This window comes from Sphingomonas sp. Leaf25 (assembly GCF_001421635.1).
GTDB lineage: Bacteria > Pseudomonadota > Alphaproteobacteria > Sphingomonadales > Sphingomonadaceae > Sphingomonas.
Map to the genome: position 1 here is coordinate 462,878 of NZ_LMKU01000023.1, position 54,387 is coordinate 517,264.

Annotated in this window: 62 protein-coding genes, 1 tRNA gene and 1 pseudogene (1 of these 64 running past the window's edge); 46 read left to right on the plus strand and 18 right to left on the minus strand. The window is 67.0% G+C overall.

Annotated features, from left to right (window positions below; genetic code table 11):
• A pseudogene (locus ASE78_RS18280) lies at window positions 1–421 on the minus strand (hypothetical protein); the annotation flags it as partial.
• Window positions 422–801: 380 nt separating this feature from the next.
• On the opposite strand from ASE78_RS18280, the gene ASE78_RS09820 reads away from it, so the two are divergent.
• Window positions 802–1,410, plus strand: coding sequence for a CHAP domain-containing protein (locus ASE78_RS09820; RefSeq protein ID WP_056496218.1), 609 nt, complete (start codon window positions 802–804; stop codon window positions 1,408–1,410).
• Window positions 1,411–1,600: 190 nt separating this feature from the next.
• On the opposite strand, the gene msrB is transcribed toward ASE78_RS09820, so the two are convergent.
• From msrB to ASE78_RS09835, 3 genes are all read right to left on the minus strand, one after another.
• A complete protein-coding gene (gene msrB / locus ASE78_RS09825) occupies window positions 1,601–2,086 on the minus strand; it encodes a peptide-methionine (R)-S-oxide reductase MsrB (protein ID WP_056496530.1) in 486 nt (161 codons plus the stop codon).
• A 69-nt stretch (window positions 2,087–2,155) separates the two neighbouring features.
• Window positions 2,156–6,769: an NAD-glutamate dehydrogenase gene (locus ASE78_RS09830; RefSeq protein ID WP_056496221.1), complete on the minus strand. Its 4,614-nt coding sequence runs from the start codon at window positions 6,767–6,769 to the stop codon at window positions 2,156–2,158.
• 162 nt (window positions 6,770–6,931) lie between these two features.
• A complete protein-coding gene (locus ASE78_RS09835; protein WP_156351394.1) occupies window positions 6,932–8,113 on the minus strand; it encodes a hypothetical protein in 1,182 nt (393 codons plus the stop codon).
• Window positions 8,114–8,284: 171 nt separating this feature from the next.
• Here ASE78_RS09835 and ASE78_RS09840 point away from each other — a divergent pair.
• Window positions 8,285–8,360 (plus strand) — tRNA-Thr (locus ASE78_RS09840).
• Between the two features lie 14 nt (window positions 8,361–8,374).
• On the opposite strand, the gene ASE78_RS09845 is transcribed toward ASE78_RS09840, so the two are convergent.
• The 9 genes from ASE78_RS09845 to ASE78_RS09885 all read right to left on the minus strand — a co-directional run bounded on the left by ASE78_RS09845 (window position 8,375) and on the right by ASE78_RS09885 (window position 14,133).
• A complete protein-coding gene (locus ASE78_RS09845; protein WP_056496227.1) occupies window positions 8,375–9,712 on the minus strand; it encodes a tyrosine-type recombinase/integrase in 1,338 nt (445 codons plus the stop codon).
• A 157-nt stretch (window positions 9,713–9,869) separates the two neighbouring features.
• Window positions 9,870–10,136, minus strand: coding sequence for a hypothetical protein (locus tag ASE78_RS09850; RefSeq protein ID WP_056496230.1), 267 nt, complete (start codon window positions 10,134–10,136; stop codon window positions 9,870–9,872).
• Window positions 10,133–11,845, minus strand: coding sequence for a ParB/RepB/Spo0J family partition protein (locus tag ASE78_RS09855; RefSeq protein WP_056496232.1), 1,713 nt, complete (start codon window positions 11,843–11,845; stop codon window positions 10,133–10,135). Before ASE78_RS09855 ends, ASE78_RS09850 begins: the two co-directional genes overlap by 4 nt.
• On the minus strand, window positions 11,842–12,198 hold the full coding sequence (locus ASE78_RS19230; RefSeq protein ID WP_200911024.1) for a hypothetical protein: 357 nt from the start codon (window positions 12,196–12,198) through the stop codon (window positions 11,842–11,844). Before ASE78_RS19230 ends, ASE78_RS09855 begins: the two co-directional genes overlap by 4 nt.
• The gene (locus ASE78_RS09865) at window positions 12,198–12,827 is read right to left on the minus strand and encodes a hypothetical protein (RefSeq protein ID WP_056496235.1); all 630 of its coding nucleotides are present in this window, start codon (window positions 12,825–12,827) and stop codon (window positions 12,198–12,200) included. The genes ASE78_RS19230 and ASE78_RS09865 overlap by 1 nt, the downstream gene beginning before the upstream one ends.
• Window positions 12,824–13,108 carry a MarR family winged helix-turn-helix transcriptional regulator gene (locus ASE78_RS09870; protein WP_056496237.1) on the minus strand — a complete coding sequence of 95 codons (285 nt, stop codon included), beginning with the start codon at window positions 13,106–13,108 and terminating at the stop codon, window positions 12,824–12,826. Before ASE78_RS09870 ends, ASE78_RS09865 begins: the two co-directional genes overlap by 4 nt.
• A gap of 94 nt (window positions 13,109–13,202) precedes the next feature.
• Complete coding sequence (locus ASE78_RS09875; RefSeq protein ID WP_056496239.1) at window positions 13,203–13,424, minus strand: hypothetical protein; 222 nt, start codon at window positions 13,422–13,424, stop codon at window positions 13,203–13,205.
• On the minus strand, window positions 13,424–13,918 hold the full coding sequence (locus tag ASE78_RS09880) for a hypothetical protein (protein ID WP_056496242.1): 495 nt from the start codon (window positions 13,916–13,918) through the stop codon (window positions 13,424–13,426). Before ASE78_RS09880 ends, ASE78_RS09875 begins: the two co-directional genes overlap by 1 nt.
• On the minus strand, window positions 13,915–14,133 hold the full coding sequence (locus tag ASE78_RS09885) for a hypothetical protein (RefSeq protein WP_056496246.1): 219 nt from the start codon (window positions 14,131–14,133) through the stop codon (window positions 13,915–13,917). The genes ASE78_RS09880 and ASE78_RS09885 overlap by 4 nt, the downstream gene beginning before the upstream one ends.
• Before the next feature lie 29 nt (window positions 14,134–14,162).
• On the opposite strand from ASE78_RS09885, the gene ASE78_RS18665 reads away from it, so the two are divergent.
• A complete protein-coding gene (locus ASE78_RS18665) occupies window positions 14,163–14,309 on the plus strand; it encodes a hypothetical protein (RefSeq protein ID WP_156351396.1) in 147 nt (48 codons plus the stop codon).
• Between the two features lie 8 nt (window positions 14,310–14,317).
• Here ASE78_RS18665 and ASE78_RS09895 read toward each other — a convergent pair whose 3' ends face one another.
• The 3 genes from ASE78_RS09895 to ASE78_RS09905 all read right to left on the minus strand — a co-directional run bounded on the left by ASE78_RS09895 (window position 14,318) and on the right by ASE78_RS09905 (window position 16,223).
• A complete protein-coding gene (locus ASE78_RS09895; RefSeq protein ID WP_056496252.1) occupies window positions 14,318–14,701 on the minus strand; it encodes a hypothetical protein in 384 nt (127 codons plus the stop codon).
• 100 nt (window positions 14,702–14,801) lie between these two features.
• Window positions 14,802–15,890 carry a hypothetical protein gene (locus ASE78_RS18950; protein ID WP_162236484.1) on the minus strand — a complete coding sequence of 363 codons (1,089 nt, stop codon included), beginning with the start codon at window positions 15,888–15,890 and terminating at the stop codon, window positions 14,802–14,804.
• A 75-nt stretch (window positions 15,891–15,965) separates the two neighbouring features.
• On the minus strand, window positions 15,966–16,223 hold the full coding sequence (locus tag ASE78_RS09905) for a YdaS family helix-turn-helix protein (protein WP_162236485.1): 258 nt from the start codon (window positions 16,221–16,223) through the stop codon (window positions 15,966–15,968).
• A gap of 86 nt (window positions 16,224–16,309) precedes the next feature.
• Between ASE78_RS09905 and ASE78_RS09910 the strand changes: the two genes are divergently transcribed.
• The 26 genes from ASE78_RS09910 to ASE78_RS10020 all read left to right on the plus strand — a co-directional run bounded on the left by ASE78_RS09910 (window position 16,310) and on the right by ASE78_RS10020 (window position 34,630).
• Window positions 16,310–16,813, plus strand: a complete 504-nt coding sequence (locus ASE78_RS09910) for a helix-turn-helix domain-containing protein (protein WP_056496259.1) — start codon at window positions 16,310–16,312, stop codon at window positions 16,811–16,813.
• A gap of 373 nt (window positions 16,814–17,186) precedes the next feature.
• A complete protein-coding gene (locus ASE78_RS09915) occupies window positions 17,187–17,627 on the plus strand; it encodes a hypothetical protein (protein WP_056496261.1) in 441 nt (146 codons plus the stop codon).
• A 50-nt stretch (window positions 17,628–17,677) separates the two neighbouring features.
• The gene (locus ASE78_RS09920) at window positions 17,678–18,073 is read left to right on the plus strand and encodes a hypothetical protein (RefSeq protein WP_156351400.1); all 396 of its coding nucleotides are present in this window, start codon (window positions 17,678–17,680) and stop codon (window positions 18,071–18,073) included.
• 10 nt (window positions 18,074–18,083) lie between these two features.
• Window positions 18,084–18,836: a hypothetical protein gene (locus tag ASE78_RS09925; protein ID WP_056496268.1), complete on the plus strand. Its 753-nt coding sequence runs from the start codon at window positions 18,084–18,086 to the stop codon at window positions 18,834–18,836.
• A 127-nt stretch (window positions 18,837–18,963) separates the two neighbouring features.
• Window positions 18,964–19,194: a hypothetical protein gene (locus tag ASE78_RS09930; RefSeq protein ID WP_056496271.1), complete on the plus strand. Its 231-nt coding sequence runs from the start codon at window positions 18,964–18,966 to the stop codon at window positions 19,192–19,194.
• Window positions 19,194–19,334: a hypothetical protein gene (locus ASE78_RS18675; protein WP_156351402.1), complete on the plus strand. Its 141-nt coding sequence runs from the start codon at window positions 19,194–19,196 to the stop codon at window positions 19,332–19,334. Before ASE78_RS09930 ends, ASE78_RS18675 begins: the two co-directional genes overlap by 1 nt.
• Entirely contained in the window at window positions 19,331–19,969 is a 639-nt protein-coding gene (locus ASE78_RS09935; RefSeq protein WP_056496274.1) for a DUF3164 family protein, read from the plus strand. The genes ASE78_RS18675 and ASE78_RS09935 overlap by 4 nt, the downstream gene beginning before the upstream one ends.
• Before the next feature lie 80 nt (window positions 19,970–20,049).
• Window positions 20,050–20,625 (plus strand): hypothetical protein, encoded by a 576-nt coding sequence (locus ASE78_RS09940; RefSeq protein WP_156351403.1) that lies wholly within the window; start codon window positions 20,050–20,052, stop codon window positions 20,623–20,625.
• Window positions 20,622–20,885, plus strand: coding sequence for a hypothetical protein (locus ASE78_RS09945; RefSeq protein ID WP_056496280.1), 264 nt, complete (start codon window positions 20,622–20,624; stop codon window positions 20,883–20,885). Before ASE78_RS09940 ends, ASE78_RS09945 begins: the two co-directional genes overlap by 4 nt.
• 1 nt (window position 20,886) lies before the next feature.
• Window positions 20,887–21,240 (plus strand): hypothetical protein, encoded by a 354-nt coding sequence (locus ASE78_RS18680; protein ID WP_156351406.1) that lies wholly within the window; start codon window positions 20,887–20,889, stop codon window positions 21,238–21,240.
• A 95-nt stretch (window positions 21,241–21,335) separates the two neighbouring features.
• On the plus strand, window positions 21,336–21,974 hold the full coding sequence (locus ASE78_RS09950; protein ID WP_056496283.1) for a hypothetical protein: 639 nt from the start codon (window positions 21,336–21,338) through the stop codon (window positions 21,972–21,974).
• Window positions 21,907–24,102, plus strand: a complete 2,196-nt coding sequence (locus ASE78_RS09955) for a phage terminase large subunit family protein (protein ID WP_082467116.1) — start codon at window positions 21,907–21,909, stop codon at window positions 24,100–24,102. Before ASE78_RS09950 ends, ASE78_RS09955 begins: the two co-directional genes overlap by 68 nt.
• Window positions 24,099–24,344, plus strand: coding sequence for a gpW family head-tail joining protein (gene gpW / locus ASE78_RS09960; protein WP_056496285.1), 246 nt, complete (start codon window positions 24,099–24,101; stop codon window positions 24,342–24,344). Before ASE78_RS09955 ends, gpW begins: the two co-directional genes overlap by 4 nt.
• Window positions 24,345–24,379: 35 nt before the next feature.
• Window positions 24,380–25,987: a phage portal protein gene (locus ASE78_RS09965; protein ID WP_056496540.1), complete on the plus strand. Its 1,608-nt coding sequence runs from the start codon at window positions 24,380–24,382 to the stop codon at window positions 25,985–25,987.
• Window positions 25,987–26,865 (plus strand): S49 family peptidase, encoded by an 879-nt coding sequence (locus ASE78_RS09970; protein ID WP_056496287.1) that lies wholly within the window; start codon window positions 25,987–25,989, stop codon window positions 26,863–26,865. Before ASE78_RS09965 ends, ASE78_RS09970 begins: the two co-directional genes overlap by 1 nt.
• A gap of 23 nt (window positions 26,866–26,888) precedes the next feature.
• Window positions 26,889–27,521, plus strand: a complete 633-nt coding sequence (locus tag ASE78_RS09975) for a hypothetical protein (RefSeq protein ID WP_056496289.1) — start codon at window positions 26,889–26,891, stop codon at window positions 27,519–27,521.
• A 41-nt stretch (window positions 27,522–27,562) separates the two neighbouring features.
• Entirely contained in the window at window positions 27,563–27,967 is a 405-nt protein-coding gene (locus ASE78_RS09980) for a head decoration protein (protein WP_056496292.1), read from the plus strand.
• Window positions 27,968–28,049: 82 nt separating this feature from the next.
• Window positions 28,050–29,123: a major capsid protein gene (locus tag ASE78_RS09985; protein WP_056496296.1), complete on the plus strand. Its 1,074-nt coding sequence runs from the start codon at window positions 28,050–28,052 to the stop codon at window positions 29,121–29,123.
• A 60-nt stretch (window positions 29,124–29,183) separates the two neighbouring features.
• Window positions 29,184–29,486 carry a hypothetical protein gene (locus tag ASE78_RS09990; RefSeq protein ID WP_056496299.1) on the plus strand — a complete coding sequence of 101 codons (303 nt, stop codon included), beginning with the start codon at window positions 29,184–29,186 and terminating at the stop codon, window positions 29,484–29,486.
• 3 nt (window positions 29,487–29,489) lie between these two features.
• Entirely contained in the window at window positions 29,490–29,840 is a 351-nt protein-coding gene (locus tag ASE78_RS09995; protein ID WP_056496301.1) for a hypothetical protein, read from the plus strand.
• Entirely contained in the window at window positions 29,837–30,379 is a 543-nt protein-coding gene (locus ASE78_RS10000; protein ID WP_056496304.1) for a hypothetical protein, read from the plus strand. Before ASE78_RS09995 ends, ASE78_RS10000 begins: the two co-directional genes overlap by 4 nt.
• Before the next feature lie 8 nt (window positions 30,380–30,387).
• Window positions 30,388–30,564 carry a DUF2635 domain-containing protein gene (locus ASE78_RS18285; protein ID WP_082467117.1) on the plus strand — a complete coding sequence of 59 codons (177 nt, stop codon included), beginning with the start codon at window positions 30,388–30,390 and terminating at the stop codon, window positions 30,562–30,564.
• A complete protein-coding gene (locus ASE78_RS10005; protein ID WP_056496307.1) occupies window positions 30,561–32,042 on the plus strand; it encodes a phage tail sheath subtilisin-like domain-containing protein in 1,482 nt (493 codons plus the stop codon). Before ASE78_RS18285 ends, ASE78_RS10005 begins: the two co-directional genes overlap by 4 nt.
• A gap of 12 nt (window positions 32,043–32,054) precedes the next feature.
• Entirely contained in the window at window positions 32,055–32,426 is a 372-nt protein-coding gene (locus ASE78_RS10010; RefSeq protein WP_056496310.1) for a phage tail tube protein, read from the plus strand.
• The gene (locus tag ASE78_RS10015; RefSeq protein ID WP_056496313.1) at window positions 32,423–32,710 is read left to right on the plus strand and encodes a phage tail assembly protein; all 288 of its coding nucleotides are present in this window, start codon (window positions 32,423–32,425) and stop codon (window positions 32,708–32,710) included. The genes ASE78_RS10010 and ASE78_RS10015 overlap by 4 nt, the downstream gene beginning before the upstream one ends.
• Window positions 32,711–32,860: 150 nt before the next feature.
• On the plus strand, window positions 32,861–34,630 hold the full coding sequence (locus ASE78_RS10020) for a cell wall hydrolase (RefSeq protein ID WP_056496316.1): 1,770 nt from the start codon (window positions 32,861–32,863) through the stop codon (window positions 34,628–34,630).
• Here ASE78_RS10020 and ASE78_RS18685 read toward each other — a convergent pair whose 3' ends face one another.
• Entirely contained in the window at window positions 34,631–34,936 is a 306-nt protein-coding gene (locus tag ASE78_RS18685) for a hypothetical protein (RefSeq protein WP_156351413.1), read from the minus strand.
• 65 nt (window positions 34,937–35,001) lie between these two features.
• On the opposite strand from ASE78_RS18685, the gene ASE78_RS10025 reads away from it, so the two are divergent.
• The 15 genes from ASE78_RS10025 (at window position 35,002) to ASE78_RS10095 (ending at window position 50,300) form a co-directional block, all read left to right on the plus strand.
• Window positions 35,002–36,324 (plus strand): DNA circularization protein, encoded by a 1,323-nt coding sequence (locus tag ASE78_RS10025; protein WP_056496319.1) that lies wholly within the window; start codon window positions 35,002–35,004, stop codon window positions 36,322–36,324.
• Window positions 36,321–37,436, plus strand: coding sequence for a phage baseplate assembly protein (locus ASE78_RS10030; protein ID WP_056496322.1), 1,116 nt, complete (start codon window positions 36,321–36,323; stop codon window positions 37,434–37,436). Before ASE78_RS10025 ends, ASE78_RS10030 begins: the two co-directional genes overlap by 4 nt.
• Entirely contained in the window at window positions 37,433–38,023 is a 591-nt protein-coding gene (locus ASE78_RS10035) for a phage baseplate assembly protein V (RefSeq protein WP_056496324.1), read from the plus strand. Before ASE78_RS10030 ends, ASE78_RS10035 begins: the two co-directional genes overlap by 4 nt.
• A gap of 2 nt (window positions 38,024–38,025) precedes the next feature.
• A complete protein-coding gene (locus ASE78_RS10040; protein WP_056496327.1) occupies window positions 38,026–38,541 on the plus strand; it encodes a phage GP46 family protein in 516 nt (171 codons plus the stop codon).
• 1 nt (window position 38,542) lies between these two features.
• The gene (locus ASE78_RS10045; protein WP_056496330.1) at window positions 38,543–39,685 is read left to right on the plus strand and encodes a baseplate J/gp47 family protein; all 1,143 of its coding nucleotides are present in this window, start codon (window positions 38,543–38,545) and stop codon (window positions 39,683–39,685) included.
• On the plus strand, window positions 39,682–40,437 hold the full coding sequence (locus tag ASE78_RS10050) for a YmfQ family protein (protein ID WP_056496334.1): 756 nt from the start codon (window positions 39,682–39,684) through the stop codon (window positions 40,435–40,437). The genes ASE78_RS10045 and ASE78_RS10050 overlap by 4 nt, the downstream gene beginning before the upstream one ends.
• 8 nt (window positions 40,438–40,445) lie before the next feature.
• A complete protein-coding gene (locus ASE78_RS10055) occupies window positions 40,446–41,018 on the plus strand; it encodes a gp53-like domain-containing protein (RefSeq protein WP_056496337.1) in 573 nt (190 codons plus the stop codon).
• Between the two features lies 1 nt (window position 41,019).
• Complete coding sequence (locus tag ASE78_RS10060; RefSeq protein ID WP_056496341.1) at window positions 41,020–45,087, plus strand: hypothetical protein; 4,068 nt, start codon at window positions 41,020–41,022, stop codon at window positions 45,085–45,087.
• Between the two features lie 10 nt (window positions 45,088–45,097).
• Complete coding sequence (locus ASE78_RS10065) at window positions 45,098–46,075, plus strand: hypothetical protein (protein ID WP_156351417.1); 978 nt, start codon at window positions 45,098–45,100, stop codon at window positions 46,073–46,075.
• 41 nt (window positions 46,076–46,116) lie between these two features.
• A complete protein-coding gene (locus tag ASE78_RS10070; protein ID WP_156351420.1) occupies window positions 46,117–46,362 on the plus strand; it encodes a hypothetical protein in 246 nt (81 codons plus the stop codon).
• Window positions 46,359–46,559 (plus strand): hypothetical protein, encoded by a 201-nt coding sequence (locus ASE78_RS10075; RefSeq protein ID WP_056496351.1) that lies wholly within the window; start codon window positions 46,359–46,361, stop codon window positions 46,557–46,559. Before ASE78_RS10070 ends, ASE78_RS10075 begins: the two co-directional genes overlap by 4 nt.
• A 44-nt stretch (window positions 46,560–46,603) precedes the next feature.
• A complete protein-coding gene (locus ASE78_RS10080) occupies window positions 46,604–47,368 on the plus strand; it encodes an N-acetylmuramoyl-L-alanine amidase (RefSeq protein ID WP_235514992.1) in 765 nt (254 codons plus the stop codon).
• The gene (locus tag ASE78_RS10085) at window positions 47,368–47,682 is read left to right on the plus strand and encodes a hypothetical protein (RefSeq protein WP_056496353.1); all 315 of its coding nucleotides are present in this window, start codon (window positions 47,368–47,370) and stop codon (window positions 47,680–47,682) included. The genes ASE78_RS10080 and ASE78_RS10085 overlap by 1 nt, the downstream gene beginning before the upstream one ends.
• A 357-nt stretch (window positions 47,683–48,039) precedes the next feature.
• Window positions 48,040–48,837, plus strand: coding sequence for a DNA adenine methylase (locus ASE78_RS10090; RefSeq protein WP_056496356.1), 798 nt, complete (start codon window positions 48,040–48,042; stop codon window positions 48,835–48,837).
• Window positions 48,838–49,025: 188 nt separating this feature from the next.
• Window positions 49,026–50,300, plus strand: coding sequence for a tyrosine-type recombinase/integrase (locus ASE78_RS10095; protein ID WP_056496358.1), 1,275 nt, complete (start codon window positions 49,026–49,028; stop codon window positions 50,298–50,300).
• 218 nt (window positions 50,301–50,518) lie between these two features.
• Here ASE78_RS10095 and ASE78_RS18690 read toward each other — a convergent pair whose 3' ends face one another.
• Window positions 50,519–51,292: a helix-turn-helix domain-containing protein gene (locus ASE78_RS18690; RefSeq protein ID WP_156351422.1), complete on the minus strand. Its 774-nt coding sequence runs from the start codon at window positions 51,290–51,292 to the stop codon at window positions 50,519–50,521.
• Between the two features lie 832 nt (window positions 51,293–52,124).
• On the opposite strand from ASE78_RS18690, the gene ASE78_RS10105 reads away from it, so the two are divergent.
• Complete coding sequence (locus ASE78_RS10105) at window positions 52,125–53,711, plus strand: type I restriction-modification system subunit M (protein WP_056496364.1); 1,587 nt, start codon at window positions 52,125–52,127, stop codon at window positions 53,709–53,711.
• Window positions 53,708–54,387: the 5' portion of a restriction endonuclease subunit S gene (locus ASE78_RS18290; protein WP_156351428.1), read on the plus strand. 511 nt of this gene lie beyond the right edge of the window; the window shows 680 of its 1,191 coding nt (coding positions 1–680); it begins with the start codon at window positions 53,708–53,710; its stop codon lies beyond the right edge, outside the window. The genes ASE78_RS10105 and ASE78_RS18290 overlap by 4 nt, the downstream gene beginning before the upstream one ends.

Here is a 54,387-nt window from a genome sequence, read left to right on the forward strand (position 1 = left end):
GGTGCAGGTGCGGCAGCGCCGCCGACGCGCAGAACGCGGCGGGCAGCCATGGCCGCGCCTCGGCCCCGACCAGCCGTTCGTAGAGGAAGCGATAGGCGCCGAAGGTGGTCAGCCGCCCCTGTCCCAGATCGAAGGCGGTGACGAGCAGCAGCGGCGTCATGAACGGTTCGATCGCTTCGAGCCCGCTGTCGTCGGGGATGCAGGCGCGAATGTCGGGCAACCGGTCATAGACGCGGGCCTGCGCGCGGATGCTGGCCGCCTCCACCACGTCGCGCGACCAGCGCTTCATCGCATCGTCGCGGTCCAGCCCAACGTCGAGCGCGCGGCGGATATACCGTTGCGTGGCGGACGAGAAGCCCGCGAATTCCTTCATTTCCGCCAGCGTCATCGCGCCTTCGGCCGGTTTGCGTGCAGTCGCCATCATCCAAACTCCCACCCCGGATTAACCGACAGGAGATTGCCCGAAACTGGTTAACAGCTTGCTGAACGAACCGTTCGGGCAACGTCCCGCGACACATCCGAACATGGACGCTGCTGCATTGCAACAATTCTGTCATGCGGTTCGTCGCATTTGACCGGTGCGCGCAAAGCGTTGTCCCGAATCAACCAGAGCGTCGTCGGGCAGCCTGTCCGAGCGATGAACGGACGGCGGCACGGCCCTGAGCCGTCGACCAACCGCCGGTCATCGCCGCGCAAACACGCTTCGTCGGAAAAGGTTCCGGTCGAGTCGTTGCCGGGGTTCCCGAGCGAAGAAAACCCTGCTTGGTACCGCTCACAGCGTAATTGGGGCCTGGGGGTCAGATGAGTTTCGGTGGTTTCGCAGCGCGTTTCGCGCTGATGGTGTTGTGCGCCCTGACGATGGTGGCTCCGGCGCAGGCCCGTTTCTGGCAGTGCGCCCCCTATGCCCGCGAAATCTCGGGCGTCGAGATTTTTGGCAACGCCCATACCTGGTGGAACCAGGCCGCCGGCAAGTACGAGCGTGGCCATGCCCCGAAGGAAGGGTCGGTCCTGTCGTTCGCCGCCACGTCGCGGATGCGCCTGGGCCATGTTGCGATGGTGTCGAAGATCGTCAGCGCGCGTGAAGTGCTGCTCACCCATGCCAACTGGTCGCGGCGCGGCGGCATCGAGCGCGACGTGCGCGCGGTGGACGTATCGGCGGCGGGCGACTGGAGCCAGGTGAAGGTGTGGTTCGGGCCGCTCGGTGGCCTCGGCACCTCGTCCTATCCCACCAACGGCTTCATCTATTCGGGCCATGCCCCGCAGGTCAGCCCGTTCGACGCGCCGCTGGTGATCGCCAAGGCGCAGCCGACGACGACGGTGGTCGTCGCCTCGGTCGCGCCGGTGCAGGTCGCCCGTGCGTTTCCGACCGGTCATGGCGCGCTCGACCGGGAAGTCGCGGCGCTCAAGTAATCGTCCAGCTTCGACGGCAAAACCGGCCCGGCGCTTCCCCCAGAGCGCCGGGCCGGTTTGCGTTTGGGCATAGCCTCCAACGATCGTCGTTCCCGCGAAGGCGGGAACCCATAGACGCTACCGTTTCGATTCCAGCCGGAACGTCGGCGTGTATGGATCCCCGCCTGCGCGGGGATGACGAAGTGCCGGGTCAGGCCGCGCGGAACGTCATCGCATCGCCGTTCATGCAGTAGCGCTTGCCGGTCGGCGGCGGGCCGTCGTCGAACACATGGCCGAGATGCCCGCCGCAGCGGCTGCACAGCACTTCGGTGCGACTCATCATCAGCGAGCGGTCGGTCCGGTCGACGACCGCGCCGTTCAGCGGCGCATAGAAGCTTGGCCAGCCGGTGCCACTCTCGAATTTGGTTTTCGAGCTGAACAGCGGGCGGGTGCAGCCGGCGCAGGCGAAGATGCCGGCGCGCTTCTCCTTGTTGAGCGCGCTGCTGTACGGCCGCTCGGTCCCCTCCTGCCGCAGGATCGCATATTGCGCCGGGGTCAGCCGCGCCTTCCACTGGGCGTCGGTCAGCTTGAGCGGGAAGTTCGGCGCGGCCTCGCTTTCGCCCGGCGCGCAGCCGATCAGCGCGGCGAGGCCGGTGAAGGTGGTCAGTTCGAGCAGGCGACGGCGATCGAGCGACATGGGCGATCCTTTCGAATCGCCCATGTGGGAAAAGCACCGCCGTGCCGCAACGGCCCGGTACGGTAGCGATCAGCGCCCGAGCAACACCCGCGCCTGACCGGCGATCTGCGCCAGCATCGCAGCACCCGGCACCGGGGCCTGCCGCGCGCGGTGGACCAGCGCGGCGAACTGCGCGACGCGCGGGGCATTGGCGGTCAGCCATGCCTCGACCGCCGCCTGCGGGTCCTTGCCCGCGCGCCGGCCGAGGAAGTCGAAGCGCAACTGCTGGAAATCGCGGGCGAGGCCGGCGATCAGCAGCCGTTCCCACGGATCGCCGGTCTGGATGCGCGCCGCCACCGCCTGCGCCCAGTCGAGCCCCAGCGCGAAGCCCAGATGGGTGAACGCTTGCGTCAGCTTCGTCTCGTCCAGCTTCAACCGGCGGCCGAGATCGGCGAGGCCGACCGCGCCGTCCAGTTCGAACAGCCGCACGACCTGTCCCGCGAGGTCCTGCGGGGCACCGGCGTCCTGCAACACGCCGGCGATGCGGTCGCGCTGTTGCGCGGCTTCGGCGCGCAGCAGCGCCTTGGCCTGGGTCGCCAGACTCGTGACCCCCTTGGCGAGATGCGCGACCGCTTCCGCCGCGCTGGTGCCGGCCGGAAAGGCGCGCAGCAGATCGGCGATCTGCGAGCGCATGCCGACCGCCACCTCGTCGAGCAGCGCGATTCGCGCGCGTTCGGGAATGTCGGCCCCCTCGATCCGGTCGTAGAGCGCGTCGATGTCGAACAGCCGTTCGGCGGCGACGAACATCGCCGCGATGTCGGCCAGCGCCGCGCCTTCCTCCTCGGCCAGTTCATAGACGTGGAGCACGCCCAGCCGGTTGACGATGCGGTTGGCAAGCTTGGTCGCGACGATTTCTCCGCGCAGCCGGTGCGACAGGATCGCCTTTTGCTGGGTCTCGCGCATCTCGGTCGGGAAGGCGGCGAGCAGATCGCCGGTCATGTCGTCGTCGGTCGCGATCGGCGCGTGTTCGATCGCGTCCTGTAGCGCCAGCTTGACGCTGGCCAGCAGCACCGCCAGTTCGGGGCGGGTGAGGCCGTGTCCGTCCTGCGCGCGGCGGATATAATCGTCGTTGCCGCTCAGCCCCTCGACCACGCGGTCGAGCTTGCCGGCGGCTTCGAGCATCTCGATGACGCGGACATAGCTCGGCACCGCGACCGGGCCGTCGTTCTCCATGACCGAGAGCGCCAGCGTCTGGAGCCGGTTGTCCTCCAGCACCAGATGCGCGACGTCGTCGGTCATCCGCGCCAGCAGCGCGTTGCGATCGTCGAGCGCGAGGCGGCCCTCGATCACTTCGCGGTTGAGCGCGATCTTGATGTTGACCTCGTTGTCCGAACAATCGACCCCGGCCGAATTGTCGATGAAGTCGGTGTTGATCCGCCCGCCGTTCAGCGAGAAGGCGATGCGTGCCGCCTGCGTGACGCCGAGGTTCGCGCCTTCGCCGATCGCCTTGGCGCGCAGCGTCTGCGCGTCGACGCGAATCCGGTCGTTGGCGGGATCGCCGACGTCGAGGTGGCTTTCGGCGCGGTCCTTTACATAGGTGCCGATGCCGCCGAACCAGATCAGGTCGACGGGCGCGCGCAGGATCGCCGCAATCAGCGCGGTCGGCTCCATCTCGCGCTCGCTCACCCCCAACATCGCGCGGACGGGGTCGGTTAGCGGGATCGTCTTGGCGGTGCGCGGGAACACGCCGCCGCCCTCCGAAATCAGCGAGGGATCGTAATCGGCCCAGCTCGACCGGGGCAACTGGAACAGCCGGTCGCGCTCGGTCCAGCTTGCCGCCGCGTCGGGCGCGGGGTCGAGGAAGATGTGACGGTGGTCGAACGCCGCCTTCAGCCGGATCGCCTTCGACAAGAGCATGCCGTTGCCGAACACGTCGCCCGACATGTCGCCGCAGCCGACCACGTCGATCGGCTGGGTCTGCACATCGGTGCCCAGTTCGAGGAAGTGGCGCTGGACCGAGATCCATCCGCCCTTGGCGGTGATGCCCATCGCCTTGTGGTCATAGCCGACGCTGCCGCCGCTGGCGAAGGCGTCGCCCAGCCAGAAGCCGCGTTCGAGCGCCAGCGCGTTGGCGACGTCGCTGAACGTCGCGGTGCCCTTGTCGGCGGCGACGACGAAATAGGGGTCCTCGCCGTCGAGGATCGTCACCTGCTCAGGATGCACCACCTTGCCGTCGACGATGTTGTCGGTGATCGACAACAGGGTGCGGATGAAGATGCGGTAGCTCTCGGTCCCCTCCGCCATCCATGCGTCGCGGTTGGCGGGGGCGGGGAGTTGCTTTGGGTAGAAACCGCCCTTGGCCCCGGTCGGCACGATCACCGCGTTCTTGACGCGCTGCGCCTTCATCAGCCCGAGGATTTCGGTGCGGAAATCATCGCGCCGGTCGGACCAGCGCAGGCCGCCGCGCGCGACCGGGCCGGCGCGCAGGTGGATGCCCTCGACCCGGGGGCTGTAGACGAAGACCTCGCGCCACGGCAGCGGCTTGGGCAGGCCCGGCACCTTCGCACTGTCGAGCTTGAAGGCGAGCGCTTCGGCGGCGGCGGGGGCGAAGGCGTTGGTGCGCAGCGTGGCGGCGACGACGCCGCGATAGCTGCGCAGGATACGGTCGTCGTCGATCGCCGAGACGGCGTCGAGCCCGGCCTCGATCGCGGCATCGGCAGCGTCGATCGCTGCCTCACGATCGGTCCGCGACGGATCATGCGCGGCGTTGAACCGCTCGATCAGCGCGGTGGCGACTCCGGGCGCGCGGCGCAGCGCATCGACCACGGTGGCGAGGCTGTAGCTGACCCCGGTCTGGCGCAGATAGCGGAACCATGCGCGCAGCAGCACGACGGCGGCGGGCGCGATGCCGGCCTCGACGGTCAGGCGGTTGAAGGCGTCGTTCTCGGCGCGGTTCTCCAGCACCGCCTCGATCGCATGTTCGACCGTGGTGTAATCGAACTTCGGTTGCCCGCCCGAGGTCAACGCGACCTCGAAGTCATGGATATAGCTCTTCTCGTCGTCCTCCAGCCGGGTCGGCAGTTCCTCGACCACGCGGAAGCCGAAATTCTCGAACACCGGCACCGCATCCGACAGCGCCAGCGCGCCGCCGCGACGATAGACCTTGATGCGCAGCGCCTGTCCCTCGCTGCCGATGATGCGGACCGAGCGCGCCCCGGCATCGGTCAGCCCCGCCACGCGGACGATGTCGCGCGCCGCTTCCTCAGGGAGATTCGAATTGCGGTAGTTGGCGGGAAAGGCGTTGGCGAAGCGCAGCGCCATGCGCGTCGCCCCTTCGGGCACGCGCTCGGCCAGCGCCGCCTCGACCGCCGGGCGCCAGCCGCGCACCATGCGTTCGATCCGCCGGTCGAGGTCGGCGGCATCGGGCATCCGCCCGTCCTGCCGAAGATCGAGGACGTAGCGCAGCAGCGCCGCCTCGCCATCCTCCATCGCGATCGACCAGTTGAGGATCGCCGCATTCGCCGCCTGCGCCAGCATGTCGCCGATCGCGAGGCGGCGCTGCGTCGTCACATCGTCGCGCCCCAGCCAGACGAAGGCGAACAGATGCCGCCCCAGCGCCGATCGGATCAGCACAAGCCGCGAGCGCGGCCGGTCGGCGACCGACATCGCAGTCAGCGCCAGTTGTTCGAGCGATTCGGGATGCAGCGCGGTGGTCAGGTCGTGCGGCAGCGTCGAGATGGCATGCGCCAGCGCCTTGCCGGCATGGCCCTGCGGATCGAAGCCGAACTTGGCGCGAAGCGCGGTGAGGTTGCGGCGAAGCACCGGCACGTCGGCCGGTTCGGCTTGGAGCGCGGCGCTGGTCCAGAGGCCACCATGGATCGACAAGCCGGTGACGCGGTCGCCGTCGCGAACGGGAACGAGGATCAGGTCGATCGGCGCGCGGCGGTGAACGGTCGAGATGCAGTTGGACTTGAGCAGCAGCGGCTGGACGTTGCCGGCATCGAACCATTCGATCGCACGGCTACGCGAGGCGTCGGCGAGCAGCGGGACGTCGAGCCGCGCACGCGACAGCCCGAGCCGGTCGGACACCACCCCGTCGCGCGACCAGCGTTCGTGCGCCAGTTGCGTCAGATTGCCGGCGAGGAACCAGCCGAGCAGCGCGGCATCCTCGGCGGTGTCGGCACTCGCGGTCAGCCCCGCGGCATCGCCCTGCATCGCCGCCTGCATCGCCCGCCAGTCGACGACGGCGGCGCGGACATGGTCGAGGTTGCGTTCGATCTCGGCGATCAGCGCGTGGCGGACGCGGGCATCGGCGCGCTCCATCTCGATATAGATCATCGATTCGCGGCGGCCCTCGCCATCGATGCCGGTCAGCGTGCCCGCCGCGTCGCGGGTGACGCCGACGACCGGGTGGAGGATGCGGTCGATCGCGATGTCGTGCGCGACGATCGTCCCCGCGATCGAATCGACAAGGAACGGCATGTCGTCGTTGACCACCGCGAGGCGCATCCGCCGCGCGTCACCCCGGGTCAGCGTCTCGAGCGCGACGCTGACCGTGCCGGGCGAGCGGTGCGCGGCGGTGGCCGCGACGAACTGCGCCGCATCGCTCCGAGCGGCGGCATCCAGACCTTCGAGTTCGCCGGGCAGGGCGCTGTCGACCAGCAGCGTTTCCAGCGGGCGGGCGAGCTTGGCTTTTGGTGTCATGGCCGCGCTATGCGCCGTCACAATGTCAGGCTCAACCCTTGTGGCAGTTGCGAACAAAATGTCGCGTTGCGGTAATTATAATACGCAGGCGCGGGTCATGGCCGCCCGGCAATGCGGGGCTGGCGCGACCCCGGGGTCAGCCAATTCAACCGGATAGCGGCGTCAGGCGGCGAGCTGGGCGATCGCGCGGGTCAGCGTTGCCGGATCGCCGTCGACACGGCCGAGCACCGCGACCGATCCGCTGCCGGCGGCGCGCGCGAGCAGCAGCACGAACTCGTCGTCGCCCGGTGCGATCGGCACCGTCGCGACCGCCTGCGCCATGCGGGCATGGTCGGTGGGCGAGGGCGGGGGGGCAGCATCGGCGACCAGTGCCGGCAGGCCGCCCGGATGCACCGCGACCCAGGTGCCGAACCCGCCTTCCGCCACGCCATGCCGCCGCGCAGCCCCGAGCAGCGCGACATGATCCGCCAGCCGGGCACCACCGAACACCAGCCGCGCGACCGATTCGACCGGCGTGTCGGTGACGGGCGGCATTCCCGCATCGTCGAGCAGCGCGGCGAAGGCGGCGGGCTCGCGCCCGGCGGCGATCACCAGGTCATGCGCCTGCGCCAGCGCCTCGACCAGCGCACCGGGCGCGCCGCCCCCGGCCAGCCGCGCACCGTCGGCGGCGGTGCGGGCGGTGGCGAGCCGGTCGGCCAGCGTGTCGCTGTCGGTGCCGAGGTCGCTCAGCCCCGCGCTCGGGCCATCGGCCCACACGGCGGCTCCCGGCGTCGGCCGCGGCGTGACCCGGCGCGATTCCTCCAGTTCGGCGAGCAACTGCGACTGGGTGGCCGCATCGACGACCTCCTTCCAGTTGATGACGCCATAGAGATAGTCGATCGCCTCGCCATCCGAGGAAAATGGCATCAGGATGCCGCGATACATCATCGGAAAGCCGCGCGTGCCGGTGAATTCGGCCTCGAAGCCGATCGGCGCGCGATTGGCGATGATCTGGAGATAATGGTCGGTCAGCCGCGACAGCAGCGAGCGCGCCGGGACCTCGCTCAACCGGGTGATCGAATCGTCCGCACCACATTCGGTGCGCAGCGCATGGCCGAGGAAGCGGATCGCCGGGTCAGCCACGCCCGCCGTGAAGTCGAGCAGCACGCTGTACGGGCCGAAATCGGCGATGCCGGCCGGATCGAGATCGGCGATCGCGGGGCAGCTCTGACCGCGCAGCAGCGCGATCCAGTGGTTGTAGGCGCGGACCTGCATCCGGCGTTCGTCGGTGCCGATCGCGACCGTCTCGCCGCCGATGCCGTCGCGATCATCCTCGCCCCGCTGTTCGCCCGGTCCGCGCGCCATGTCCATCTCACCGTCCCCATGGGCGAAACCTGCCCGATCCAGCCCCTTGTGCGCCCTCCGTGGTAAACGAGCCGTAAAGCCGGGGGCGACCCGCCAAAACATGCACGAACCGCTTGCCAGCCGCCGCCGGCCTTGGTAAGCGCCGCCGCCTGGACGCCAACCGCGTCCCACGCCGCTTTAGCTCAGTTGGTAGAGCATCGCATTCGTAATGCGGGGGTCACAGGTTCGAGTCCTGTAAGCGGCACCACCGGTTTTTGGCGGTTATCCTGACATTTTCGCCTCCCTTGTATGGATCAGGGAGATGGCCGGTCCGGTGCGGGTCCGGTGTAGCTTCCCCGGCACCATGGCCTCGATCTCATCGATCACGCTTTGCAGCGCGGTCTGCACGGAGACGAAATCGCCCTCGGCATAGACTTCGGTCTGGCTAGGGAGACGGTGCCCCATGTAGCCCTGAAGGTCCCACGCGGCCGCGCCACGCTTCCGCGCCATCGTCGCCAAGCTGTGCCGCAGGACATACGGCCGCCACTCACGGCCGGTCGGGAAGCCAAGCTCCCCGAGCATCGTATCCCATGCGCGGTCGACGTCCTGGATCGGGCGGCCGAAGTAGTTGACGAGATAGCCCCGTCCGGCGCGCGCCTCTTTCGGCAGCGCGCGATAGGTGGCCCACTCCTCGACCAGCCAGCGGTTGAGCAGCGGCAGGACGGGAAGCAGGGGCCGGACCTTCTTGTTCTGGACGCGACCAGCTTGGTTGAGGTCGATTGTATCGGACCCGGGGGACCACTGCTGCCGATCCGGCGCGACGCAAATATCCACGATCGCGCCCGGCCGGGCGATCGTGCAGATCGATGCGACGACGAAGGCATGCAGCGATTCGCGCTGCTTCCCGGCCTCCGCCGCGTACCGCACAATCTCTGCCAGCTCGGCTACGCCGATCCGGGTCCGGCGCTTGCGCTGAACCTGCTGCCCGGGGAGCGGCTTGTAAATCGGGCGCTTGTCCGATCGGGGCGGATCGGCCGACGCTGCATGATTCAGGGCGGCGATCACCTGCGCGATCGACGCTTCGGTGGAGGAAGGCGAACGCGGCCGCGAGACGGTGATTTCGCCTTTCCCGTTGCGCCACACCACCGGCTGCGTGCGCGACCAGTCACGGAAGGCGGTCGCGAACGCGGTCGTGCAGCCAGCGGCGCAGGTCGTCGCCAGTCCGAACCGACCGCCCGACGCTTCCTGCGCTTCGAGGAAGTCGAGCGCGTGCTTCAGCCGCGAGCTGATCGTGTCGGCCGACGCGCGGGCGTCGCCCCATTCGAGACGATAGTCGGCTATCGCGTCGGTCAGCAGATAGCTGTCTGCCTTGGCGATCGGCTGTCCGCAGGCAAAGCAAAACGCCGGCGCTTCGGATGCGTCGCCAAGGTAACGGCGGTCGAGGGCTAGGATTGCCTCGTCCTCGGCCGCCGTGCCCGTCGATGCGCTGCGGACACGTCCTGCGTCGGGATCGTACCAGAAGATGGTGAGGAAGGGACTCCGACGGGTCCCGTCCGCCCGCTCGTCCCACGTGAGCCAGTATTTACCCCTCCGATAGAGCGGCGGTGTGCGTCCCTGCATCTCGTCTGTTCCAAAAAGTATGCTGTCTTTGCTTCGGTCAGCTTTTGCAGAGCGCCTAGGCTCACGAGAAGGTCTAGGTCGGCCGGCTCGAGGCGAATGCCTTTCCCGACATCGACCGCTTGGCTCATGCGCTTCTCAAGGCGAACGAGGGGGGCCGTCATCGATGTTCCCCGGTGGGGAGCATCGACACATGGACGAGGTGACCAAGGCCGCCGATCTTGCCGTAAACAACTTCGTCGTCGAGCGGCGTCGGTTCACGCACCGCGAAGGCCATACAGGCTGGATTGCTGTCGCAACGCATCCATGATCTGCCAACGAGCCGATCCCACCAGTCCTCGACGAAAAGCGTTTGTCCTGCCAGCACACCGCTGACGATCGTGACATGCTCACCAGCCAACGGGCTGCGTTCCTGATGGATCGTCATGCGTCGTCTCCCGCTATGGTCGCGAGCCACGAATCGCGGGTCGCAAAGGTCTCGCCGATCTCGTCGACGTGGAAGAAGTCGAGCAGGTCATCCCACCCGGGGAAGTCGTCGCGATCGCCACTGGCGGCGGCGTAGCTGCCGTCGTCACCGCGCTCCCAAGCATCGCCATCGATCGCGACGACGGCCGGCGGGTCCATTTCGCGCAGCTCGGCCTGCCGGCGATCGGTGGCTTCGTCGCGCGCCTGCCGGTCGGCGGCGTGAGCGGCGATCGCCGCCAGCTCATCGCGGTAGCGCGCTTCGGCGGCCTTGCGCTGGGCGGCGATCTCCGCCTCGGTGATGAAGATCGTCACCGGGACCGGCGATCCCCACACGCCGTCGATCTGCTCGTCATAGACCGGCCGGTCGCTCCAGTAGACGCGACCCTCGAGCGGGGTGCCGGCGAACAGCGGCTCGCCGCCGAGCGCATGTACCGCGAGCCGGCGCGCGTGCCGCAGGACGCCGCGCACCCGTTCCATCTCCGCCGCCTGCGCCTCGCTGATCGTCGGCACGGCGACGGCAGCATTGGTCGCGGCAAGCGCCGCGCGCTGCCCCTTCGCCACGATCGCGGTGGTCGGTGCCATCGACAGCGTGCCATCGCCGTCGATACCGACCAGCACGCGCGCCGGCACGTCGCCGTCGCGGATCGCGCGCCACAGCGGCGCGGCCTCCGGGCGGGTGACCGCGACCAGCGCGGGGGGCAGGGGCAAGCTGCCGGCATGGCCGAAGCTCATCAGCGTGAGCCCGGGCACCACGACATGCCCCTCGATCGTCGGTGACAGGTCGTCGCGGGCGCGCAGCCCGGCAAGGTATGCCGGCATCGCCGCCTCGATCCGCTCGGCCGCGATCGTTTCGAGCAGCAGCGGATCGGTCAGCACCCTGGTCACGCCGCCGACGTCGTCGCGGAACAGGTCGTCCTCATACCCGCCGCCGCGCGCCTCATATTCGTCGGCGCCGACGAACCGGAAGACGGGGTGGCTGGTCCGCATGCCCTTCAGGTCGACGGCGTGGCGGATATTGCGCACCGAATGCGCGTCCCACGACCGCTTCGACTGCGCCTCGAAGATCGCCTTTTGCAGCACGCGGTCCTGCGTCGCGGCATAGGCGGTGGCCGAATCGAGCGTGATCCGCTTGTCGGCGAGCGCATCGAGGATCTCGCTGTCCAGCTCGGCGAGGCGCAGGCGCTGGCGCACGACGCGCTCGCTGATCCCAAAGCGCTTCGCGAGATCCTCGGGCGTGTGGTGGCCGGTGTCGACCAGTGCGCGGAAGGCGAAGACTTCGTCGACCGGGGACATGGTGCGCTGCTGGATGTTCTCAATCAGCGACAGCTCGATCGCCAGCTCACGATCGCGGATCAGCACCGGTACCGGAAAATCGCCGGACAGGTCGCCGTCCCACATTAGGGTGTTCAGCCCTTGGAGCCGTCGACCGCCACCGGCGATATAGACCAGCGGTCGTCCCCGGCGTCCCTCGGGATCGATCGACGGATCGATGTAACCGATCAGCGATTGCAGCAGCCCGTAGCTGCGCAGGCTCGCGGCCATCTCCTCCACGTCCTCGTCATGGCGGATGCGACGGACATTCTCCGACGCACGCATGAGGCGGCGCAGCGGGAAGATTTCGGGCGCGGACGGGACGATCGTCGGACGCGATCGGGCGGTGGTGGCGGTCATGAGGCGTGGATCTCCGGCTTGCGGCCGCGCGCGCCACGCTGCATGGAGCGTGGCGTCCCGATCGGATCGGCCTTCGGGTGGGTCCGGCTGGTGGGTGGAGCTGCCGGTACGGGATCGGTGAGGGGGGCGGCTTCCGGCTCGCCCCCCGATCTGGCGGACGCGATCACGTCCTCGATGTCGGTCTGGCGCGGATCGGGTGTGTCGCTGCCGTAGACGGTCCGCTCCTCGCACCAGGTGCGATGGCCGGCGGCATGATGATGCCGCGCCGCGACCGCCTTCGCATTTGCTCCGGTCCAGTGCGTATCGGTGCCGTGGCAATCGAAGCACCCGGCGGCATAACTGCGGAGGGGCATCAGCCGCATACCTCGTCGGCCTTCTCGCGAAGCTGCCATTCGTCGAAGGGGGTGACACCCCACCCTGACACGAACCAGACGCGCGTCGTCGGCCGCAGGATGTCATCGCCGACTTCCGCCTTGACCTGCCGAGCGCGCAAGGCGTTGATCGCGGCGTGGACCGTCGGCCAACGGTCGAGCAGCTCGGCTTTGCGCAGGGCCTCCCGGTCCAGTGCTGCGCCGGCGCGGCGACCTGCCTGCCGATCGCGCTCGGCGGCCGCGCTGGCGGCTTCGTCAAAGGCGCGGCGCTTTGCGTCGTAGATCGTCTCGTCGTCGGCCACCCGCAGCGCCGAGGCCCACCGCTCCTGCGTGTCGGCTGCTGCCGCCAGGGCATCGCGCAGGCAGCTTTCGTCCCACCCGGGAATATTGAAAAGCTCGAGACGCAATCCCGCCTTCTTGGCGATCGCGATCCCGCGCGAGATCGCAGCGTCGCGCTCGCCTTCAAATCTGCTTGAGCGGGCGATGTCGAAGCATTTCGCGGCAAGACGCACCGCCCGCAGCTTAGCGGCCATACGCCCATCATCGGGCGGAGTGTCGTCCGGTCCGAGCGACAGGCGCGGCGCATCGCCGGTAGCGTGCCCCGCGATCACCGTGCCACTCCAGCGCTGGGGATTTCCTGCGGCCTGAGCAATGCGGCCGTCTGCGCGCCTGTTGCGACGATCGTCACGCGGCGCGCGCAATGGACCGTCTCGACGACGATTAACTTGCGGTCGCGCAGGCCCTTGATCGCTTCCCCGACCTTCTTCGGATCAAGGCCGATCAGCTCGCCGATGCGAGCGTTCGTAGGGCAGGGGTCGCAGTGGGAAGCGGCGCGCGCGAGGACGTCGAGGATGTGCGTCTGACGCGGCGTGATGGGGGCCGGCGTCCTCATGCGAACAGGCACCACACGATCACGGCGGTGCCGGCGACGATCGCGAACAGCATGCTGATGAACAGCCGGCGCTCCTCGGCGGGAAGGGGCGCGCTCAAAGGACGCGCTCCACGCTGAAAGCCATCGTCTCGCGGACCAGCCCTTGTACCCATTGCTTGCCGTCTTCGCCGAGGCAATCCCACTCTGGCGCGGCGAAGATGCGCATCACCGCCTCGCTATTGCTCACGGCAACGGCCAATTCGTGGAACGCATGGAGCGGGAGGGCGCGGATTGCGGCTGCGCGATGGGCGCGATCGCTGATGATGAGCGTGCGCATCAACCGGCGTCCCGTTCGGGCTCGTCGAAGTCGACGGAAAGCGACCCGGCGTCCAGCGCCTTTTCGGTCGCGGTATCGAACATGGTGTGGACCAGCGTTGTGCCGTCCTCTTCTTCAGCCAGCAGCTCGGCGCGGATCTCGGCCGCGAAGCCGTCGACGCTGTCGATCCGGTAGCCGAGGTCCTCGGGCGCGCACGGTCCGCCTTCGATCGCGGTCATCAGTGCATCGATCCCGATCGCGATGACAAGGCGGCCGCCCTCAATCTCGATCGATAGGCCGTGCTGGCGAGCTGCGGCGCGCCGATCGGCATCCGTGCCGTGCAGCAACTCGCCGCGTCCCGCCGCGTGCAGCGCCATCTCGCCGGCATCGGCGATCGAGGCGGCAAGGTCGGGCGCGCTGTTGCCATGCTGGTAGGATCGCAGCGCAAGACATGACGCGGCGAGCGCGTTCGCGAGGCTGACGGTGACGGCGTCCGCCGTTTGGCCACCGCTCATGCCGGCAGGCCGAGCATAACGTGGATGCCGGGACCGTCGAGCAGCCAATCGACTATCGCCACATTGGCGATGCCGAAGGCGACGCAGGCGGTCATCTCGGCGATCGTCGCGAGGAGCGACGGCTCGGCGATGCTGGGGACCGGCGGATTGCAGTCGGTGCAGTCGCACGTCTCGGCGTGCCACGCCATCGGGCGGAGCGGGTGATGGTGGAGCATCAGCGATTTCCCTTCGTGGATCGGTGGTGGTGGAGAAGGACGGAGAGGACGATCGCCACCGCGAAGGTGGCGGCGATCGCCGCCAGCTCGGAGCGGCCGAGAAGAAATCCGCCGATGACGACACCGGCGCAGATGGCGACGGCGCGCGCGAGGCGGCGGGCAGTGCGAGGAGATAGAGCGCGGCTCATCGCGCGGCCGCCGCGGCGCTGGACGCACATTCGAGGCAGATGGCCGAGCTGCGCTGTCGGTCGGCCGCCGCGCCGAGCGCGAGGCAGGCGACGCGATTCTCGGCACAGACGACGCACAGGACCGGCGGCTTCATCGCCTCGCCCATCGCAATCAGCGACAGCAGCTCCAGCACGTCGAGGTCGAAGTGGAAGAGCCGGCGCAGCACGACGATCGTCCGCCAGCACGCGGGCACGACGTCGGCCTCGATCAGCTTCACCCATTCGCCGCGCCGATGCTCGGGGACGCCGGGCACGGTCGCGATCGCGCGCGCAACGTCCTCGATGCCGAGGCCGGCGGCCTTGCGGCGATAGGCGATGTAGGCACCGGGGGTCAGGATCACGGCGGCGAAGTCCTCGGGTAGCAGAAATCCGCTCCGCGAACCGGGGTGGTCGCGAACCGGGCGGGGTGGCGGTGTGGTGGTCAGTCGATAGCTGGCTAGATCAGGGCGGACGTCCGATCGATTCCGCCAGCAGCGCGGCGATGACGGGACCAATGCTGCCCAAGGCGGCGACGGCTTCCTCCCACTCGCGCACCGCCTCGACCTTGTCGGCCGTGGTGGCACCGGGCATGCTGGCGCGGATCAGCGCGCTGTACGCTTGGCCAGCCTCGGTGATGGCAACGGCGGTGCGCTCGGCGAGCTGCACCTGACAGGCGAATTGCTGACCGCCGGCGGTGTCGACGAGGCAGGAATATGTCTCGTGGATCGGTGCGCCGACGCCGCCTTTCGCGCGGAACGCCAGATCGAGGACGATAGCATCGTCCAGTCGGATCGAGCGGCCGGTTGCTGGATCGCCCCAATCGCGCACGGTGCGCTCGGCCACCAGCGTGCCGCGTGCCTCGCTGACGGCGTGGGCCATCTCCGCCCATCCGATCTGCCCGGCGATTCGCGCGAGGGCATTGTCGATCGTCATGGGGGCGCGGGCCTGCGTCATGCGGCCGAGCCGAAGGTCATCGTCGACGACGGGCGGGAGACGACCCGCCGCCGACGCTCGCCGCCTGCATGGCGGCAGAGAGGAATTGCGAATATCGCCGCCGACCGCAACGCGCGATCGGCGGCGGGTGCGGTACGCAGCACCAGCAGACGGGCATGCCGCGCCCGTGAATACAACCCGGGAAGGCGGCGCGGATTTCGACCGGTCTGCCAGCGGTCGAAAGGGGTAGAAGATGGAAAGGCGGGTGTTTGCATCGCACCTTTGGAGACCAGGCTGGACGCCTGGCCTCCTCCGGCTATCGTGGTGTTTGCGACACATCCACGAAGGGCAAAAACTATGGAACTGGCAGAGACTGCATCCATCACGGCCGTTACGGTCGGTTTCGTGCAGTTGTGCGGGACGCTTCTCCAGCGAGGTGTCATCGACGAAGAAGACCTCGGTGATATTGAAGGGCTCATGTTGCACGCCCTCCGACCAAAACATCCGAGTGACGTTCATCGGGAGCAGCGAGAACAATTGGCGGTTTGGTTCGAACGCGCGCGAGAAGCGCTCGCTGATAAAGGTCCACTTCCGATGGAAGAATAGCGAAACGGTCATTGACCGATTCGAACCGGTTGCGGCTAGTTTCAGCCCCCGCGAACGGAGGGTGCAGGTCGGAACGGAAGTCGCCGATCATGCGCGACCGCCTGTCTTGAGCGTGTCCGCCTCGCGGGGCACATCTCCGAACAGATCAGGCCGCAGTTCCTTCTTGGGAATACCGGTCGCGGTAGCAACCAAGAGGACCTCGTCGTCGCGGATCTCGCCATCTTTCCGCAGACGCTCATTGATCGTCGACTGATGCTTACCAACGAGCCGGGCATAGGCCGACTGGCTACCAACGGCGCGTACCGCGCGCCGCAAAGGTGTTTCAGGAGGAGCCATCGAACCCATAAGCCAATTGACTATGGGTATTCCCATAGGTCGTCAATGGGAATCTGCTTATGCACTGCCTATGGGTTTGCCGATAGGGTGCAACCATGATCCTAGGTGAGCGCATACTTGCGCGGTTGAAGGCGCTGAAAAAGTCGCAGTCTTGGCTGGCTCGCAGACTCGATATGCATCAGAGCACCATCAATGGTCTGATCCATGGCGACCAGCGTACCACGACCAAGATTGTCGAAATGGCGCAGGAGCTCCAAACGTCCCCGGCCTACCTGATGGGGAAGACTGACGAACCGTCGCCGGATGTGCCGCTACCACCACCAATCGAGCCGACAACGATTCTGCTGCCCGTCACCTTGCCGCCGCAATATGCACTGGCTGACATGTTTCGTGGCATGATGCTGTCGATGCCGGACTTGGTTGCTCCGTTGCCCGCTGCACAACAGGTCGAACTCGCTCATGAGCTTGCCAAGCTGCTGCCCATCGTGCTCGCGCGAGTGAAAGGTCCATTTCGCGCTGCTTCGTCGGCGCATGACGAAACTGCATCAACTGATGCTGTAGATCATGATGGCGCGCATCCAACACAGCGGCGAGCGTAGCTCCGATCGTAGCGCAACCAGCGCAGTCCTGTTCGCACAGCGGCGTCGATTTAAGTCGTTCTGAACCCACCTCAGCCCGCCCTAATGTTCCACCTTTGTTCGGTATCATACGTTAGGATGATCTGAGCAAGAGGGCGGCAGATCGTTTCATTGTCCGGTTTTGGGATATACGATCTGGCCCTAAGCTGCGGGTATCGTGGGGGTATCACCCGCACCAATCCCCGCACGATCGGCTGATTTCCGCGACTTCGTGTTATCGACGACGGAGGGTGCCTCCGCCGCGCGGGGCCATGGGTAGGAAAACCCACAAGAGGAAGCCGGCTCACCAACGGCCCAAAGTGATGCTGAGTTGAACAGCACCGTTGAGGGCAAAATGGAATTCGATCTTCTCCTCGATACGCTTCACCATCTCTCCGACATTGCGCGCGTGGTCGCATCGATCCTGTCCCTTCGGGAACGCTTGCAATGTTGGATTTCGTTCGCTTCATGTTCCGCTATGGGCATGAAGCGGTTCGAGACAGTCGGCGATCTATGCCGTTTCGGCGCGAACCTGCGGGTCGTTTGCCGTTGTGGCCACGTCGCAATCATCGATAACGAGCAGCTTCACCACCAATATATGCGCCGGCACTGGCCGTCATCGCTGGGCACCGTGGTCATGAAGCTCAAGTGCTCGCGTTGCGGATGTCCGCCGAAGGAATGGTCCCCTAGCCCGCGCGAGGCGACGATCAGGATCGGCCCGACCGTGATGGAAGTCCGCTCATCGATGGAGCGGAACGCTAAGGGCGAGGCGAGCCGCACGTCGGACGAACCGTAGCGCTTTGCTGGATTTTGCTTATATTGATCCGGGGGTTGGCTAATACTGGAATGGACACGCGCGATCGTCTGAGTGCTGAAATGGTAAGCCGGCGACAATTGGCGCTCCGGTTTATCAAACGCTATTGGTCGACGAACAACTGCTCCCCGAGTTACGGTGAAATTGCTGCTGGCATCGGTGCGGATCATGGCCGGGCGCGCGAAGCGGTAAAAAGCCTGGTCAAGGCCGGCATCGTCAACCAGCAGCGCGGCGTCCCTCGCTCGATCACGCTGCCGACGGAGGAGGAAGCCGTGCTGGCTGCGCTTCGCCAAGTTGGATGGCGGATCAACGCAGAGATTCGCGAGCTGATACCGCCCACATTATCGCCACTGCCGATCCCGGCCGCGCTGGACCACATCGCGGATGTCGAGGGGTGGGATAGCGATGCAGCAGGAATCAGCGGTTGAGGCAAAGGTGATGCGGGCGATAGTCGCGCGCGAGCACCGCACCGCGCTTGCCGAACGCCGCGAGGCGCAGGCCGCGCACGCTGCGGCGACCGCGCCAACGCCGTCGACGGTGAGCTGGTCCGCGAAAGCCCCAAAGCGGCGCAAGCCATCGCCGGTCGAGGCAGCGTTGGCGGCGCGCGCGCTGGACCACAAGCGCGATTGGGCCGCCCGGCATCCCGAGGCAGCGCGCGCCGAGCGGGCGTTCCGAAAGGAGCGCGCGGTGATGATCGATCGGTGGGCCAAGCGTGGCGACGGCACCGCCGAGACGCACGAGCGCGCCGGTCGCGTTCACCAGGGCGCGCTTGCCCGGCTGTATGCGAGTGGCGGCATCACGGCGGACCAGCTTGCCTATGCCGTCGAGATCGCGACGGTTTCCGAGCGCATCGGCGCGGACGTCACCGTAAAGACCGCCAGCCTCGAGACACGCATCGATTCCAGTAGGTGCGGCGACGGGACGTTCTATGAGGCGCTGTCCCGCGTGCAGCACGAAGTCGCCTATACCTATTGGCGCGAGGCGATCGAGGGACCGGTGCAGGCCGTGCTCGACATGATCGTCGGCGATACGATCGGCTTCACCGTCGTCGCCAAACGGTACAATATGCACAATCGCCGCGCGAAGCGGCTGCTGATCGCGGCACTGGACGCATGGCCGCGCTTCCTGAGCCAAGGGCGGCATGTCGTCACCGAGGAGACGCTGACGCTCTTCCACGCCGCGATTTCCTGAACCGCCCACATTTTCGCCACTGCCCAAGTGGCCACGAAACGGCCAAATCCGACCCCGCGATACTTGCGTCCGCCGCCCGCCGCCCATCCCCCGGGCAGGCGGGCGTCGTCGTTTTCGGGAGGATGCCATGGCCGATACCGTGCCGCTCCTCGACGCCCTTGAGCGTCTGTCCGACGACCTGGACCGGACCATCGCGCGCGGTCGCGCCGCCACCCCCAGCCAAGGGCTGTACGAGGTGCTTGCGGACGAAGCGCGTGGGATCGCCCGCCGGCTCGATGAGGCTGCCCGGGGCAAGTGTCGCACCCCTTCCAATCCGCCGCGCTATGTCAGCGCGGACGGCAGCAAGGCAGCATGGTGATGATGCAGCAGCGGGTCGATCTTCAGAAACTGCGCGCCGCCGCGCAGGGCAAGCCCGACGAGGTCGTGCCGGTGACGCGCGGCTTCCTCGACTTGGTCGAGCGCGAACTGGCGGTCCTGCGCGGTCGAGCCACCGCATGACCGAGAAGCGCCACCCGGCCGCTGTCGATGTCGGCGGTGCCTTCTATCTGCGGGACGCCAAGGGCAACCTCGTACCGCTCGAGCTGGTGAAGCCTGCCGACCTGCTGGTCGACGAGGTGGTGCGGGGTTTGCTCCAACGGGCGCGCGAACATCATGCCGCTATTGGGGCCTTCAAGGCCGATACGTTCGATCAGGTGCAAGCACTGCTGGAGCTGCTGGCGCAGCAGTACGGCACCACCATCGGCGGCAAGAAGGGCAACCTGACGCTGACGACCTTCGACGGCTGCGAGCGGGTGACGGTGCAGGTCAGCGACCAGTTCGACTTCGGCCCCGAGCTTCACATCGCCAAGACATTGATCGACGAATGCCTGACCGAATGGTCGAGCACCGGTGGCCCCGAGCTGCGTGCGATCGTCAACCGCGCCTTTAGCGTGGAAAAGGAAGGGCAGATCAACCGTAGCGCCCTCCTGATGCTGCTGCACGTCAACATCACGGACGCGCGCTGGCTCGCGGCGATGGACGCCATTCGAGCCAGCATGCGTGTCACCGGGTCGCGCGAATATGCCCGCTTCTATGACCGGCCGGCCGGCACTGCGGCGTGGAAGGGCGTGACGATCGACATGGCATCGGCGTGATCGCCTGCGACATCCGGGGCAACCTCGCACCGCTCCACCGTGCGATGGTCACGCTGGGGGCGAAGCAGGTGCCCTTCGCGATGTCGCTGGCGATCAACACACTGGCCCGCGGTGTCGCGGCCGACCAAGTCGACCTGCTCGACGAGACGTTCAAGACCCCGACGCCCTTCACCGAGCGGGCATATCGGATCGAGGCGGCGACGAAGGCGAAGCCATCGGCGCTCGTCGCGGCCAAGGACATCCAGGCGCAGTATCTCGCGCCCTATGTGTTCGGCGGCAACCGGTTCCTCGGTCGCAAGCGCGGCATGCTGGCGCCGCGCGGCATCGCGCTCAACCAGTACGGCAACCTTCCCAGGAACAAGCTGGCGTCGCTCAAGAGCAAACGCGGCATCGTCATCGGCCCGATTAAGACCAAGGCGGGCAAGACGATCAGCGGCGTGTGGCAGCGTCCGGTGGCGGCGAAGAAGCCCCGGGGTAAGCGCGGCACAGGCCCGCAGCCCCGGACCGGTCTGAAGCTGCTGATCGCGTTCGAGGACACCAAGGCAGTGCCCAAACGGCTGCCGTTCGAGAAGCGGGCCCGAGCCTATCTAGCGCGCCATTCGGCGGCAGCCTTCACCGACGCGCTTCAGCGCGCCCTTTCGACCGCACGGAGATGATGATGTTCGGACGTGGATTTGCTCTGGCGGCTGCCGCCTTCTCGCTGGCCGCTCCCGTGGCCGCCCCGATCGTTGCCTCCAGCGTGGTGCCGGTCCGGCCTGCTCAACCGGCGATCAAGGCAGTGCCGGCTCATCGCTTGCGCGCTGATCGCCGTCGGCAGGACCGGCGCGATCGTCAGGGTCGAACCTATGGGCGCGGCGACAAGTTGGCGCGTCGCCTCCGCCGCAAGGTCCTGCTCGGCCGCAACGGATCGTTCTGACGTGAAGATCGCGGTCATAGGCGATGGGACGGCCAAGCACGCCGTATTCGACCTGCTTCGGAACGGCATGACCCTCGGAGATGGCATGGTGCAGGTCGCAGGCTTCGACGTGACGGACCATGCCACGACACTGGAGCTGATCGTTCTACGCGATGGCGACCCCATTGCTTGGGAACGTGGCGACGTTCGGGCATTGCTATCGGGGCCGTATGCCCGTCCGGGCTGGGTCTCCCGCTGCATCGACCCGTCGACCGGCCTTTGGGAAACCTACCGCCTGACCCGCCGGGCAGCTCGACGTGCGCGCGGTCGGGCTCGAGCTGCTGCCCGCCGCCTGCGGGAAATGGGTCCCTCCTAGCCCATTTTGCTACGTGGGTAATTGCGCACCCCATCGCTCCTCCAGCTACGGGTTCTGAAAAGTGGTTGCGGGGGCAACCGGTTGCGGGGGTGGGGATGGCGACACTCGTTTCGCTGACCGCCTACGCGGCGCAGCACGGCGCATCGCGGCAAGCGGCGGCGAAGTGGAAAACCAAGGGCGCGCTGGTACTTAGCGGCGATCTCGTCGACGTTGCCGCATCCGATAAGCGGCTGCGCAAGGCGGGGCTGGGGCGGTTCAAAGGCGAGCAACCGACCCCGCAACCAGCCCCCGCAACCGCAACCCGCAACCGCCGCGCGGTTGCGGCTGCGGTTGACGAGGTGGTTGCGGATCTGTCGGCGGCTGCGGAGGCCGGCGAGATCGACGATGAGATCGCCGGCGGCTTCATCGAAGGGCTGATGCGCGGCGAATTTCGCTCAAAGGTTCAGGCGAACGCGATCAAGGAAAACGCGCTCGCGATGAAGCATCTGCTGTCGGCGCAGAGGGAGGCGGAGAAGCTCGTCGACATCGAGACGGCCGAGCAGGTGCTCTTCGACGATCGCCGCCAGGCGCGCGATGCCTGGGAGGCATGGCCCGCCCGGTTCGCCCCGCTGATCGCCGCCGATCTCGACATCGACGGCGCCAAGCTGGCGGAGGCGCTGAAGCCCTATGTCCACCAGCAGCTCACCGAGCTCGGCGAGCCCGACCCGGACTGGACCAAAACCGACGAAGGCTGACCGGCTGCGCCGGGCGGCGCGGCGCGGTTGGACGCCACCACCCCGGATCAGCCTGCCCGACTGGGCGGATCATCGCCGGGTGCTGGCGAAGGAAGCCGGCAGCACCTCGGGCAAGTATCGCACGGCGCGGGTGGAGATCGCGCGCGGGCCGATGCTCGCCGTCACCGAATCCGGGGTCCGCAAGATCTCGGCAATGGTGGCGACGCAGCTACTGAAGTCGACGCTGATCGAGAACATCGTCGGCTTCCACATGGATCTCGATCCGTGTCCCATGCTCATCGTCCAGCCCAAGGACGCCGCGGCGCTGCAATTCTCGAAGGAGCGCATCGCGCCCTTCATCAAGGCGACGCCGGCGCTGAAGGGGCTGGTCGGATCGTCCAAGACCCGCGATGCCGGCGACACGCTGGATTACAAGGCGTTCCCCGGCGGCTTCCTCGGCATCGTCGGCGCCGGCAGCCCGGACAATCTGGCGCGCCGCCCGATCCGCATCGTCCTCTACGACGAGGTCGACAAGTACCTGCCCCTGAAGGAGGGCAAGCCGACCGACATCGGCGACGAGCGCCTCGCGACGTTCGAGAGCAATTCGCTGTCGGTCCGGGTCTGCTCGCCGACGATCACCGGCGAGAGCGAGATCGAGGCGAGCTACGTCCAGTCGGACCAGCGTCGCGCGTCGGTCGCCTGCCCGGATTGCGGCCACCGCCAGTTTCTGGATTTCTTCAAGCACGTCCACTGGGACAAGGGAAAGGACGGCAAGACCCACCGGCCGGAGACGGCGCGGATCTACTGCGAAGCGTGCAGCGTCGGTTGGTCGGAGGGGCAGCGGCTTCGCGCGCTCAACACGATCCGCTGGCACCAGACCCGCTCGTTCGAATGCTGCGGCGTCCTGCAACGCCCGCTCGATGCCTATGCCACGGCATGGAGCACCCACGCCGTTGCGGACCCGGTCGACAAGGTCTGGCGCTGGTCGCACAGCAACCGGCACGCGGTGTACCGGGCGAAGTGTCGGGAATGTGGGACCGATGCGGTTTCGAACGAACACGCCGGCTTTCAGGCGTCGAAGCTGTACAGCCCGTGGCAGAACGACAGTCCTGCCCGGATCGCGGGGAAGTGGCTGGCGGCGGTCGACGAAGACGGCAAGCTGACGTTCTACAACACCCAGCTTGCGCTGACCTACAAGAAGCACGTCGGCAAGGCGCTCAGCGCCGACATGCTGCTCGATCGGCGCGAGACGTGGGCGGCCGAGGTGCCGGACGGCGTTGCGGTCCTTTCGGTCGGCATCGACGTGCAGGATTACCGCGTCGAGCTGGAGATCGTCGGGTGGGGCCGGGACGAGGAGAGCTGGTCGATTGCCTATGAGGTGATCGACGGCGAGTTCAACGACCTGCGCGTGCAGGCGAAGATCGACGAGCTGCTGCAACAGAAGCGGTACCGCGCCGATGGCCGCCCGTTCGTCGTGACCGCAGGCTGCATCGATTCGGGCGGCCACCACACACAGGCGGTGTACGATTTCGCCAAGGCCCGCCTTGGCCGGGGCATCTGGGCGATCAAGGGCGAGAGCGCGCGGACCGGCCAGCGCAACCCGGTGTGGCCGACGAAGCGTCCGACGTCGCGGACCAAGAAGACGTTCCGCCCCGTCATCCTGGGCGTCAATGCCGCGAAGGATCAGATCCGGTCGTATCTGAACAGGGAACGGCCCGGTCCGGGCTACATGCACTTCACGACCGAGCGCGACAGCAACTACTTCGCGCAGCTCACCGCCGAAACTGTCGAGACGAAGTTCATCGGCGGCAAGGGCAAGGGCGGCAAATCCTACCAGGTGTGGGTGCTGCCCGATGGCCGCGCCAACGAGGCGATCGACTGTCGGGTGTACGCCTATGCCGCGCTGCACGGCATGATGCACATGGGGTTCAAGCTGAACCGCGAAGCCGAGAAGGTCGGCGCGATCGCGACCGAGCAGCCGCCGGACGAGACCGACCAGCCCGACGACGACCAACACGATCCGGCAACCCTGCCGGAACCGCAACCCTCGCCGCCCGCCGCGCCGCCGGCCGGGCCCACCGTCAGCATCGCGACCGCCTCGGTCGCCAAGAAAACGCTCAGCAGCATGCTGGCGGGAGGACGACGATGAGCATTTTCGACGGCCTCACCCCGGAGCAGCTCCGCGCAGCGCTCACCAGCGCGCAGCTCGCGCTGATCGAGCTGCAACAAGGCAAGGCGATCGCGTCGGTATCCTACACGCAGGGCGACGGCGCGAAATCGCTGTCGCGCCGCGTGACCACGGTTGCCGAGGTCACGATGCTGATCATGCAGCTCCAGCGCGCGCTCGGGATCGGCGGCCGCCGGCGCGCCATGGGATTCCGGTTCCGGTGAGTGGCGTGCAAATCCTCGACCATCGGGGCAACCCGATGGTTCGCAGCAAGCCCAAGCCAATGGGACTGAACGCCGGCGGCGGAATCCCCTTCGACGCGGCGGATCGGTTCGGCGCGCACACCGCCGACTGGAACCCGTACCTGTGGTCAGCCGATGGCGAGCTGAACCCGTACCGCGACACGATCGTCGCGCGCATGCGGGACCTGGTGAAGAACGACGGGTGGGCGTCGGGCGCGATCACCCGCGTGCTCGACAATGCCGTCGGCGCGAATTTCCGCCCGATCGCCAAGCCCGACTGGCGAGCGCTGGCCTATTACACCGGCAACAAGGCGTTCGACCCCACCTGGGCCTATGAATATTCGAAGGCGCTGGACGCCAGCTATCGCACCTTTGCCAGCAGTGACGGACGCTGGTGCGATGCGCAACGCCGGCTGACGCTGCCACAAATGTTCCGCGTCGCCTTCCGGCACAAGCTGATCGACGGCGACAACCTGATCCACTCGCAATGGCGACCCGAACGCTGTGCCCCGGGGCGCGCTCGCTATGCGACCGCGTTGCAGCTCCTCGACCCGGATCGGCTTTCGAACCCGCAGATGGGGTTCGACCAGTCGCACCTGCGCGGCGGTGTCGAGATCGACGACGACGGCGTCGCGATTGCCTACCACATCCGGGCCGCACATCAGGGCGACTGGTATTCGGCCGCGAAGAGCATGCGGTGGGACCGGATCGAGCGCGAAACCGACTGGGGTCGCCCGGTCATCATCCATGACTTCGACGCCGATCGCGCCGATGGCCACCGTGGTGGCGTCGGTATCCTTGGTTCGGTGATGACCAAGCTGAAAATGCTCTTCCGCTACGACGTCGCCGAGCTGGATGCCTCGATCCTCAACGCCGTCTTCGGCGCGTGGCTTGAAAGCCCGCTCGACCCCGAGTTTGCCGAGGAGGCGTTTGGTTCGGAAGGGCGCGTCGGTGGCTATCAGGATGCACGCAGCGAATACCATTCCGACACGCGCATCCGCATTCCCGGCGCCGGACCGAACATGCCGATCCTGTTCCCAGGTGAGCAGCTCCGTCAGCTCGACGCGAAACGGCCGACGTCGAATTTCGTAGCGTTCGAAAAGGCGGTTCTGCGCAACGTCGCGTCGGCTGCGGGCATGTCGGCGCAGCAGGTGTCGAACGATTGGTCGGACGTCAATTACAGCAGCGCGCGCGGTGCGATGCTGGAATTCTGGAAGACCATGTCGCGCCGGCGCGATGACTTCGCGACCGGCACCTGTCAGCCGATCTATGGGTGCTTCGTCGAGGAAGCACACGACATCGACGACGTGCCGTTACCGGCCGGTGCGCCCGACTTCTTCGAATATCGCGAGGCCTATGCCCGCGCGAAGTGGATCGGGCCCGGCCGGGGCTGGATGGACCCGGTTGCCGAAGTGAAGGGCGCGATCCTCGGCATGGACAGCGGGCTGATGGATTACGACGAGATCTGCGCGGAGCAGGGCGTCGATGGCGACGACATGATCGAGGCGCGCAAGCACACCATCAAGCGCTTCCGCGACGCTGGGCTCGAGCCGCCGAGCTGGGCCGCGATGGGCCTTCAGGACGTGCCAGCCGCGAAGACGATTACCGACCCGGAGGTGAAGTAATGGAATTCGGCCACCTCGCGCAGCGGATGTTCAACACCCCGATCGCGATCCACCCCCGCAAGGCGGAGATCGCGATGGCAGCGCTGGCGGATCGCTTGGGCGTGACGCACCTGCTGCGCGCTGATGGCCGGCCGGTACCGCAGGCATGGGACGATGACGACGAGGAGTTCACCACCTCGCGATCGCACCGCGCGGCCGACACCGGCTATGATGTCGTCGCCGGCACCGCGATCATTCCGATCTCGGGCACCTTGGTGCAGAAACAGTCGTCGCTGCGCCCCTATTCGGGGATGACCGGCTATAACGGCATCCGCCAGGCGTTCCTGACCGCGCGCGCCGATAGCGCGGTGTCGCGCATCGCGCTCGACATCTCGTCGGGCGGTGGCGAAGTGGCCGGGTGCTTCGATCTGGTCGACACGATCCATGAGGCGCGCGGCGACAAACCGATTGCCGCGATCCTGACCGAGAGCGCCTATAGCGCGGCCTATGCCATCGCGTCGGCCGCCGACACGATCTACGTGCCGCGCACCGGCGGTACCGGCTCGATCGGCGTGATCTGCATGCACGTCGACCTGTCCGAGGCGCTGACGAAGCATGGGATGAAGGTCACCTTTATCACCAACGCCGGCGCTGATCGCAAGACCGACGGCCATTCGGAGATCCCGCTCAGCAAGGAAGCGCTCGCCGCGTTCCAGACCGAGATCGATGCGATGGGCAGCCTGTTCCATGAGACGGTCGCGCGCAATCGCGGCCTCGCCGTTTCCGCCGTGCGCGACATGCGCGCGGGCACCTTCATGGGCGCCGCCGGCGTCGCGGCCGGCCTAGCCGATGCCGTGATGGCACCCGACGCGGCATTCGCCGCCTTCCTCGCCGCCTAGACCAAAACCACCGGAGAATCCCGATGAAGAAGACCACCCTTGCCGGGGGCACGTCCCCGTTCGCCCACCTCCTCGGCGGTGCCGCCGCACTTGCTGGTCGCGCGCTTGGCCGCAAGGCCGACGACGATCGTGATGATGCCAACGCCGACGATGACGGTGACGACGATACCACCGCCGATGACGGTGACGATCATGACGACACCACTGCCGACGACCAGCCCACCGACGATCCCGAAAAGGGCAAGAAGGGTCGCAAGGGCAAGAAGGCGGAAACCGACGACGACGACGACGATGACGCGGACGCCGAGGACGAAGACATCGAGGAGCCCGAGGACGAGAAGGAGGCCAAGGGCTTCCGCGCCGGTCGCCTCGCCGAGCGCAAGCGCTGCGCCGCGATCTTCTCGTCGCCCGCCGCCGCCGGTCGCCCCGATCTCGCCGCCACGCTCGCCTTCAGCACCCGCCAGTCGAGCGCCGAGGCGATCGCCGTCCTGACCACCGCTACCGCCGGCGGCACGCAGCCGCGCGGCCGCAGCACGCTCGACGACCGCATGGCCGGTCGCCGTGAGGCACGCCCGGGCACCGGCACCGGTGCGCAGGGCAAGACCGCCAGCTTCGCCGACCAGATGTCGGCCGCGCTGAAGAAGGCCGGTCGCTGATCCGCGACACCTGACACCCCTCTTTCCGATCGGAGCCACCCATGGCCGCAGTCCCCAACAACCCGTTCCAGCCCGGCGTGGAACAGGACACCTTCGTTCCCGACCAGTTGATCGGCGGCGATCTCAAGATCGTCACCGGCACCCGCACCATTGCCGCCGGGCAGAACCTCCGCCGGGGCACCGTCCTCGGCAAGATCACCGCCGGCGGCAAGTATGTCCTGGCGCTCGGTGCCTCGAACGACGGGTCGCAGACCCCGGTCGAGATCCTCGTCGACGACGTCGACGCGACCGGCGGCGACAAGCAGGCCGGCACGTACCTGATGGGCGAGTTCAACGAACGCGCGGTGATCCTCGGCGCGGGCATCACGCTCGATGCCGCGCGCGCCGCGCTCGAGACGAAGAACATCTACCTGAAATCGTCGGTGTCGGCCGCGCAGCCGAGCTGACGCCACCACCACCGCCTGACCCTCCGCCCGCCTCGCGCGAGCGTCGCCCGCCACTGGCGGGCTTTTTTCTGGAGCCCGCCACATGGCCGATACCCTGAGCTACACGACCGCCAAGCTGGTGCAGGTCGTGCCCAACCTGATGACCTCGCAGAATTTCCTGCTCGATCGTTTCTTCGGGAACATCGTCGAGCACGATACCGAGGAGGTCGCGATCGACATCGACGTCGGTCTGCGTCGCATGTCGCCGTTCGTCTCCCCGCTGGTCGAGGGCAAACTGGTCGAACAGCGCCAGTATGTGACCAACAAGTTCAAGCCGGCCTATATCAAGGACAAGCGCGCGCCCGATCTGCGCAAGCCGATCCGGCGTCAGATCGGCGAGCGCATCGGCGGCGGCGAGATGACCGGCGAGGAGCGCATGCTGGTCAACCTCCAGTCGGAGATGGAAGACCAGGTCGACATGATCAACCGCCGCCTCGAATGGATGGCGGCATCGGCGTTGACGACCGGTACCGTCACGATCGCCGGCGACGGCTTCCAGACTGCGGTCATCAACTTCGGCCGCTCCTCGATCCTGACGATCGCGCTGACCGGTTCGAACAAATGGGGCGCGACGCTCAATGCCGCCGGCCGCGACACCAACATCGTCGGCCAGATCGATGCGTTCGGCGCACGTATTCTGAAGGCATCGGGTGCGGTCGCCACCGACATCGTCTTCACCAATTCGGCCTGGGCCCGCTTCTTGACCGCCGAAGGCGTGCAGGGCGCGATCCAGTATCCGACGCTGGCGGTCGACGGTAACAGCCTGAATCCCGGATCGCAGATCAAGAAGGGCGCGATCTACAAGGGCAAGTGGGGCCAGTACGATCTGTGGCTCTACAACGACTGGTATATCGATGCCGCCGGCGTCGAGCAGCCGATGCTGGCCGATGGTCAGATCATCATGTCGGGCCCGGACCTGATGGGCACGCGCGCCTTCGGCATGATCCTCGATCCGAAGTTCGCATACAAGCCGATGGCCTATGCGCCGAAGACCTGGATCAACGACGATCCCGCGCAGCAGATCCTGATGATGCAGTCGGCACCGCTCGTCATCCCGAGCCGGGTCAACGCCTGCCTGTGTGCGCTCGTCTGCGATCCGATCGTCCCGACGTTCTGATCCGCCGGCGCGGCTCCGGCCGCGCTGCTCCACCTGACCTATCCGTGACCGGAGAGTTTCATGACCAGTCCCCGTATCGGCGCAGCCCTGCTCGCCAACTCCGCGCTCGCCACTGCGGGCAAGATCGACCTCCCGCCGGCCACTGTCACCGCCGACGTCACCGCTCCGGCCGAGCTGCTGAGCTACAAGGTGGCTCCGGGCCGCACCGTCGACCTGCATCAACCTGGTGACGACGTCGAGCTGAGCGCCACCGATGCCAAGCGCCTGTTCGATCTCGGCTTCATCCTCGATGGCGACGGCAGCCTTGCCGTGTTCACCGAGGGACCGAAGGTGGTCGCCGGCGCCGAGATCAAGGAGCGCTGAGGCGTGATCGACTGGGACGCCGAGCTGCTCGCCCCCGTGATGGCGATCTTCGGCGAGGGTGAGGCGTCCCAGCCCGAGACCGTGCCGGTCTATACACCGCGCGGTAAGGCTCCGTTTCCGCTTCCCGACGCGGTGTTCGATCGCGAGTATCGCAGCGTCGACTCGCTGCCGGATGGGTCCGAAGCCACGACGATCAAGCCGGTGCTGGGCGTCCGTGCCGCCCTGTTCGCCATCCCGCCCAAGGTGAACGACACCGTCATCATCCCGCGCGGCGGCGGCAAGTTCATCGTCAAGGACCAGCAGCCGGACGGCCACGGCCATATCCTGCTGATCCTGATGGGGCCGGTCCCATGACAACGTCGCTCGATCTGCTCGATGCCGTACACGCGGCGATCGTCGCCGCCGGCACCGATGCTGACGACCAGGTGTTCCGGCCGGGCGACTGGCCGACCCAGCCTGACCAGTATCCAATCACAAAGCTGCGCCTGATCGCCGAGGACCGGCAGTCGCTCGGCCGCAGCGGACCGGCGGAGTTCCTGACGACCGCCACGGTGCGAGTGGTCAGCGAGGTGTCAGCGCCGGTCGAGCTGGACAACGCCGGCGCCACCACGGCCGAGGGACTGCTGTGGCGTATCAAGCGGCAGACCGAGGTCGCGATCGTCAACGGCTATCCGCTGTCGTCGATGATCCAGCAGATCACCTCGATGCGCTCGCAGCTCGCCTTCACCAGCGAGGGCGCGACCCACCTCGCGGGTATCCAGACCGACATCGCGCTCGAATTCTACGAGGGGCCGGAGAGCTTCGCACCGCAGGACGCGGACGATCTCGACCGCCTCGATCTCGCCACCGCCTTGCCCCCGGCCGGACTGACGGTCGCCTTCCCGCCCGCATAGGAGCACCCATGCGCATCGTCTCCGTACCCGACCGCCTCGTCCGCGACCCGGCCACCCGCCGCGTCGTCGACGACGCCGGCATCACCATCGATCCCACCGACCTCTACTGGGCCCGGCTGCTCGCCGATGGCGACGTCGTCGCCGCCCCGGTGTCGTCGCGCCGCCCCAAGGAGCCTGTCGCATGACCATCCCGTTCCGGCAGATCCCTGCCAACTTGCGCGTGCCGCTGTTCTTCGCCGAGCTGGACGCTTCGAACGCCAACAGCAATGCGCGCGCGCAGCGGGCGTTGCTGATCGGACAGCGCACCGGTGCCGGCACGATCGCGCCCAACACGCCGACGATCAGCCAGTCGCAGATCGATTCGCGCGCCGTCGCTGGCCCGGGTTCGGTGCTGGCCGGCATGGTAGACGCCTACCGTGCCAACGACCCGTCGGGTGAGATGTGGATGCTGGCGCTGAGCGACGACGTCGCCGGCGTCGCCGCGACCGGCACGATCACCTTCGCCGGCACGACGACCGCGCTCGGCACCCTGTCGCTCTACATCGCCGGCCGGCGCGTGCCCGTCGCGATCGCCAGCGGGCAGACTGCCGCGCAGGTCGCCGTCACCGTCGCGGCCGCGATCGGCGCCGCGGTCGATCTGCCTGTCACCGCCGTCAGCGCCGCCGCCGTCGTCACGCTGACCGCGAAGAACAAGGGTGAGGTGGGCAACGACCTCGACATCCGCTTCAATTTCCGTGGCTCTGCCGCCGGCGAAGCCTTCCCGGCCGGCATCACCGCGGCGATCGTCGCCATGGCGAACGGCGTCACCAACCCCGTCTTGACGACCGGCCTTGCCGCGCTCCAGGACACGGCGTTCGATTTCATCGTCTGCTCGCTGACCGACGCCACGTCGCTGGCGGCGATCGCCGCGCTGCTGAACGACGCCACCGGCCGCTGGTCGTGGTCGAGCCAAGTGTACGGCCACTGCTTCGTCGCCCGGCGCGGTACCGCCGGGGCCAACGCGGCGTTCGCGACCGGGCTGAACAACCAGCACATCTCGAATATCGCCTTCAGCGATTCGCCGTCGCCGGCATGGGCCTGGGCAGCGGCATTCGCCGGCGCGGCGGCGGTCAGCCTGCGCGCCGATCCGGGCCTGCCGCTCCAGACGCTGACCGTCGCCGGCATCCTTGCCCCGCCGCTCGCCTCGCGCTTCCCGCTGTCGATCCGCAACAACGTGTTGCTCTACGGCGGGTGCGCGACCTGGACCGTCGACGCGACCGGCGCGGTCACGATCGAGAACGTGGTGACGACCTATGTCACCAACGCGGCGGGCCAGTTCGACGACAGCTATCTCCAGATCGAGACGCTGTTCCTGCTCGCGTTCGTCCTGCGCCGGCTGTCCGACGTCGTCTCGAGCAAATTCGCACGGCGCAAGCTGGCGTCGGATGGCGTGCGGCTCCTCCCGGGTTCGAACGTCGTCACGCCCTCGATCATCCGCGCCGAGATCATCGCCGCCTATCGCCAGTTGGAAGGCGAGGGGATGGTGCAGGAGTCGGCCGCCTTCGCCGCTGGCCTGATCGTCGAGAAAGACGCGACCAACCCGAACCGGGTGAACGTCCAGTGGCCCGGCAAGCTGATCAACCAGCTCCGCACCTTCGCGCTCCTCGCGCAATTCCGCCTGTAAAGGACCAGCAGCATGGCAGATCCCAATCGCCTCGCCGGCGTCGCCTCCGTCACCATCAACGGCCGCGCCCATTCGATCTCCGGCGAGGGCAGCTATCGCCCGAGCGGCAACTCGCGCACCCCGCTGGTCGGGCAGGACGGCTACCACGGCTACAGCGAGATGCCCCGCCCGGGCAAAATCAGTTGGAAGGGTCGCGACAGCGGCGCGATCTCGGTCTCCGAGCTGAGCGACGCCGTCGACGCGACCGTCGTGCTGAGCCTCGCCAACGGCAAGACGATCATCGGCCGCAACATGGTGCGGGTCGGCGACGAGCCGATCACCGTGAACACCGAAGATGGCACCTTCGAGATCGAGTTCGACGGCCCCGACGTGAAGGAGGCATGACCTTGGACACCCCCAATACCGCACCCGGCACCGCGGCCGAGATCCCCGACGAGTTGATCATCGTCCTGCGCAAGCCGGTCATGCTCGGCACCGAAACCTACACCCAGCTCGTGCTGCGCGAGCCGACCGCTGCCGAATGGGAGCAGTGGGACGGCTTGAGCGGCGTCGTCTGCGACCAGAAGGCGGTCGCGGTCGTGTCGGGTGTCCCGCTGCCCGCCGTGCGGATGATCGGCGCGCGCGATCTCGTCGCCGGCGCAAGGTACATCGCCCGTTTTTTGGACTGAGACCCGACGACTGGCACGAGCGCCTCGATGCGCTCGGCATGCGCTACGGCAAGATGCCCGATGAGATCGCGACCCGTCCATGGTCGAAGCTGATGCTGTGGTGCGCGGTAGCCGGGATCGGCACCGACGTCGACGAGGAGTGAGCAAGCGATGAGCCAGCCCGCAGCCTCTTATGGCATCGCGATCACCGGCAGCGACCGGACCGCAGCGGCCGCCAAGTCGGCAGAGCGTCGGCTCAGCCAGATCCCGAAGCGCGCCGGCGCCGCCAATCGTCGGTTCGCCGAGGACGGCGACCGGACGCTGCGCCGCCACTCGCGCAGCATCATCCGCACCTTCCGCGACGTCGAGCAGGCCGGTGCGCGGGTGTTCGGCGGTCGCTCGATTACCAGCGGCATCTCCTCGCGTCTGGGCGGAGTCGGGGCGGCGGCATCGGCGGCCGGGACCGGCCTTGGTGAAGCAGCCGCATCAGGCGGCGTCCTGAGCAGTGTGCTCGGTGCGGTCGGTGTGGCAGCGGGCGCTACGATCGGGCTGCTCGCTTCGGCTGCCTATGCCGCGCTGACGGTCGCCAATACCTGGGCGAAGGGCGCAGCCTCGATCGGCCGGACGGCGGCGATCATCGGCGTCGGTACGAAGGCATTGCAGGAGTTTACCGCTGCGGCCGAGCGCGCCGGCGTCGACAAGGGTGTCGCCAACGGAACGCTCGCCAGCCTGTCGCAGACCTTGAACGACGCGAAATATGGCCGGAACACCGGTGCGCTGTCGGTGCTAGGTCGCCTTGGCGTCGGCATGCAGACGAACAAGGATGGTACGGTCAACGTCGAGGCGATGCTGCCGCAGCTCGCCGATGCGCTAAAGCGCCAGAACAGCAGCGGCCAGCGCACTGCCGCTCGCGCCTTGGGCATCCCGATCGAGGCGCTCGCCGCGTTCACGCAGGGCGGGGCGGCCCTGTCGGCAGACATGGCCGATGCCGGCAAGCACGCGAACGTGCTCACCGAGGATCAGATCGCGACCGGCGAGCGGATCGCGCGCAAGGGCGTGATCGTCGGGCAGATGAAGGACCGGGTCCTCGGTAACGCTGGCGCTCTCGCGGCCGGTACCATGGAGAAAGGCTACGACGCCGTCATCCAGGGCGGCCAAGCGATGCTCGATGGCGCGTCGTCGTTCGGTGAAACGGTCGAGCGGACCTTCAAGCCCGCGACCGACAAGCTGGGCAGGGCGGCGGATACGATCGATCGCGCAGCCCGGGCCATGCTGCCAATGGGCGAAACCCATGCGCCTTCGGGACGGACTGGACGGCGATCCCCCCTCCGTAACGGCGTGCTGGCTCTATCACCGCAGGACATCGTTGACCTGAAGAAGACTGTCGCGACCGAGACGACCGGGAAGGATAGCAAGCAACTCATGGGTGTCGTCGATACCATCCTGAACCGCGTGGCATCCGGTCGATGGGGTAGCACGGTGCGCGACGTCGTCGATGCCCGCAAGCAATTCTCCGACGTCAATGGGCCGGTAGCGTGGAAGCACGGCCGCCGATCGGTGTCGGAGATACCCATGTCGAAGGTATCGCGCCGCGTTTCGACGATGGTCGATCGCTGGCTCCAATGGCGAGAGAAGGGCGCACCGTCGAGCGTCGGCGATCACCTCAATTATGCCAACCCATACTATTCGGATCGGCGTAACCGAGAGTGGATCGATAAGTTGAGCGGTCCGGTTTACGGTAGCGGTCGATCGATTCATCGCCATGGTACCGCCGCTGGTTTACAAGGCGCGCGTCCTGGCGCTTTTCGTATCGATGATACACGGACGCCGGAGATACCGGTGAAGGTGCAGATCGAGATGCGTGGGGCTCCCGCAGGGACTCGTGCTCGCGTGGAAGCTGGCCGTGGTGCTCGACCAGCAGTCAGTCACGCCTTCGAGTAATCATCGTGGGTTGCGACGCTTCGTGCAGCTAGTCGCGCGCTCGCTGATGTTGCCGTATTCATAGTCCCAGAATGCCATATCGGGGCCGAACAGCAGCATCTCATCCGGGCGATCACGAGGGTAGTAGAAGTACGATCCGCCAATAGCTGCCCGCCTCTTCCCGCGAATGGTCACGGTTGTACCGGGTTCGCGGGTATCAATGACAACGACCCCTGTCTTCGGGAACCGGCAAGTCCAGGTTTCGCCGGCATAACGATGCCCTTGCGCGCCCGTAGCCAGCAGCAGTCCCGCGACGATCGTCAGCATTCGCGCATCCCTTCCGCCGCGTAACGCTCTGAGAGCGACTCGGTTTTCCGAGCGAGGAGACTATCATGGCCCTTTTCGCCGGCAAGCTGCTCCCCGCGTCGTTCCGTGGCGCACCGTTCGCAGTGCTCCAGAACGACACCTCGGGCGGACGTCGCATCGCGCTCCATCAATATCCTGGCCGCGATCAGCCGTGGGCCGAGGACATGGGCCGCGCGCCTCGCCAGTTCCGTTTCCGGGGCTTCATCGTCGACGGCGACGTGGTCTTCGTCGGCGGCCCGGTCCAGCTTCAGCGCGTGCTGCTGCTGGCGGCGCTGGAGAAGCGCGGCCCCGGGGTGCTGACCCACCCGACCCTCGGCGTGCTGAACGTCAGCGTCGTGCGATTCAGTCTCGGCGAAGATCTCGGCGCCGGTCGGATGTCGAGCGTCGAGATCGAGTTCGTCGAGGCGGGGAAGAAGACCTATCCGTCGCTGCTGTCGTCCAGCGCCGGACTGTTCTCCGCCGCGAACCTCTGCAAGGTCGCCCTGGCGGTTGATGCGATCCGCGCGATCGCGTTGCTCTCCTCCCTCGGCGGCCGCCGGCGCGACCTGTCGAACACCGCCGCGCTGTGGAGTTCGCAGGTGGTCGCCGCCGGGCGCGATGCGACCGCGCTCCAGCGGCTCGCGGCACAACAGCCGGGCGCTTATGGCCGCTTCGCCGGCGGCGGCAACACCGGCCTTGGCGGTCAGCGGGTGACGACGATCGGCAGCGGTGCGGATCTGTCCGACCTAGTCGCGATCGCGTCGCGCGCGCGGGTGGCGCTCGGTGCGCGGGCGGCGGCGCTGGCGGCGGCGGTCGCCGGCGCGAACCTCGCCTATGCCACCGGCATCGCGCCGGCGGTGATCGCGCTCGTCGACACGCTGGTCGACGCCTGTGCCGATCCCGCCGACGCGATCCGGTTGCTGGCCTCGCTCGCCGCCTTCGTGCCGCTGTCGGGATCGGCTCAGCTCGCCCTTGGTGGTGCCGTCACCGCGATGGTGCGCCGGGCGATCGCCGCCGCGCTGGTGCGTGCTGCCGGCGAATATCAGCCGTCGAGCAGCAACGATGCTGCGGCGATGATCGCCCTGATCGGCGGTGCGATCGGCAGCGTCGCCGACGAGGCGGCCGACGCCGGTGACGACGAAAGCTTCGCCGCCCTTCGCGGGGCGCGTGCCGCCGTCGTGGCCGACCTGCGCCGCCGTGGCGCGACGCTGGCGCAGATCACGACGTTCGCGCCGGGTGTGCCGCTGCCGGCGTTGCGCCTTGCACAACGCTACTACCGCGATCCCACCCGCGCGGACCAGCTCGTCGGGCAGACCTCAATCCCGCACCCGCTGTTCATGCCGGTCGCGTTCGAGGCACTGGCAGCATGACCGACGGCCCGGACATCGTCGTCAACGGGGCAGGGCGCGATCGGGATCAGGATGACCTGACCCTGATCGTCGGCGGCACCGAGATCACCGGATGGCAGGAGATCGAGGTGACGCTGCGCGCCGAAGGCTTCCCCAATTCCTTCCATATCGCGCTGTCGTCCAAGGAGCCGATCTCCAGCATCGTGCGCGCCGGCGAGATCTGCACGGTGCTCCTCGGCCGCGACAAGGTCATCACCGGCTACATCGACCGCGATGTGCCCGGCGGCACGCCGAACACCCATGTCATCAACGTCCTCGGCCGTGGGTTGACGCAGGATCTGGTCGATTGCTCGGCCGAGTGGCCGCAGGGCCAGTTGACGCAGGCGGATGCGCTGACGATCGCCTCGACGCTGGCGTTGCCCTATTCGATCGGCGTCGAGCTGGGCGAGGGAGCCGCTGCCGGCGACAAGGTCCCGCAGTGGAATTTGAATTACGGCGAAACCGGCGCCGAGATCATCCAGCGCGTCGCGCGCAATGCCGGCCTGCTGGCCTATGAGAATGCACAGGGGCACCTGCTGCTGACGACCGTCGGAGCGACGCGCGCTGCCAGCGGGATCGTCTATGGCCAGAACGTCGAGCGCTGGTCGGTCGACAATGCTACCGACCAGCGCTTCTCGGAGATCGTCTGCTGCGCATCGAGCATGAACGTCCTGCAGGATCTCGGCGGCAACGACTTCTACCATACCGAGCGCGATCCCAACGTCGCGCGCCACCGGCTGATGTACATGGTGCTCGAATCGGTGGCGGACGATCCGCAGGGGTTCACTATCCGCAAGGCGCAATGGGAGATCGCGCGGCGGGCAGGGCGGTCGACGATCGTCAGCGCGACCATCGATAGCTGGCGCGATGCCGCTGGCGATCTGTGGATGCCCAACACGATCGTGCCGGTCGAGCTGCCGGCGCGTCTGCCCGCCAGCGACCTGGTCGTCGCCGAGGTGACGTTCCGTCGGTCCAGCGAGAGCGGCACGACCGCCGAGCTTCGGTTGATGCCGCGCGAGGCGTTCGTGCCCGAGCCGATCACGCTCAATCCGATCAGCACCGCCGACATCGACGCAGTGGAGCCTGCCCCATGATCCGCGAGCTGGCCAATCTCTTCGGGTTCGGGCGGGTGACGCTCGTCGACGACGATGGCGAATTGCAGCGCCTGCAGGTGACGGAAGGTGCCACCGGCACCGGGTTCGCCGATCGCGTGACCGACGCCGTGCCGATGATCGGCCGCTTCGGCTTCGCCAGCGTGCCGCCGGCCGACAGCGAAGTCCTGCTCGCGCGCCGGAATGGCGACCGGGGCAAGTCGATCGCGATCGGCACCAGCCATCGCCCGTCGCGACCCAAGGGGCTGAAGCCGGGCGACGCCGGCATGTACGACGTGCGCGGTGCAAAGGTTCTGCTGACCGAGGATGGCCTGGTCATCGACTGCGCCGGGCTGCCGGCGATCGTGAAGAATGCGCCGACCGTCACCCTGCAGGCGACCGACCGCATCGTCCTCGATGCGCCGATCATCGAATGCACCGGGGCTATCACCGCAAAGGGCGATGCCACGGTCCGCACCGACGGAACCGCTGTCGAGGTGGGCAAGCTGCGCGATGCCTATGCCGCCCACAAGCATGGTGGCGTGACCACCGGCACCGGCGTATCGGGTCTGACGGACAAGGCGGTGTAGCGATGGCGGACATTGCGACGCGGTGGGATACCGCGACCGGTACCGGCGACTGGACGATCGATCGGGCCAGCCAGATCATCTGGACCGACGAGACCGGCGCCAGCATCGTCGACCAGAATGGCCGGGTGGTGAGCGCCGCGTTCGACGCCGGTACCGGGCTGGTCGAAGGCAACGATCTTCAGACAGCGGTGCTGATCAGCCTGTTCAGCGATGCCGTCGCGGCCGACGACGACGTGATCACCGACCGGTCGGGCGATCCGCGCGGGTGGTGGGCAGGACCGATCGGATCGAAACTGTGGCTGCGCGCGCGATCGCGCGTCACGCCGCAGCTTCCCGCGCTGGTGAAGGACGACATCGAGCAGGCACTGGCGTGGCTGATCGAGGACCGCGTGCTGAGCGCGATCGACGTCGAGGTCGAATTCACCACCCCGACGATGCTGGGTGCCCGCGTCGTGTTCCGGCGATCGGACGGCCGTCGCGCCGAGCTGCGCTTCAGCCGCCTTTGGGAGAGCATCTGACATGCCGTTTCCTCGCCCGACCCTGACCGAGCTGCGGCGTCAGGTCGCAACCGACATCAACGCCTCGCTGCCCGGTGTCGACGCGCTGCTGCGCTATTCGAACCTCGGGATCACCGGTGAGGTCCTCGCCGCGCTTGCCAGCGGGCATTACGGCTATCTCGACTGGATCGCGCTCAATTCGGTGCCGTTCACCGCGACCGGGGAGTATCTGGAGGGCTGGGCGGCGTTGCGCGGCGTCACGCGCCGCCCGGCGACGAATGCGAAGGGGGCCGCGCGCTTCCCCGCGACGAACGGCAGCCAAGTACCGGCCGGCACGATCGTCAATCGGATCGACGGCGTGCAGTACGTGGCGACCGCGAACGCCATCGCGGCGGACGGCGCGGTCGTCGTGCCGATCGAGAGCGTCGAGCCGGGGACCGGCGGCAATGCCGCCGGCGGTGCGGCGATGATGCTCGCGGCCGGGATCAGCGGTGTGTCGGTCAACGGCACCGTCTCGACGCTGATCGGCGGCGGCGCGGACATCGAGGAAGATGGCGATCTGCGCAGCCGCATGCTCGCCGCCTATGCTTCCCCGCCGCAGGGTGGATCGATCACCGACTATCCCGCCTGGGCGCTGACCGTGCCCGGTGTCACCCGCTGCTGGATCAAGCCGTCGGCGATGGGACCGGGTACGATTGTGCTGATGTTCATGATGGATACCGCGCGCGCGGACGCCGGTGGCTTTCCGCAGGGGACCGATGGCTGCGCCAGCTATGAATCGCGCGACACCGCGGCGACCGGCGATCAGCTCATCGTCGCCAACGCGATCTTCCCCAAGCAGTCGGTCACGGCGCTGGTCTATGCCGTCGCGCCCAAGCCGAACAATCTGACGCTGACCGTGCGTGGTATCGCGTCGCTGCCGGCGGAGACGAAGACCGCAATCGCCGACGCGGTGCAGCTCGCGCTGCGCACGGCGGCGGTGCCCGGGGGCGTGACCAATGTTTCTTCGATCGAGAGCGCGATCGCGTCGGTGGCCGGTACCGCAGGCTTCGTCCTGACCGCGATCGCGGCGTCGGCCGGCACGGTGTCGGACGGTGGTGTCGGCAACATTACCTCGAACGCCGGCACGCTGCCGACACTCGCCGGGATCACCTTCGCGGCATGAGCCAGTATTACCAGATCGAGCCTGGATACGACGGGGAATATTACCCCACCGATCCTGAGACGCCGCCCGCGCCAATCCCTGATCCGACGCCGACGCCGGCCGCCCCATCGCCGCAACCCGAGATCATCGCACCGGGTATCCCCGCCCGGGCACTGCCGGTGCCGATCCCCCGGGCGGCAGCCACCCGCCTGCCGGTGCCGGTGCTCCAGCCACGACCGCGCTACAGCGGCCAAGACTATGCCGGTGCGGCCCAAGCACTCTTGCCGACCGGTCGCGTCTGGCCGGCGGGCGACAGCGTCCAAGCCTCCGTCTTCCGCGCCTTTGCCGAGACGTTCGTGCGATCGGACGGCGTCGCCGGCGCGCTCCTCGACACCGCGTTGCCCGGATCGGTGACGCCCATGCTTCCCGAATGGGAGGCGACGCTCGGCCTGCCCGATCGCTGCGCGGGGGAACATCCAGATCTTCAGCAGCGACTCGACCAGGTGCGAGGCCGGTTCTTCGGTGCCGGCGGACAGTCCCGCCAGCGCTTCATCGACTTCGCCGCGGCGCTCGGCTTCACGATCACGATCACCAACTATGCGCCGTTCCGCGCGGGGCTGAGTACGGTCGGCAATCCGATCGCGTCGGATGCGTGGACGTTCGTGTGGGGCGTGACGATCGTCGAGACCACCGGCGCGCTCAGCCCGGCGGTCCTCCAATGCGAATTCGAGGCGGTGAAGCCCGCCGAGACCACGCTGATCTTCCTCGACTAGGACACACCATGCAGAGAATCGATGGGCCGACGCGATCGGCCGACCTGCCGGCGCCTGCGCCGGTCGGTACCGGCAACAGCGCGCCTGGCTACTTCCAGCAGGGCGATCCCGCCACCGGTCGCGCGCCGACGACGCTCGACGTCGACTGGGCAAACGGCGTGCAGGAAGAGATCTGCAACGTGATCGAGCATGCCGGCCTGCCGCTCGACAAGGCCGATCGCGCGCAGCTCCGCAAGGCGATCGTCGCGATCATTACCGAGATGACCTCGGCCGAGGACGCGACGTCGCAGCTCGGGCCGACCGGCTACCGCATCTCGCCCGACGGCTACATCGAGCAGTGGGGATACGTGCCCGGGTCGGTGAACGGTGAAGGATCGCGTCAGATCGTCTTTCCGATCCCGTTCCCGGTCGAATGCTTCGGCGTCAGCGGCACGGTGCTCAACACGGGCTCCAGCACCAGCGGTGCCCATAATGTGCAGGAAGTCGCGGTCAGCCAGACCGGTGCGACGATCTTCCTTCAGTCCGATCAGAACAGCAGCGGCGTGCAGGGCGGGTTCCGCTGGCGCGCGACCGGGAGGTAATATGAGCAGGATTCCCGATTATCCGTTTCCGGCGCGTCCTCTGGACGGCAGCGAAGTCATGGCCGGGTGGCAAGACGGGCAGCAGGTCGCGCTGCCGGCGCAGACACTCATGGCGTTCGCCGAGGACCTGGCTCATTCGACCATCGAGCGGGAAGTCACGCCCGCCGTCGAGGCGGCGGTCGCTGCGGCCGATCGCTCGGCGGATGCGGCCGCCGAAGCTGAGAATTTGGTCGCGGAAGTCGGGCAGGCTGCGCAAGCCGCGCTTGCCGCGACCGACGCGCTGTCGGTCGACGTCGCCGGCGTGATCGGCCGCCCGGCCGGCGTGCCGCTCACCACCGGTCAGCCGATCCAGCCCGGCCAGTGCTTCTACCTCGACCGGGTCACGAGCGTCGGCAAGCTGACTTCGATCGACATCTTCGATCGCGCCGCCGGCACGATCGAAATCGCGGTCTGTCGTGGCAATGGCAATGCCGTCGCGCGCGTTGCCCATACGACCGTCCAGTCGCAGGGCGGCGGCGTCGAGCGTCGTATCCCGCTCGCTGCCCCGCTTGCCGTCCTCCCTGGCGATGTACTTGAGGTCCGGGCGACAGCGGATGGCCTGTACACGTTGCTCGATACGCGCGCGGACGGGGCAGGGTACTTCCTCGGGCCGGCAGTGACGCTGGGCGAAGAGGCGATCCTTGGCAACGCCAGCACCAACATCCTGATTCAGCTGCGCTTCAATCTGACATATCGGGAGCAGACAGTGACCGCCGACAGCGTCGAGGCCATCGAGGCACGCACGGATAAGCTTTTCGCCCGGCGTACCGCGATCATCGGCCGCCCGCCCGCCGCCGCGCTCCTACCCGGCGATCCGGTGCAGCCGGGACAAATTTTCTTCATAGATCCGGTCGCCGTCGCTGGTCGCATCGCGTCGGTCGACGTCCTCGACCTCGCCGCTGGCACGATCGAAATCGCGGCCTTCCGCAAGATCGATGGCGTGTGGACTCGCATCGGCCTGTCGTCGGTCGCGACGCTCGGCGGATCGGTCGTGCGGTCGCTGCCTCTTGCAGCGCCGTTTGCCGTCCAGCCCGGCGACATCGCGTGTCTGCGCGCCACCACGAATGGCTTGTTCACCGTTCAGGGCGACACGTTGGCGGACGGCCTTGGATGCTTCCTCGGTGCGCAGGCTCCGATTGGGCCAACCGCCGTGCTGGGCGAAGCACGGACCGACGTGCTGATCTACGCGCGGATCAATATCCAGTATGCCGAACAGGCGGTCACGGCCGACGCCTTCGCCGCGCTGCGCGACGATCTCGCCAATGCGCCGCGCGGTGGCAGTCCGCGCGTCGCGCTGTCGGCCGATGTCCGCGTGCCGATGCTGTCGACCGCATCGTGGGTCGCGCTGATCCTCTACGGTCAGTCCAATTCCACCTCTTACGAGGCTAAGCCGGCCATTTCGGTGGTGCAGCCCTATGCCAATCTCACCTTCGGCGGCGGTGTCCACACCGGCAAGGCGGGCAATGCGTACGGCGCGTATGTGACCGGCCCCGGCATGTCGACGACCAAGCCACTGGTCGAGCAGGACACCACCGAAGCAGCGCCCGGCGCGGACGGGTCGTCGATGAACGGCGAAACCGCCTGCACCGCCGCCGGCTCGACCTTCGTGGAAATCGCCACCGCGCGGCAGGGCATCGACCCGAAGTCGATCACCGTCTTCGCGTCGTCGGCGGGTCACGCCGGGTATTCGATCGCGCAGCTGTCCAAGGGGTCGCCGTGGTATCAGTCGATCATCGACGGCATCGCCGGCGGCGCAGCGCTCGCCCATGCGGCGGGCAAAGGCTACACGCCTCCGATCGTCTACTGGAATCAGGGCGGTGACGACGCCCGCGCCGGGAATTCGACGGACTATTACCGGGTCGCCTTCCTGAAGCTGGTCGCTGACATCAATGCGGACGCGCGCGCCGCGATCATTGCCGCGATGCCCGGCCGCGCCGCGCCGGCGACACCGATCCACTTCCTCGTGACACAGATCGCCAGCCCCTATTACGAGGGCACCCGCGCCAATCTGAATCGCATCCAGCAGGCGCAATACGAGGCGGTCGTCGCCTCCCCGCTGGTCCACTATCTCGCGCCCGAGTTCAGCTTCGAGCCGGTCGGCGGACGCCAGCACCTGACCAATATCTCGCACCGCCGCATGGGTGCGTACATCGGTCGCGCGATGGGCAATCTCGTCATCGACCGGTGCGTGCCCGATTGCCTGTGGCCGGTATCGGCCATCGCCAGCGGCACAACGCTGCGCCTGACCTTCCGCGTACCGGCGTTGCCGATGGTCTTCGACGAAATGACCTTCGGCAAGCTGACCGACAAAGGCTTCGTCATCCGTGATGCCGGCGGCGTCGTGCCGATCGTCGCGGTCGACATCGCCAAGAGCGGCGACGTGGTCGAGATCACGCTTGGCCGCGCGCTTGGCGCGTCGCCGATCGTCCGTCACGGCATGGATTATATCGGCGCGCCCAATATGCACTGGCAATCTAGCAGCGGGTGCCTGCGCGACAGCACGGCAGACATCCGTGACGGTCAGCATCTGTGGCATGTCGCACCGGCCTGTCAGCTTGCGGTGCAGGACATCAGCACCGCCGGTGTTCCAATCGGCGTGGGCGACCGGTCGGTCGAGCCAGCCAGCGTAGGAGCGCTCGCGGACGAGATCGATGCGGCCAAGGCGCTGGCTCGCGCAGCACAGGCGCAGGCCGATGCCGCACTGATCGCGCCCGTCCCCGCGACTCGCGTGACGGACGGTGGCGACCGGTCGATGATGACCGGTACGGACCGCGCAAAGCTTGAGGCATATGCGGTGCTGCCGTCGATCACGATTGGCGGTCGCGCGATGCAGCCGACGGTCGCGCACTTCCGCCCGCCCGGCTTGCTCGACACATACCCGCTCGGCTTGGTCGCAGCGGGCGGAATCTATCTCGACACTGGCGAGGCATGGACGCCGGTCGATCCACGATTGCCTGTCCAGACAGTCATTCACAACGGACGGCTTGTGCAGCCGACCGTCGTTGCCACGCCAAGCCTTGCCGTGATCGAGGGCGTCTATCTCGACACTGGCGAGCGCTTCCCGCCGGTCGCGGCCGGCGTAGTCGCCTACAGCCCGACCGAAATCGTGGTGGTGCCGGCCGGTGCGACAGCCGTGGACGTGTTCTACAAGGGCACGCGCGACGGATCGGCTCGCTACATCCGCCAGAATTTCTACCGCTTCACCAGCACCGACCCGCTGATCGACGCGGACGTGTGGCGCTTGGGCGAGCAGTGGGAATGCCTGCGGACCGGGGAATATGCCTTCGCCGACATCCGTCGCCTCGGCAACGACGCGGAGACGGACACCGCGATCTGGGTCAACAAAAGCGTCTCCAGCGACAGCGGCGGCTTGGTCGGTGGCAAGGAGCATGGTGGCGAGAAAGAGGACGCCGGCTTCACGCCCTTCGCCTTGCTCGATGGCACGCCCTACGACCTGTCGATGCCGCGCCGTGGGCAATCGCTCGAATTCTTCCACCGGACGATCTGCTACGACTGGTCGGGCACGACGGCCAATGACAGCTTCACCCGCACCACGCTGAGCGCGACTGTCGTCGCCCGGATCACGAAGCGTCATCGCTGGTCGGCCGACGGGTATCAGGTCGACCAGCGGGCGGTATGGGGCGGCGGGCTGGCGTTGCGGCGCGCGTACTTCGGCATGGGCGTCGTCTTCCAGATGGTCGGATCGGACGCGCTCGCCTCGAAAGCCTATCTCGCGCCTGGCTGGACGCCCGTCGACATCAGCGCGTCGGGTACGGTCGATGGTGGGGGCACCTTCAGTCAGACGCAGGGCACATCGACGCACATCAAGATGTCGGGTGCGATCGGCGTCGCGTTCTCATGGCGCGACCTTGGGGGTGAGATCACCCGATACGCCCCCGGTGGTCGGACCTTCGTCCGCCTGACCAGCGGGCGGACCAAGCTCTATCCCGACTATGCCGGCGGGGCGACCCCGACGGCCGGCGCGATCTGGGACCTGTCCAGCATCCAGCGCTTCACCACCACCAACTAGGAGAATGTCGATGGCACGTACCGCCCTCATGATCGCCGTCGATAGCGTCGACGCGACCTTGCCCAAAATCCCGTATACTCCGACCGTCCGGCCGTATCTCGCCGATCCGCTCTTCGCCGCGCATTGGCTTTTCAATACCGGCGACGCGACCGGACTGGTCGACCTGAAGGGCGGGCAGTTGCTGACCCCGCGCGCCGATGCCGGCGGCGTGCGTGCCATCGCGCTCGGCGCGGGCGGATCGGGCTATACCAGCGCGCCGGCCGTGGCACTGTCGGCCCCGCCAGCAGGGGGGGTGCAGGCGACGGCCATCGCGATCATCGCGAATGGCGCGGTGACGGGGTTTTTCGTCACCAACCCCGGCGCTGGCTATGTCGCGGCCCCGGCCGTGACACTGTCGGGCGGGGCCGGGGCAGGCGCTGCCGGCACGGCCGTGCTCGACGGCAGGCCGACCTATGGCGCGACCTCGCTGGCGCTCCGCGCGGGCGGCGTGAACGGCCTGCTGACGCCATTCGACGACGGCAACGTCAGTAGCATGATGTTCGTGGCGCGCTGGGCCTATGCCGGTGGCATCTATGGCGGATCGGCGACCGAAGCGTCGACCGAGGGCGGAAGCTTTACCTACACCAGCGCCTCGCGCGTCTTTCAGAATAACATGCGCGGCACGAGCGGAAGCGGCAATCTCGTGGTCGGCGGGACCTCCGCGATCGCCGATGGCACCTGCATCTTCGGCATGGCGACCTACGATGGCACCACGCGGCAGCTTTTCCTTGGCGGATCGGCGCTCGCCAGCACCGCGACGACCAAGACGCTCGCCGGGCGGCGCTATGCCTTTGGCAATGCGTGGTACAAGTCGGCCGCCTTTGACCAGCCCATCGAATTGATGGAAGTGGCGTACAGCCCCGACCGATCTGCCAGCCCGGCCGAGATCGCAGCCGCCTATGCGCGCACCAAGGCTCGTCAGGCGCTGCTCGGCCGTACCGTCCTGTGAGCGCCGACGCGCGACCCACCTTCGGATGGAAGGAGGCGATCATGCTCGCCTGCACGATGGTCGGGCCGGCCGCGGTCGTCGCCGGCGTCATTCGATCGGATGCCAAGATCGAAGCGCTGGTGGAGGACACCGCACGGCGCGTCGTCCAGCTCGAAGCCGACACCCGTGCCGAGCGTGAGCGGCGCGAGGCCGATCGCGAGGCCGCCCGGATGCTGGCGGCGCAGAATGCCGAGCGGCTCGCCCGGATCGAGACGTTGGCGCAGATGACGAAGGGCGTCGCTCGATGATACCCGATCCCGCCGCCCTGATTCTTGCTGGCTCGGCGATCTCGGCCGTGCCGCCGCTCGGCCGCCTGCTCTCGACGCTGCGCCCCCGCCGGCCGGACATCGCCGCCGCCGCGGCGCTGCTCGCCTCGACGCCGCTCTACCACCTCGACCCGGCGCTGATCGGCACGCCTCCTCGCGCGATCGTCACCCGGGCATAGACCGCCGGCGGCCGGACGCCGCCCTCCCGAAAGGACACTCCGACATGAAGACGTTGCTCGAACGGGCACGGGTGCTGACGCGCGCGTGGTCCGTGCAGCTCGCCGCGATCGGCGCCCTGCTCTCCGCCATCCTCGCGATCGATCCGGTCGCCCTGCAGGCGGGCTGGCAGACGATGCCGCCCGAGCTGCGCGCGCTGATCCCGGCCCATGTGTCGACGTGGATCACCGCGATCCTTTTCGCCGCCGTGATCGCGGCGCGCGCCATGCCGCAGTCGGCGGTGACTGCGCGCCTGGTCCTGCCTTCGGCAGCGCCGGCACCGGTGCCGGCATGGCTGACGGCGGCGCGCGCGCCGATCGCCCGCGCGATCAATGGCATCGTGATCCATTGCTCGGCTACCCGCGAAGGGCAGACCTTCACCGCCGCCGATATTCGCGCGTGGCACGTCGCCAAGAAGTGGGCCGACATCGGCTATCATTTCGTGATCGGACTCGATGGCACGATCGAGATCGGCCGGCCGCTGGCCCAGCCGGGCGCGCATGTCGCGGGCTACAACGCGCGGACGGTCGGGATCTGCTATGTCGGCGGCTGCGCAGCCGACGGGAAGACCATCAAGGACACGCGGACGCCGGAGCAAAAGGCGGCGCTGGTCGCGCTGCTGACCGCGCTGAAGGCGCGGTGGCCGAAGGCGACGATCAAGGGGCACCGCGACTATTCGCCCGATACGAACGGCAATGGCCGGATCGAGCCGGGCGAATGGATCAAGGGGTGCCCGAGCTTCGATGCCGCCGGCGAGTACAAGGGCCTGTGATGGTGCGGCCCTTCGCCCCCGTCGCGATCGCCATGGCGCTGGCGACCACCGGCTGCACCGCCGGCGTCCGCCTCGCGACCGCCGGCGCCGCGATCGATGTCGTGCAGCAGCAGCTCGATCGTCTCCAAACGATCCGCACCGAGATCCTGCCGGCGCTTGACCCGGACCGGGCGGCGCGGATCGAGCGCGCGATCGTCGCGGCCGAGGAGCTGCTGCGCATCGGCCGCGTCGCTGTCGACGTCGCTACTCGGGCGGCGGCGCTCCGCCAAGCGGACCGGACCGTCGCGGTGATCGAAAAGGCATCGGCGCGATAGACTGGCGCGGGCTGATCTGGCATCGACCGCCGCACTGGTCGTAGCTTAGCCGCGAAGATCAGTCCGCGCGCGCGGTAACTGGCCAACCGGTTCGCCGGGTGGCCTGCAAAATAGAAGACCCTCCGGGGAATATGCGGGGCGCAGTCGCCAGTTCTGCGCGGCTAACCACCCGGTACCAGGTGGTCGTGCTAGGCACCGCCAGCGTATTCCCCGGAGCCACCCTCAGCATTCGATCGCGATCGTCCTAACCTGCGGCCCCCGGCCGGCGGTTCGGAGGGTCGCGACCCTATCCGGCGCACCCCGCCGGCTCATCGAGCGTGCGTAGCCGATCGCTCCTCTCGACGAGGAATATTCCTGATGCGTACCCCCACCGCCGCTATTCCGCCCGCACCGTACATGGGCGGCAAGCGCAATCTGGCGAAGCGCCTCTGCGCGCTGATCGAGATCGTCCCCCACCGCGCGTACATCGAGCCTTTCGTGGGCATGGGAGGAATATTCCTCCGTCGCCCGACGCCGGCTCCGATCGAGGTTATCAATGACGCCGCCGGCGACGTCGCCAATCTGTTTCGCATCGTCCGCCGGCACTACGAGCCTTTCGTCGCCGAGATGGCCTTCCTCCCCGCCGGCCGGGAGGAATTCTACCGACAGAAGGCGCTCGACCCGTCGGCGCTGACCGACATCGAACGCGCCGTCCGCTTCCTCTATCTCCAGAAGCTCACCTTCGGCGGGAAGGTCGACGGGCGGACCTTCGGTGTCCGGCGCGACCAGTCGTCGCGCTTCGACCATGGCCGGCTGCGCGCCGAGTTGCGGCTGCTTAGCAAGCGCCTCGGGCGCGTGACGATCGAGCAGCTTGATTTCGCCGAGCTGATCCGCCGGTACGATTCGCCGAGCGCGCTGTTCTATCTCGACCCGCCGTATGACGAGACGACGGGCTATGGCCTGCCCTTCGGCCGCGAGCGGTATGTCGAGCTGGCGGCGCAGCTCTCCGGCATCGCCGGGCAATTCATCATGTCGATCAACGCGACCGATTTCATTCGGCAGACCTTCGCCGACTTCGTGATCGAGGAAGTGCCGACGACCTGGACGATCGGCGGGCACGCCCGGGGTGAGGGACAGCATGTGACCGAGCTGGTGATCCGCAGCCGACCGCGCTGAAACTGCGGGTATCGTGCGGGTATCGCCGGTCTGCGCAAGGTCGCAAACCGGCGGTTTTCCGCGTGTTTCCACGATGCGCGGCGGAGCGAACCTCCGCCGCGCAAATCCCAATTCGTGCTTTCGCGGACGGTTTCGGGCCGATCGGCCCCTCATTTCCGGTCGCAAAACTTAAACAGGAGCTGCTGCTGATGCTGACGAACGCCGCGGTGCGATCCGCGCGGGTGAAGGACCGCGCCTACAAGCTATCGGACGGTCAGGGCCTGCACCTGTTCGTCGCGCCATCGAACCTCCGGTCGTGGCGCTGGCGCTTCCGCCTCGACGGCCGCGAGCTGCTGCTGACGCTTGGCCAGTATCCCGACATGGATCTGATCGCCGCGCGCTCGGCGGCCGACTTCGCCCGGGAGGCGCTGCGCGCCGGGCGCGACCCGCGCGAGGAGCGCGCAGCGCATGCCGCGATCGATCGCAGCTTCGCCGGCGTTGCCCGCCAGTGGCACGCCCTTTACCGCGACCGGTGGACCGAGGTCCACGCGGCCGACGTGATCCGCAGCCTTGAGCGAGACGTATTCCCGGCGATCGGCGCACTCGACCTGGACGACATCGGCGTCGCCGACATTCGCGACCTGCTGCGCGCGATCGAGGCGCGCGGTGCAAGCAAGGGTCGCGGCGCGATCGAGACGGCCCGGCGCGTCCGGCAGCGGATCAGTAAGGTCTTCGCCTTCGGCATCGCCAATGACTGGGGCACGTCCGACCCGGCGGCGCAGGTCCGCATCGCGCTTGCGGCCGCGCCGATCGGCGGCGAGCAGCTTGCGCTGGTGACGCTCGACGACGCGCGCGAGCTGCTGGCGGCATCGGCCGCCGCCGGCGGCCCGGCGATCGTCGATCTGGCGTCGCGATTCCTTGCGCTGACCAGCGTGCGGCAGGGGACGCTGCGCGGCATGCGCTGGGACGAGGTCGAGGGCATCGACTGGACCGGCGAGGCGATCGGCCCGGCCGCGCCGGTGTGGCGGGTGCCGGCGGCGCGGATGAAGCTGGCCAAGGCGAAGAAGGCCGACCCGCGCAACGACCATATCGTGCCGCTGTCGCGCCAGGCGGTGGAAGTCCTGCGCGCGGTCCGCGCGCTGCCGGGAAGCGACGTCGTGATGGTGTTCGGCCGGGGCGACCACGGCGCGCCGATCGCCGAGAGCGCGATCGGCGCGTTGTATCGTCGCGCCGGCTTCGCCGGCCGCCATGTGCCGCACGGGTGGCGGGCGACCTTCTCGACCGTCTTGAATGAAAAATTCCCCGCCGAGCGAGTGACGATCGATCGCGCCCTGGGCCACGCTCCGCGCAAGCAGGAGGCAGAGGTCAATATCAAAGTGGAGCGAGCCTATAATCGGTCGCTCCAATATGGGCCGCGCCGGCGGCTGATGCAGGTGTGGGCCGACCTGCTCATGCCCGATGCGATGGCGGTGCCCCGGGGGTGACGGGGCGAGTTTTCGGCACGGATTGTGCTCGTCCCCGTCGCCGAGCCAATCTGCGCTGACGGCGCTTCAGTGCGCGACGCTGCGATGGCCGGGCGGGTGCGGCATCGGGGACTAGCACATGGCGGGTCAGATGGGCTGGGTGCGGTGGCCTATGGCTACGTGTCGCGGGAGCGACGCTTTCTAAATCTCTCAGATCAATGAGAATTGGAGAGCGGTTCTCACGTATTTTCGAAGTCGCACCGGTCAACGGTAGCCGCGAGGCGCATCAGCTCGCCTCGGAGGTCGGACGATTCCGGCGCGCGATACGTCATCTGTTCGACGCAGGTCGCAGATTTCAGCATTCGCTCTGTCTCGGCCGCCTGCTCGGCATGATGGTGGGCAAGATCGGAGGATATCGGCTTCTGCTTCATCCAGCGGGGCAGAAAGCTGGCGATGACCTTGGGAAGAAACGTGCGGTAGGCGTTCGATGTCTGTCGGTACTGCCCCTTCGGCCCGCCACGTGCTACCTTGGTGAACCGCCGCTGCCGATTTATCATGCCGAGGTCCTCTAGCACGGTGAGGGCCTTCGCGATCGTGCTGTCGACGAGCTGCGTGATCTTCGCAAGATGGGCGTAACCACAAAATACTCGGCCTGCGTTGATCCGCGACAGATCTGCGATCTCCTCGAAAACCGCCACCACCGCTGGCGTGACGCGCGCGAGCCGCCGTTCGCTACGAGTAAGGCTTTCCCCCGCGCGCTCCCTACGCTTCAGTTTTTTAGCTTCGGCGACGGAATTTCTAAGCGCTGCGATCTGACGGTCGGTGTCGCCTTTGTCGGGTGCGATCCAGAATTGATCTTCGAACGTGCCTGCCTCTTTGCTGTTGCGGCGCACGGGTTGGCCGGTCGGGTTCGGTGAGCCTGATCGCGACTTGGGCTGAAGGGCGGAAGATACACGCGCAGCGATGCCACCAAATGCGGTGGGGGCGGGCAGGTGGGTCGAGGAGGTCGGCATCGTGTCGCTTCCCGGTCGGAAGTCGATGGGCGCACGAAAGCGCCGCCGGAATTGAGGTCCGACGTGCGCTATCCGTGTGACGAAATTTCACGCCCCGAAGCGTGAGATTTCCGATGGTTTTGATGGCCTAGGAGGGTCCGGTGCAGCTCCGGTGTGAGCCGGAATTTGCGACGGATTTCTGCGGGCTATAGCCTCCCGCGCATGGTACGATCAGACCGCAAAAGCGCCGGAAACCGGGCTAGGCGTTTCGTTCGTAATGCGGGGGTCACAGGTTCGAGTCCTGTAAGCGGCACCACCTTCTTTATGATACATAACGAAGCTTCGCGGGACGTTGCCTTGCGGAAGGCCGTTCGCTTTGGTCGCCGTTTGGGTTGGGCGTGGGGCGCTTTGGGCAGGCAATCCAAGCGCGATAGAGCTGCTGGTGAGCCGCCTCTTGTATCCAGCAACCTATCTTTGACGACCGTTAACCCCACGCTGTTTATGCTGGTTTCGGCGCTGATGGGGCAGGAGCCGATGAAAAGCGCTTACGCGCATGCGATTGCGTGAGAATACCGCTTCTCCTTCTACAGGCCTGCGTCGCTGCTTCTTTCATAGGCGGCTTCCTGCGGGTGGCCGACAGGTGCCTTGCCGTATCGCCTTCCAATGGGCGGACGGCGGGCCGGCTGACAGGTGACTTTCAAAACGGAAGCAAGTAGAGCGCCACAGGTACGTTGTTGCCCCAGTTTGGGGCCGCTGATCGTGAGTGAGGGGCACCTTTTCGGATGCATTTCCGCAAAAGTTTCGTTACGTGCGTTCCGGTTTTGTTCTATGGTTTGATGGGTGATGTACGCGTATGACGGAGGAGCAAAAGCGCCTGCTGCGCGACGCGTTGTGGAAGATCGCTAACGACCTGCGCGGCAAAATGGATGCCGACGAATTCCGCGATTACATCCTAGGCTTTATCTTTTTCCGCTATCTGTCTGAGCGGATGCAGATGTACGCTAATGAAATTTTGGCGGCAGACGGCATAACCTACGGCGATATCAGTGAAGGCACCGACGGGGGTGAGGAGTACCTTGATGCCATCCGGGCCGAAGCCGTAGAGGAATTGGGCTTTTTCCTGCGTCCGTCCGAACTGTTCGAAGCGGTGGCGGCGAAGGGCGCGCAGAAGGGCAACAACTTCATCCTCGACGACCTGAGCCGCATCCTCACCAACATCCAGAAATCCACGATGGGGACGGAGAGCGAAGAGGACTTCGACCACCTTTTCGAGGATATGGACCTCGGCTCGACGAAGCTGGGCCGCACCGTCGCCGACCGCAACGACCTCGTTGCCAAAGTTATGGGGCGACTGAGCGACAAGAATAGGGTCGATTTCCAGCTTAACAACGCCGAAAGCGACGTGCTGGGCGATGCCTATGAATACCTCATTGCCCAATTCGCCAGTGGCGCGGGCAAAAAGGCGGGAGAGTTCTACACCCCGCAACAGGTATCGACCATCCTCGCCCGCATCGTCACCAACGGCAAGACACGGCTAGAAAGCGTGTACGACCCGACGTGCGGATCTGGCTCGCTGCTGCTGCGTGTGGCGCGAGAGGTGGACATCCGGAACATTGCTAAGGGATTTTTCGGGCAGGAGCTAAACCGTACTACGTACAATCTCGCGCGAATGAACATGATCCTGCACGGCGTACATTACCGGCAGTTCGACCTGAAACAGGAAGACACCCTTGTGCGCCCCCAGCATGAGGGTCGGCAGTTCGAAGCTGTTGTCGCCAATCCGCCGTTTTCGGCCGACTGGAGCGCGGACCCTGGCTTCACCACCGACGACCGGTTCAGCACGTTCGGCAGGTTGCCGCCCGCGTCAAAGGCAGACTACGCTTTCGTCCTGCACATGTTGCATCATCTGGCGGATAACGGCACGATGGCTGTCATTTTGCCGCATGGCGCATTGTTCCGGGGCGGCAGCGAGGGTGCAATCCGCAAAATCCTTATCGCGGAACGTAACTGGTTGGATACCGTCATCGGCCTGCCTGCCAACATCTTCTACGGGACTGCGATTCCGACCTGCATCATGGTGTTCAAGAAGTGCCGTGAGAATCCGGAGGATATCCTGTTCATTGATGCCAGCGGTCCAGGCAATTTTGAAAAGGCAAAGAACCAGAACATCCTACGCGATGGTGACGTGGAAAGAATTATCACCACATATCGCGATCGAACGGCAATCGATCGCTATAGTCATGTCGCGACGATGGCTGAAATCGAGGAAAACGACTGGAACCTGAATATCCCACGTTACGTCGATACGTTCGAGGAGGAGGCGCAGATCGATCTCACCACTGTACTGGCGGAGCTAAAGACGATCAATGAAGGCATGGCCGACGTGGACCAGCAGATCGCCTATTTCTGCAAGGAACTGGGCATCGAGGCTCCGCTGTGACGCCAATCTTGCGCTTCCCGCAATTCAAAGATGCTTGGCAGCCCAGGCATGGAGATGATGCGTTCAGGAGCCGTCGCCAGCGCGCGACGGGAGGTCTGCCGCTTTACTCGGTCACGATGGACCAAGGAATGGTGCGCCGTGACTCGCTGGAACGGGAGTTCGCGAGCAGCGCGTCGGATGAGGCCAATCTCAGGGTCTTCAAGGATGATCACGTCTATAACATGATGCGGATGTGGCAGGGCGCCGTGGGTCGCGCACCCGAGGACTGTATGGTCAGTCCCGCCTATGTCGTGCTTCAACCAAAGTCGGATACGGTTCCTGCATTCTTCGACCATTGGTTTAAACGGAAGCGGTCCGTGTATTTGCTTTGGGCTTATTCCTATGGTCTGACCAACGACCGGCTAAGGCTATATGCACGAGATTTTGGTCGGGTGCCGATGGCGCTTCCCACAGTAGGCGAACAACGCAAAGTTGCCGATTTCCTTAGCACGATAGATGAGCGACTTAAGCTGCTGCGTCGGCGACAAGATGCTCTGACGCGATACAAGGTGGGCGTGGTTGAGCGCCTATTTTGCCAATCCCTTCGTTTTACCCGCGATGACGGCGCCCGATACCCAAATTGGCGAGAAGTACGCTTTGGCGACATTGCTACCTTTGCAAAGGGCAGAGGAATATC

What these genes read in the sequence shown, in the direction of transcription:
- ASE78_RS09820 (WP_056496218.1), top strand. Translation starts at nt 802, where the DNA reads ATGAGTTTCGGTGGTTTCGCAGCGCGTTTCGCGCTGATGGTGTTGTGC.
- msrB (WP_056496530.1), bottom strand. Translation starts at nt 2,086, where the DNA reads ATGTCGCTCGATCGCCGTCGCCTGCTCGAACTGACCACCTTCACCGGC.
- ASE78_RS09830 (WP_056496221.1), bottom strand. Translation starts at nt 6,769, where the DNA reads ATGACACCAAAAGCCAAGCTCGCCCGCCCGCTGGAAACGCTGCTGGTC.
- ASE78_RS09835 (WP_156351394.1), bottom strand. Translation starts at nt 8,113, where the DNA reads ATGGCGCGCGGACCGGGCGAACAGCGGGGCGAGGATGATCGCGACGGC.
- ASE78_RS09845 (WP_056496227.1), bottom strand. Translation starts at nt 9,712, where the DNA reads ATGCAGGGACGCACACCGCCGCTCTATCGGAGGGGTAAATACTGGCTC.
- ASE78_RS09850 (WP_056496230.1), bottom strand. Translation starts at nt 10,136, where the DNA reads ATGACGATCCATCAGGAACGCAGCCCGTTGGCTGGTGAGCATGTCACG.
- ASE78_RS09855 (WP_056496232.1), bottom strand. Translation starts at nt 11,845, where the DNA reads ATGACCGCCACCACCGCCCGATCGCGTCCGACGATCGTCCCGTCCGCG.
- ASE78_RS19230 (WP_200911024.1), bottom strand. Translation starts at nt 12,198, where the DNA reads ATGCCCCTCCGCAGTTATGCCGCCGGGTGCTTCGATTGCCACGGCACC.
- ASE78_RS09870 (WP_056496237.1), bottom strand. Translation starts at nt 13,108, where the DNA reads ATGAGGACGCCGGCCCCCATCACGCCGCGTCAGACGCACATCCTCGAC.
- ASE78_RS09875 (WP_056496239.1), bottom strand. Translation starts at nt 13,424, where the DNA reads ATGCGCACGCTCATCATCAGCGATCGCGCCCATCGCGCAGCCGCAATC.
- ASE78_RS09880 (WP_056496242.1), bottom strand. Translation starts at nt 13,918, where the DNA reads ATGAGCGGTGGCCAAACGGCGGACGCCGTCACCGTCAGCCTCGCGAAC.
- ASE78_RS09885 (WP_056496246.1), bottom strand. Translation starts at nt 14,133, where the DNA reads ATGCTCCACCATCACCCGCTCCGCCCGATGGCGTGGCACGCCGAGACG.
- ASE78_RS18950 (WP_162236484.1), bottom strand. Translation starts at nt 15,890, where the DNA reads ATGACCGTTTCGCTATTCTTCCATCGGAAGTGGACCTTTATCAGCGAG.
- ASE78_RS09905 (WP_162236485.1), bottom strand. Translation starts at nt 16,223, where the DNA reads ATGGGTTCGATGGCTCCTCCTGAAACACCTTTGCGGCGCGCGGTACGC.
- ASE78_RS09910 (WP_056496259.1), top strand. Translation starts at nt 16,310, where the DNA reads ATGATCCTAGGTGAGCGCATACTTGCGCGGTTGAAGGCGCTGAAAAAG.
- ASE78_RS09915 (WP_056496261.1), top strand. Translation starts at nt 17,187, where the DNA reads ATGGAATTCGATCTTCTCCTCGATACGCTTCACCATCTCTCCGACATT.
- ASE78_RS09920 (WP_156351400.1), top strand. Translation starts at nt 17,678, where the DNA reads ATGGACACGCGCGATCGTCTGAGTGCTGAAATGGTAAGCCGGCGACAA.
- ASE78_RS09925 (WP_056496268.1), top strand. Translation starts at nt 18,084, where the DNA reads ATGCGGGCGATAGTCGCGCGCGAGCACCGCACCGCGCTTGCCGAACGC.
- ASE78_RS09930 (WP_056496271.1), top strand. Translation starts at nt 18,964, where the DNA reads ATGGCCGATACCGTGCCGCTCCTCGACGCCCTTGAGCGTCTGTCCGAC.
- ASE78_RS18675 (WP_156351402.1), top strand. Translation starts at nt 19,194, where the DNA reads ATGATGCAGCAGCGGGTCGATCTTCAGAAACTGCGCGCCGCCGCGCAG.
- ASE78_RS09935 (WP_056496274.1), top strand. Translation starts at nt 19,331, where the DNA reads ATGACCGAGAAGCGCCACCCGGCCGCTGTCGATGTCGGCGGTGCCTTC.
- ASE78_RS09940 (WP_156351403.1), top strand. Translation starts at nt 20,050, where the DNA reads ATGTCGCTGGCGATCAACACACTGGCCCGCGGTGTCGCGGCCGACCAA.
- ASE78_RS09945 (WP_056496280.1), top strand. Translation starts at nt 20,622, where the DNA reads ATGATGATGTTCGGACGTGGATTTGCTCTGGCGGCTGCCGCCTTCTCG.
- ASE78_RS09950 (WP_056496283.1), top strand. Translation starts at nt 21,336, where the DNA reads ATGGCGACACTCGTTTCGCTGACCGCCTACGCGGCGCAGCACGGCGCA.
- ASE78_RS09955 (WP_082467116.1), top strand. Translation starts at nt 21,907, where the DNA reads ATGTCCACCAGCAGCTCACCGAGCTCGGCGAGCCCGACCCGGACTGGA.
- gpW (WP_056496285.1), top strand. Translation starts at nt 24,099, where the DNA reads ATGAGCATTTTCGACGGCCTCACCCCGGAGCAGCTCCGCGCAGCGCTC.
- ASE78_RS09965 (WP_056496540.1), top strand. Translation starts at nt 24,380, where the DNA reads ATGGTTCGCAGCAAGCCCAAGCCAATGGGACTGAACGCCGGCGGCGGA.
- ASE78_RS09970 (WP_056496287.1), top strand. Translation starts at nt 25,987, where the DNA reads ATGGAATTCGGCCACCTCGCGCAGCGGATGTTCAACACCCCGATCGCG.
- ASE78_RS09975 (WP_056496289.1), top strand. Translation starts at nt 26,889, where the DNA reads ATGAAGAAGACCACCCTTGCCGGGGGCACGTCCCCGTTCGCCCACCTC.
- ASE78_RS09980 (WP_056496292.1), top strand. Translation starts at nt 27,563, where the DNA reads ATGGCCGCAGTCCCCAACAACCCGTTCCAGCCCGGCGTGGAACAGGAC.
- ASE78_RS09985 (WP_056496296.1), top strand. Translation starts at nt 28,050, where the DNA reads ATGGCCGATACCCTGAGCTACACGACCGCCAAGCTGGTGCAGGTCGTG.
- ASE78_RS09990 (WP_056496299.1), top strand. Translation starts at nt 29,184, where the DNA reads ATGACCAGTCCCCGTATCGGCGCAGCCCTGCTCGCCAACTCCGCGCTC.
- ASE78_RS10000 (WP_056496304.1), top strand. Translation starts at nt 29,837, where the DNA reads ATGACAACGTCGCTCGATCTGCTCGATGCCGTACACGCGGCGATCGTC.
- ASE78_RS18285 (WP_082467117.1), top strand. Translation starts at nt 30,388, where the DNA reads ATGCGCATCGTCTCCGTACCCGACCGCCTCGTCCGCGACCCGGCCACC.
- ASE78_RS10005 (WP_056496307.1), top strand. Translation starts at nt 30,561, where the DNA reads ATGACCATCCCGTTCCGGCAGATCCCTGCCAACTTGCGCGTGCCGCTG.
- ASE78_RS10010 (WP_056496310.1), top strand. Translation starts at nt 32,055, where the DNA reads ATGGCAGATCCCAATCGCCTCGCCGGCGTCGCCTCCGTCACCATCAAC.
- ASE78_RS10015 (WP_056496313.1), top strand. Translation starts at nt 32,423, where the DNA reads ATGACCTTGGACACCCCCAATACCGCACCCGGCACCGCGGCCGAGATC.
- ASE78_RS10020 (WP_056496316.1), top strand. Translation starts at nt 32,861, where the DNA reads ATGAGCCAGCCCGCAGCCTCTTATGGCATCGCGATCACCGGCAGCGAC.
- ASE78_RS18685 (WP_156351413.1), bottom strand. Translation starts at nt 34,936, where the DNA reads ATGCTGACGATCGTCGCGGGACTGCTGCTGGCTACGGGCGCGCAAGGG.
- ASE78_RS10025 (WP_056496319.1), top strand. Translation starts at nt 35,002, where the DNA reads ATGGCCCTTTTCGCCGGCAAGCTGCTCCCCGCGTCGTTCCGTGGCGCA.
- ASE78_RS10030 (WP_056496322.1), top strand. Translation starts at nt 36,321, where the DNA reads ATGACCGACGGCCCGGACATCGTCGTCAACGGGGCAGGGCGCGATCGG.
- ASE78_RS10035 (WP_056496324.1), top strand. Translation starts at nt 37,433, where the DNA reads ATGATCCGCGAGCTGGCCAATCTCTTCGGGTTCGGGCGGGTGACGCTC.
- ASE78_RS10040 (WP_056496327.1), top strand. Translation starts at nt 38,026, where the DNA reads ATGGCGGACATTGCGACGCGGTGGGATACCGCGACCGGTACCGGCGAC.
- ASE78_RS10045 (WP_056496330.1), top strand. Translation starts at nt 38,543, where the DNA reads ATGCCGTTTCCTCGCCCGACCCTGACCGAGCTGCGGCGTCAGGTCGCA.
- ASE78_RS10050 (WP_056496334.1), top strand. Translation starts at nt 39,682, where the DNA reads ATGAGCCAGTATTACCAGATCGAGCCTGGATACGACGGGGAATATTAC.
- ASE78_RS10055 (WP_056496337.1), top strand. Translation starts at nt 40,446, where the DNA reads ATGCAGAGAATCGATGGGCCGACGCGATCGGCCGACCTGCCGGCGCCT.
- ASE78_RS10060 (WP_056496341.1), top strand. Translation starts at nt 41,020, where the DNA reads ATGAGCAGGATTCCCGATTATCCGTTTCCGGCGCGTCCTCTGGACGGC.
- ASE78_RS10065 (WP_156351417.1), top strand. Translation starts at nt 45,098, where the DNA reads ATGGCACGTACCGCCCTCATGATCGCCGTCGATAGCGTCGACGCGACC.
- ASE78_RS10070 (WP_156351420.1), top strand. Translation starts at nt 46,117, where the DNA reads ATGCTCGCCTGCACGATGGTCGGGCCGGCCGCGGTCGTCGCCGGCGTC.
- ASE78_RS10075 (WP_056496351.1), top strand. Translation starts at nt 46,359, where the DNA reads ATGATACCCGATCCCGCCGCCCTGATTCTTGCTGGCTCGGCGATCTCG.
- ASE78_RS10080 (WP_235514992.1), top strand. Translation starts at nt 46,604, where the DNA reads ATGAAGACGTTGCTCGAACGGGCACGGGTGCTGACGCGCGCGTGGTCC.
- ASE78_RS10085 (WP_056496353.1), top strand. Translation starts at nt 47,368, where the DNA reads ATGGTGCGGCCCTTCGCCCCCGTCGCGATCGCCATGGCGCTGGCGACC.
- ASE78_RS10090 (WP_056496356.1), top strand. Translation starts at nt 48,040, where the DNA reads ATGCGTACCCCCACCGCCGCTATTCCGCCCGCACCGTACATGGGCGGC.
- ASE78_RS10095 (WP_056496358.1), top strand. Translation starts at nt 49,026, where the DNA reads ATGCTGACGAACGCCGCGGTGCGATCCGCGCGGGTGAAGGACCGCGCC.
- ASE78_RS18690 (WP_156351422.1), bottom strand. Translation starts at nt 51,292, where the DNA reads ATGCCGACCTCCTCGACCCACCTGCCCGCCCCCACCGCATTTGGTGGC.
- ASE78_RS10105 (WP_056496364.1), top strand. Translation starts at nt 52,125, where the DNA reads ATGACGGAGGAGCAAAAGCGCCTGCTGCGCGACGCGTTGTGGAAGATC.